This window comes from Streptomyces sp. NPDC003393, assembly GCF_053589015.1.
In genome coordinates this window covers 1-52,798 of sequence record NZ_JBSFRB010000052.1, presented here as the reverse complement: position 1 = coordinate 52,798, position 52,798 = coordinate 1, and the positions used below count along the sequence as shown (strand labels likewise).

At 69.0% G+C, this 52,798-nt stretch carries 57 protein-coding genes and 3 pseudogenes; 41 read left to right on the top strand and 19 right to left on the bottom strand.

The window, feature by feature from the left end; genetic code table 11:
- Positions 1-2,124, top strand: a 2,124-nt coding sequence (locus tag ACWDUZ_RS34130; protein WP_451635696.1) for a polymorphic toxin-type HINT domain-containing protein, incomplete at its 5' end; no start/stop codon positions are given.
- A gap of 27 nt (positions 2,125-2,151) precedes the next feature.
- Positions 2,152-2,616 (top strand): hypothetical protein, encoded by a 465-nt coding sequence (locus ACWDUZ_RS34125; protein ID WP_451635695.1) that lies wholly within the window; start codon positions 2,152-2,154, stop codon positions 2,614-2,616.
- Between the two features lie 101 nt (positions 2,617-2,717).
- Here ACWDUZ_RS34125 and ACWDUZ_RS34120 read toward each other — a convergent pair whose 3' ends face one another.
- From ACWDUZ_RS34120 to ACWDUZ_RS34110, 3 genes and pseudogenes are all read right to left on the bottom strand, one after another.
- The gene (locus ACWDUZ_RS34120; RefSeq protein ID WP_451635694.1) at positions 2,718-3,986 is read right to left on the bottom strand and encodes a tyrosine-type recombinase/integrase; all 1,269 of its coding nucleotides are present in this window, start codon (positions 3,984-3,986) and stop codon (positions 2,718-2,720) included.
- Positions 3,983-4,168 (bottom strand): helix-turn-helix domain-containing protein, encoded by a 186-nt coding sequence (locus ACWDUZ_RS34115; RefSeq protein WP_451635693.1) that lies wholly within the window; start codon positions 4,166-4,168, stop codon positions 3,983-3,985. Before ACWDUZ_RS34115 ends, ACWDUZ_RS34120 begins: the two co-directional genes overlap by 4 nt.
- Positions 4,161-4,562, bottom strand: a pseudogene (locus tag ACWDUZ_RS34110) (replication initiator); the annotation flags it as partial. The pseudogene ACWDUZ_RS34110 and the gene ACWDUZ_RS34115, both read right to left, overlap by 8 nt.
- A gap of 128 nt (positions 4,563-4,690) precedes the next feature.
- Between ACWDUZ_RS34110 and ACWDUZ_RS34105 the strand changes: the two are divergent.
- The 14 genes from ACWDUZ_RS34105 to ACWDUZ_RS34040 all read left to right on the top strand — a co-directional run bounded on the left by ACWDUZ_RS34105 (position 4,691) and on the right by ACWDUZ_RS34040 (position 14,447).
- A complete protein-coding gene (locus ACWDUZ_RS34105) occupies positions 4,691-4,981 on the top strand; it encodes a hypothetical protein (protein ID WP_451635692.1) in 291 nt (96 codons plus the stop codon).
- Positions 4,982-6,295: a hypothetical protein gene (locus tag ACWDUZ_RS34100; protein WP_451635691.1), complete on the top strand. Its 1,314-nt coding sequence runs from the start codon at positions 4,982-4,984 to the stop codon at positions 6,293-6,295. It abuts the gene before it with no gap.
- 1 nt (position 6,296) lies between these two features.
- The gene (locus tag ACWDUZ_RS34095) at positions 6,297-7,337 is read left to right on the top strand and encodes a hypothetical protein (RefSeq protein ID WP_451635690.1); all 1,041 of its coding nucleotides are present in this window, start codon (positions 6,297-6,299) and stop codon (positions 7,335-7,337) included.
- Positions 7,338-7,339: 2 nt separating this feature from the next.
- Positions 7,340-7,813 carry a hypothetical protein gene (locus ACWDUZ_RS34090; protein WP_451635689.1) on the top strand — a complete coding sequence of 158 codons (474 nt, stop codon included), beginning with the start codon at positions 7,340-7,342 and terminating at the stop codon, positions 7,811-7,813.
- A gap of 76 nt (positions 7,814-7,889) precedes the next feature.
- Complete coding sequence (locus ACWDUZ_RS34085) at positions 7,890-8,612, top strand: glycine-rich domain-containing protein (RefSeq protein ID WP_451635688.1); 723 nt, start codon at positions 7,890-7,892, stop codon at positions 8,610-8,612.
- 218 nt (positions 8,613-8,830) lie between these two features.
- Positions 8,831-9,535: a hypothetical protein gene (locus tag ACWDUZ_RS34080; protein WP_451635687.1), complete on the top strand. Its 705-nt coding sequence runs from the start codon at positions 8,831-8,833 to the stop codon at positions 9,533-9,535.
- A 6-nt stretch (positions 9,536-9,541) separates the two neighbouring features.
- Positions 9,542-9,895 (top strand): hypothetical protein, encoded by a 354-nt coding sequence (locus ACWDUZ_RS34075; protein WP_451635686.1) that lies wholly within the window; start codon positions 9,542-9,544, stop codon positions 9,893-9,895.
- Between the two features lie 103 nt (positions 9,896-9,998).
- The gene (locus ACWDUZ_RS34070; protein WP_451635685.1) at positions 9,999-11,516 is read left to right on the top strand and encodes a hypothetical protein; all 1,518 of its coding nucleotides are present in this window, start codon (positions 9,999-10,001) and stop codon (positions 11,514-11,516) included.
- A gap of 7 nt (positions 11,517-11,523) precedes the next feature.
- Positions 11,524-11,814, top strand: coding sequence for a hypothetical protein (locus ACWDUZ_RS34065; protein WP_451635684.1), 291 nt, complete (start codon positions 11,524-11,526; stop codon positions 11,812-11,814).
- On the top strand, positions 11,811-12,902 hold the full coding sequence (locus ACWDUZ_RS34060) for an N-acetylmuramoyl-L-alanine amidase (protein ID WP_451635683.1): 1,092 nt from the start codon (positions 11,811-11,813) through the stop codon (positions 12,900-12,902). The genes ACWDUZ_RS34065 and ACWDUZ_RS34060 overlap by 4 nt, the downstream gene beginning before the upstream one ends.
- Before the next feature lie 3 nt (positions 12,903-12,905).
- Positions 12,906-13,133: a holin gene (locus ACWDUZ_RS34055; protein WP_451635682.1), complete on the top strand. Its 228-nt coding sequence runs from the start codon at positions 12,906-12,908 to the stop codon at positions 13,131-13,133.
- 4 nt (positions 13,134-13,137) lie between these two features.
- Complete coding sequence (locus ACWDUZ_RS34050; protein ID WP_451635681.1) at positions 13,138-13,533, top strand: hypothetical protein; 396 nt, start codon at positions 13,138-13,140, stop codon at positions 13,531-13,533.
- Positions 13,534-13,654: 121 nt separating this feature from the next.
- Positions 13,655-13,951, top strand: a complete 297-nt coding sequence (locus tag ACWDUZ_RS34045; RefSeq protein ID WP_451635680.1) for a hypothetical protein — start codon at positions 13,655-13,657, stop codon at positions 13,949-13,951.
- 73 nt (positions 13,952-14,024) lie between these two features.
- Entirely contained in the window at positions 14,025-14,447 is a 423-nt protein-coding gene (locus tag ACWDUZ_RS34040; protein WP_451635679.1) for a hypothetical protein, read from the top strand.
- A 387-nt stretch (positions 14,448-14,834) separates the two neighbouring features.
- On the opposite strand, the gene ACWDUZ_RS34035 is transcribed toward ACWDUZ_RS34040, so the two are convergent.
- Positions 14,835-15,008, bottom strand: coding sequence for a hypothetical protein (locus ACWDUZ_RS34035; RefSeq protein ID WP_451635678.1), 174 nt, complete (start codon positions 15,006-15,008; stop codon positions 14,835-14,837).
- A 315-nt stretch (positions 15,009-15,323) separates the two neighbouring features.
- On the opposite strand from ACWDUZ_RS34035, the gene cutA reads away from it, so the two are divergent.
- Positions 15,324-15,647 carry a divalent-cation tolerance protein CutA gene (gene cutA, locus ACWDUZ_RS34030; RefSeq protein WP_451635677.1) on the top strand — a complete coding sequence of 108 codons (324 nt, stop codon included), beginning with the start codon at positions 15,324-15,326 and terminating at the stop codon, positions 15,645-15,647.
- On the opposite strand, the gene ACWDUZ_RS34025 is transcribed toward cutA, so the two are convergent.
- Positions 15,644-16,951: an XRE family transcriptional regulator gene (locus ACWDUZ_RS34025; protein WP_451635676.1), complete on the bottom strand. Its 1,308-nt coding sequence runs from the start codon at positions 16,949-16,951 to the stop codon at positions 15,644-15,646. The genes cutA and ACWDUZ_RS34025 overlap by 4 nt on opposite strands.
- Positions 16,952-17,218: 267 nt before the next feature.
- Between ACWDUZ_RS34025 and ACWDUZ_RS34020 the strand changes: the two genes are divergently transcribed.
- From ACWDUZ_RS34020 to ACWDUZ_RS33980, 9 genes are all read left to right on the top strand, one after another.
- A complete protein-coding gene (locus ACWDUZ_RS34020; protein WP_451635675.1) occupies positions 17,219-17,710 on the top strand; it encodes a hypothetical protein in 492 nt (163 codons plus the stop codon).
- Positions 17,710-18,243: an ATP-binding protein gene (locus ACWDUZ_RS34015; protein ID WP_451635674.1), complete on the top strand. Its 534-nt coding sequence runs from the start codon at positions 17,710-17,712 to the stop codon at positions 18,241-18,243. The genes ACWDUZ_RS34020 and ACWDUZ_RS34015 overlap by 1 nt, the downstream gene beginning before the upstream one ends.
- Positions 18,244-18,564: 321 nt before the next feature.
- Positions 18,565-19,701, top strand: coding sequence for an isopentenyl transferase family protein (locus ACWDUZ_RS34010; RefSeq protein ID WP_451635673.1), 1,137 nt, complete (start codon positions 18,565-18,567; stop codon positions 19,699-19,701).
- Positions 19,702-19,776: 75 nt separating this feature from the next.
- A complete protein-coding gene (locus ACWDUZ_RS34005) occupies positions 19,777-20,883 on the top strand; it encodes a radical SAM protein (RefSeq protein WP_451635672.1) in 1,107 nt (368 codons plus the stop codon).
- Complete coding sequence (gene tmk / locus ACWDUZ_RS34000) at positions 20,880-21,494, top strand: dTMP kinase (RefSeq protein ID WP_451635671.1); 615 nt, start codon at positions 20,880-20,882, stop codon at positions 21,492-21,494. The genes ACWDUZ_RS34005 and tmk overlap by 4 nt, the downstream gene beginning before the upstream one ends.
- Positions 21,491-22,303: an endonuclease/exonuclease/phosphatase gene (locus ACWDUZ_RS33995; RefSeq protein ID WP_451635670.1), complete on the top strand. Its 813-nt coding sequence runs from the start codon at positions 21,491-21,493 to the stop codon at positions 22,301-22,303. Before tmk ends, ACWDUZ_RS33995 begins: the two co-directional genes overlap by 4 nt.
- 26 nt (positions 22,304-22,329) lie before the next feature.
- Positions 22,330-22,653 (top strand): MazG-like family protein, encoded by a 324-nt coding sequence (locus ACWDUZ_RS33990; protein WP_451635669.1) that lies wholly within the window; start codon positions 22,330-22,332, stop codon positions 22,651-22,653.
- Between the two features lie 43 nt (positions 22,654-22,696).
- On the top strand, positions 22,697-23,479 hold the full coding sequence (gene fabI, locus ACWDUZ_RS33985) for an enoyl-ACP reductase FabI (protein ID WP_451635668.1): 783 nt from the start codon (positions 22,697-22,699) through the stop codon (positions 23,477-23,479).
- A gap of 13 nt (positions 23,480-23,492) precedes the next feature.
- Complete coding sequence (locus ACWDUZ_RS33980; protein ID WP_451635667.1) at positions 23,493-24,356, top strand: GNAT family N-acetyltransferase; 864 nt, start codon at positions 23,493-23,495, stop codon at positions 24,354-24,356.
- 475 nt (positions 24,357-24,831) lie between these two features.
- On the opposite strand, the gene ACWDUZ_RS33975 is transcribed toward ACWDUZ_RS33980, so the two are convergent.
- On the bottom strand, positions 24,832-25,209 hold the full coding sequence (locus tag ACWDUZ_RS33975) for a helicase associated domain-containing protein (RefSeq protein WP_451635666.1): 378 nt from the start codon (positions 25,207-25,209) through the stop codon (positions 24,832-24,834).
- Between the two features lie 50 nt (positions 25,210-25,259).
- Here ACWDUZ_RS33975 and ACWDUZ_RS33970 point away from each other — a divergent pair, with 50 nt between their 5' ends.
- Complete coding sequence (locus ACWDUZ_RS33970; protein ID WP_451635665.1) at positions 25,260-25,664, top strand: transposase; 405 nt, start codon at positions 25,260-25,262, stop codon at positions 25,662-25,664.
- Positions 25,665-25,745: 81 nt separating this feature from the next.
- On the opposite strand, the gene ACWDUZ_RS33965 is transcribed toward ACWDUZ_RS33970, so the two are convergent.
- The 4 genes from ACWDUZ_RS33965 to ACWDUZ_RS33950 all read right to left on the bottom strand — a co-directional run bounded on the left by ACWDUZ_RS33965 (position 25,746) and on the right by ACWDUZ_RS33950 (position 30,788).
- A complete protein-coding gene (locus ACWDUZ_RS33965) occupies positions 25,746-26,618 on the bottom strand; it encodes an NAD-dependent epimerase/dehydratase family protein (protein ID WP_451635664.1) in 873 nt (290 codons plus the stop codon).
- 166 nt (positions 26,619-26,784) lie between these two features.
- Entirely contained in the window at positions 26,785-29,280 is a 2,496-nt protein-coding gene (locus tag ACWDUZ_RS33960) for a SpoIIE family protein phosphatase (RefSeq protein WP_451635663.1), read from the bottom strand.
- Positions 29,281-29,341: 61 nt separating this feature from the next.
- On the bottom strand, positions 29,342-30,190 hold the full coding sequence (locus tag ACWDUZ_RS33955; RefSeq protein ID WP_451635662.1) for an MIP/aquaporin family protein: 849 nt from the start codon (positions 30,188-30,190) through the stop codon (positions 29,342-29,344).
- Positions 30,191-30,287: 97 nt separating this feature from the next.
- Complete coding sequence (locus ACWDUZ_RS33950; RefSeq protein ID WP_355136747.1) at positions 30,288-30,788, bottom strand: carboxymuconolactone decarboxylase family protein; 501 nt, start codon at positions 30,786-30,788, stop codon at positions 30,288-30,290.
- 47 nt (positions 30,789-30,835) lie between these two features.
- On the opposite strand from ACWDUZ_RS33950, the gene pdxR reads away from it, so the two are divergent.
- Complete coding sequence (gene pdxR, locus ACWDUZ_RS33945; protein ID WP_451635661.1) at positions 30,836-32,275, top strand: MocR-like pyridoxine biosynthesis transcription factor PdxR; 1,440 nt, start codon at positions 30,836-30,838, stop codon at positions 32,273-32,275.
- Positions 32,276-32,364: 89 nt separating this feature from the next.
- Here pdxR and ACWDUZ_RS33940 read toward each other — a convergent pair whose 3' ends face one another.
- Positions 32,365-32,904, bottom strand: a complete 540-nt coding sequence (locus ACWDUZ_RS33940) for an LOG family protein (protein WP_451635697.1) — start codon at positions 32,902-32,904, stop codon at positions 32,365-32,367.
- Between the two features lie 378 nt (positions 32,905-33,282).
- Here ACWDUZ_RS33940 and ACWDUZ_RS33935 point away from each other — a divergent pair, with 378 nt between their 5' ends.
- From ACWDUZ_RS33935 to ACWDUZ_RS33925, 3 genes are all read left to right on the top strand, one after another.
- The gene (locus tag ACWDUZ_RS33935; protein ID WP_451635660.1) at positions 33,283-34,434 is read left to right on the top strand and encodes an IS4 family transposase; all 1,152 of its coding nucleotides are present in this window, start codon (positions 33,283-33,285) and stop codon (positions 34,432-34,434) included.
- A gap of 69 nt (positions 34,435-34,503) precedes the next feature.
- Positions 34,504-34,815, top strand: a complete 312-nt coding sequence (locus tag ACWDUZ_RS33930) for a transposase (protein WP_382700144.1) — start codon at positions 34,504-34,506, stop codon at positions 34,813-34,815.
- A complete protein-coding gene (locus ACWDUZ_RS33925) occupies positions 34,812-35,759 on the top strand; it encodes an IS3 family transposase (RefSeq protein ID WP_451635659.1) in 948 nt (315 codons plus the stop codon). The genes ACWDUZ_RS33930 and ACWDUZ_RS33925 overlap by 4 nt, the downstream gene beginning before the upstream one ends.
- On the opposite strand, the gene ACWDUZ_RS33920 is transcribed toward ACWDUZ_RS33925, so the two are convergent.
- The 3 genes from ACWDUZ_RS33920 to ACWDUZ_RS33910 are packed head-to-tail and all read right to left on the bottom strand — an operon-like array spanning position 35,741 to position 38,507.
- Entirely contained in the window at positions 35,741-36,028 is a 288-nt protein-coding gene (locus ACWDUZ_RS33920; protein WP_451635658.1) for a Rid family hydrolase, read from the bottom strand. The two genes, ACWDUZ_RS33925 and ACWDUZ_RS33920, sit on opposite strands and share 19 nt — an antisense overlap.
- Before the next feature lie 48 nt (positions 36,029-36,076).
- Positions 36,077-37,570 (bottom strand): carboxylesterase/lipase family protein, encoded by a 1,494-nt coding sequence (locus ACWDUZ_RS33915; protein WP_451635657.1) that lies wholly within the window; start codon positions 37,568-37,570, stop codon positions 36,077-36,079.
- Between the two features lie 22 nt (positions 37,571-37,592).
- Complete coding sequence (locus ACWDUZ_RS33910) at positions 37,593-38,507, bottom strand: MBL fold metallo-hydrolase (protein WP_451635656.1); 915 nt, start codon at positions 38,505-38,507, stop codon at positions 37,593-37,595.
- A 118-nt stretch (positions 38,508-38,625) separates the two neighbouring features.
- Here ACWDUZ_RS33910 and ACWDUZ_RS33905 point away from each other — a divergent pair, with 118 nt between their 5' ends.
- The 3 genes from ACWDUZ_RS33905 to ACWDUZ_RS33895 all read left to right on the top strand — a co-directional run bounded on the left by ACWDUZ_RS33905 (position 38,626) and on the right by ACWDUZ_RS33895 (position 42,846).
- Positions 38,626-41,376, top strand: coding sequence for a helix-turn-helix transcriptional regulator (locus tag ACWDUZ_RS33905; RefSeq protein ID WP_451635655.1), 2,751 nt, complete (start codon positions 38,626-38,628; stop codon positions 41,374-41,376).
- A gap of 255 nt (positions 41,377-41,631) precedes the next feature.
- Positions 41,632-41,790: a hypothetical protein gene (locus ACWDUZ_RS33900; protein ID WP_451635654.1), complete on the top strand. Its 159-nt coding sequence runs from the start codon at positions 41,632-41,634 to the stop codon at positions 41,788-41,790.
- Between the two features lie 432 nt (positions 41,791-42,222).
- Positions 42,223-42,846, top strand: a complete 624-nt coding sequence (locus ACWDUZ_RS33895) for a 3-oxoacyl-ACP synthase III family protein (RefSeq protein WP_451635653.1) — start codon at positions 42,223-42,225, stop codon at positions 42,844-42,846.
- On the opposite strand, the gene ACWDUZ_RS33890 is transcribed toward ACWDUZ_RS33895, so the two are convergent.
- Entirely contained in the window at positions 42,807-43,091 is a 285-nt protein-coding gene (locus ACWDUZ_RS33890) for a hypothetical protein (protein WP_451635652.1), read from the bottom strand. The two genes, ACWDUZ_RS33895 and ACWDUZ_RS33890, sit on opposite strands and share 40 nt — an antisense overlap.
- Positions 43,092-43,159: 68 nt before the next feature.
- Between ACWDUZ_RS33890 and ACWDUZ_RS33885 the strand changes: the two genes are divergently transcribed.
- Complete coding sequence (locus tag ACWDUZ_RS33885; protein WP_451635651.1) at positions 43,160-43,450, top strand: hypothetical protein; 291 nt, start codon at positions 43,160-43,162, stop codon at positions 43,448-43,450.
- 10 nt (positions 43,451-43,460) lie between these two features.
- Here the strand turns inward: ACWDUZ_RS33885 and ACWDUZ_RS33880 are convergent, their stop codons facing one another.
- Complete coding sequence (locus ACWDUZ_RS33880) at positions 43,461-44,054, bottom strand: GNAT family N-acetyltransferase (protein ID WP_451635650.1); 594 nt, start codon at positions 44,052-44,054, stop codon at positions 43,461-43,463.
- Between the two features lie 125 nt (positions 44,055-44,179).
- On the opposite strand from ACWDUZ_RS33880, the gene ACWDUZ_RS33875 reads away from it, so the two are divergent.
- Complete coding sequence (locus tag ACWDUZ_RS33875; RefSeq protein ID WP_451635649.1) at positions 44,180-44,530, top strand: hypothetical protein; 351 nt, start codon at positions 44,180-44,182, stop codon at positions 44,528-44,530.
- A gap of 49 nt (positions 44,531-44,579) precedes the next feature.
- Here ACWDUZ_RS33875 and ACWDUZ_RS33870 read toward each other — a convergent pair whose 3' ends face one another.
- Positions 44,580-45,182, bottom strand: a complete 603-nt coding sequence (locus ACWDUZ_RS33870) for a helix-turn-helix domain-containing protein (protein WP_137970474.1) — start codon at positions 45,180-45,182, stop codon at positions 44,580-44,582.
- A 108-nt stretch (positions 45,183-45,290) separates the two neighbouring features.
- Here ACWDUZ_RS33870 and ACWDUZ_RS33865 point away from each other — a divergent pair, with 108 nt between their 5' ends.
- The 5 genes and pseudogenes from ACWDUZ_RS33865 to ACWDUZ_RS33845 all read left to right on the top strand — a co-directional run.
- A complete protein-coding gene (locus ACWDUZ_RS33865; RefSeq protein ID WP_451635648.1) occupies positions 45,291-46,742 on the top strand; it encodes an MFS transporter in 1,452 nt (483 codons plus the stop codon).
- Positions 46,743-46,776: 34 nt separating this feature from the next.
- Positions 46,777-47,415, top strand: a complete 639-nt coding sequence (locus tag ACWDUZ_RS33860) for a class I SAM-dependent methyltransferase (protein ID WP_451635647.1) — start codon at positions 46,777-46,779, stop codon at positions 47,413-47,415.
- Positions 47,416-47,457: 42 nt separating this feature from the next.
- Positions 47,458-48,195 carry an SDR family NAD(P)-dependent oxidoreductase gene (locus tag ACWDUZ_RS33855; protein ID WP_451635646.1) on the top strand — a complete coding sequence of 246 codons (738 nt, stop codon included), beginning with the start codon at positions 47,458-47,460 and terminating at the stop codon, positions 48,193-48,195.
- Positions 48,196-48,463: 268 nt separating this feature from the next.
- Positions 48,464-48,748: pseudogene (locus ACWDUZ_RS33850) on the top strand (DUF6884 domain-containing protein); the annotation flags it as partial.
- A gap of 25 nt (positions 48,749-48,773) precedes the next feature.
- Positions 48,774-49,904, top strand: a pseudogene (locus ACWDUZ_RS33845) (transposase); the annotation flags it as partial.
- A gap of 71 nt (positions 49,905-49,975) precedes the next feature.
- Here ACWDUZ_RS33845 and ACWDUZ_RS33840 read toward each other — a convergent pair.
- Positions 49,976-51,535, bottom strand: coding sequence for a DNA primase family protein (locus tag ACWDUZ_RS33840; RefSeq protein WP_451635645.1), 1,560 nt, complete (start codon positions 51,533-51,535; stop codon positions 49,976-49,978).
- Between the two features lie 441 nt (positions 51,536-51,976).
- Positions 51,977-52,606 carry a CGNR zinc finger domain-containing protein gene (locus ACWDUZ_RS33835; RefSeq protein WP_451635644.1) on the bottom strand — a complete coding sequence of 210 codons (630 nt, stop codon included), beginning with the start codon at positions 52,604-52,606 and terminating at the stop codon, positions 51,977-51,979.
- Positions 52,607-52,798 lie beyond the last annotated feature (192 nt).

Sequence of the window (52,798 nt, the reverse complement as noted above, 5' to 3'; positions counted from 1 at the left end):
ACGCCCACCTCACAGAACTGCGCAGACCCCCGCAGCGCAACCAGCCTCGCCGGCCCGGCCCCGTACTGGACCAGCTACACCTACAACAACGCCGGCCAGCGCCTCACCGAAACACAACACAAGAGCACCGGCGACACGAAGAGCACCTACTGCTACACCAAGCCCACCCAGCCCCACACCCTGACCGGCACCACCACCAAGACCGACTGCACCGCCCCCGAGCGCGCCTACGCCTACGACACGACCGGCAACACCACGACACGGCCCGGCACCTCCGGCGGCCAGAGTCTCACGTGGTCTCCGGAAGGCAAGCTGTCCAAGCTCACCGAGGCCGGTACCTCCACCAACTACATCTACGGCGCCGAGGGCTCACTCCTGATTCGCGCAAAGGACAACGGCGAGCGCATCCTCTACGCCGGCGCCACTGAACTCCACCTGCGTGCCAACGGCACCACCTGGGCCCAGCGCTACTACTCCGCGGGCGGCATCACGGCAGCCTTCCGCTCCAACGAGTCAGGGGCCAACAAGCTCACCTACCTGACGGGCGACCACCACGGCACATCAAGTTTGGCCCTGACCCCGGACACCGCACAGACCTTCACCAAGCGCTACACCACCCCCTTCGGCGAGGACCGAGGCAAGCCCCAGTACGGCCCCTGGCCTGACGACAAGGGCTTCCTCGGCAAAACACGGGACACCAACACCGGCCTGACCCACATCGGCGCCCGCGAATACGACCCCACTATCGGCCAGTTCCTCAGCGTCGACCCGATCCTGGACACCGCCAACCCGCAGAGTCTCAACGGCTACAGCTACGCCGCCAACAACCCGGTCACCGACTCCGACCCCGACGGCCGCATGATCTTCCCCGGACAGAATTCACCGGGCCTCGACAGCGGCGGCGGAAAGGGCTCCCAAGCCATCTCCAGCGGGCGTTTCGATGGCGATGGATGCAATGGCTGCGCCAGCGGGAACAGTGGGAGCTACGGCAATGGAACCGCACTCGGAGGCAACTCCGGAGGGACTCACGACGCAATAACCCCTGCCGAGCAGTATCGATGCGGTTTCCTCGGATGCGAGCCGGTCGACAATCCCGTGCAATTCTGTCAACACAACGAGATATTTTGCAAAATTGTCAGTTATGGTCCGACCCTGGAAAAGGTATCGAAGCAAGCCTGGGAGATTGAGAAAGACCTCCTTGGCATAGGTGGCTTCGAGGATTGTATGCACGGCGACATTAACGCCTGCATGGAAATCTCGAAGGATGCCCTCATCCAATCGAAGCTCAAAGTCCTTGGAAGAGTGCTTGACGCAGTCACGGGCACACCCGCGACCGGTAAGCTGCTGAAGTTCAACTGTAAATGCTTCCTGGCTGGAACAGACGTCCTCATGGCCGACCGGACGACGAAGAACATTGAGGACGTCAAACCCGGCGACAAGGTGCTGGCCACTGACCCGAAGACTGGCAAAACCGCAGCCAAAAAGGTGACGCGCCTCATCGTCACCGACGGCGACAAGTACTTCAATAAGCTCTCCATCGCCACCGAGGGCGGCATCCAGCAACTCACGGCGACACATGAACACCCCTTCTGGTCGCCGTCCGCACACGACTGGGTTGCGGCTGGGGCGCTCACTCCCGGCATGAGCCTGCTCACCGACGACGGCACAACCGTCACAGTGACAGCCAACCACCCCTTCACGAAGCACGCGCGCACCTACAACCTCACCGTCGACGACCTTCACACGTACTATGTGCTGGCGGGACAGACTCCGGTTCTGGTTCATAATTCGAGCCTTTGTGGAACTGCGGCGCTGGAGGACGGGGACTGGAAGCACATTCTGGACCGCCACCGGCCCGGCGGCGCGTTGGTTGATGAAGAGGCCGGGCTCTTCATTGGCAAGGAGAAGAAGGTTCGTCAGCGGATCATTGACACCATCAACCGAGGGACACCCAAGCCGAATACGCCAGACCCCGTCACTGGGGCCCCGAGACCCGGTCAGATTTACGAATGGGACTTCGGTGACACCATCGGCAAGGCTGGCCCGGCAAATGGGGGCGGAAACTTGACACGTGTCCGCGTGATCGTGAATGACGGAAAAGTCGTGACCGCCTTCCCGTTCTAGGTGGGAAAGTTCCTGCAAGGAGAAATCGTGATTAGTCTTTCCTTCTCCCTTCCGGAGCCGGACTCGCCATGGCACGGAACATGGGAGGGAGCCAAGCAGGGAGATCCTGCGGGTATCACCGAGATGGACCTTCGCTACAAGCACTTCGGCGTTAATGTCGAAATGGTTGCAGACGGCGTGGAGATCATCTCGAAGAGAAGGTTCGTGACCCTCGTGGATCTGGCTCTGTCGCTCTCTCACGCGCAGAGACGAATCTTGGCAGGCGAGGATGCGGCGTTCGGCTTCACGGAAAGCGAGGAGGTCATTTATCTGCGAGTCGATGGCGATCTCGCTTCCGTGAGTTCGTCGAAGCGACCTTGGCGGGTGACTGTCGAGCGCGAAGAGCTCGCAGGCGCTTTCTCTGAATTCCTCCGAGAGGCGTATTCGCGCCTAACTTCAGAGATTCCTGGATTGGCTGCGAATTCAGTAATTCAGCAACTCTCCCCTGGGTAGCGCGGGTTGTTTAGGGAGAAGTAGAGGGTGAGATGCGGAGGCCCCGCCGGACGGTTCCGGCGGGGCCTCCGCGCTGCTTGACGGCAACGATGACGGCAACGTCAGCGGACGACGGCTGCGGCGGGTGGGTCGTCAGGGCCGTCGTCCTGGGCGCTGAGCGCCTTGTCGAGGGTCTCGATAGCTTGGCGCTGGAGGCGGAGTCGGACGTGGGCGTAGACGCCGGCGGTGACGCCGATGTGGGCATGGCCCAGAAGTGCCTTGATCACCACGAGGTCGACCCCCTGTTCCAGGAGGAGGGTGGCGGTCGAGTGGCGGAGGTCGTGGAAGCGGATGCGCCGGAGCCCGGCCCGGTCGAGGAAGCTGCGGAAGCGGCGGGTGAGGTTGGCCGGGTCAAGAGGCCGTCCGGTCGACGTGGTGAAGACGAGGCCGCTGTCGCTCCAGTCCGGTCCTGCTGTCTCTCGCTCCTTGTCCTGCCGTCCGCTGTGCTCCTTGAGGGAGTGGACGCATTCGGTGGGGAGGGCTATGCGGCGTTCGGATGCCCGGGTCTTGGTGGGGAGATGTGTGAGACCGCCGGTGCGGGTGCGCTGGAGCGAACGGCGGATGCTGGCGGTACCGCTGTTGAGGTCGAGGTCTTCCCAGTGGAGGCCAAGGAGTTCGCCCTTGCGGAGGCCGGTGCGCAGGGCGAGTTCGTACAGCGCGTGGAGCCGATCGGCGCGGGCCGCGTCGAGGAACTGACGGGCCTCTGCCGCGGTGAGGGGCCGGAAGCGCCTGGGCTGGTGCGTGGTGGTCTTGACGTTGCGGGCGACGTTCCGGGGCAGCTCGTCCTCGCGGACGGCGTGTTCGAGGGCGGACTTGAGCACCGAGTGCACGTAGGTCACGGTCGAGGGGGACAGCCACTTCTGGCAGCACTCGCTGCTGGCACAGCACTGCCTCCGTTCGATGTCCAGGCCCTGGGCGCAGCACTGGCAGGTGGTGCGGAGCCGGTCGAGGAAGGTGCGCACGTCCTTGGCGGTGAGTCGGGCGATCTTCTTGGTGCCGAGGCCGGGGGTGAGGTGGAGGCGGACGCAGGCTGCGTAGCGGGTGTGGGTGTTCTCGCGGAGCCGGTGGATGGCGACGCTGCCGAGCCAGTAGGTGAGGTAGTCGCCGACGGTGCTGTCGGCGGTGGCGACGGGGAGGCCGCGGTTGCTGTCGGCGATCTTCTCGGCGAGTTTGTCGGCGGCTTCCCTCTGCGTGCTGCCGTAGACGCGGACGCGTTTGCGGGTGCCGTTGGCGGCGAGGACGTAGCCGGCGGCTTCCCAGCGGCCGTCCTTGCGCTGGTAGATGGTGCCTTCGCCGTTGGCGCGGGCCTTCTTGCGCTTGGGGGCGGTCATCGGGCGGCCTCTTCCAGGTGGCGCTGGACGTAGTCAGCGAGGGCGTGGGCGGGGATGCGGCGGGCGCGGCCGATGGTCAGGGAGGCCAGGCGGCGGGTGCGCAGGAGGTCGTTGAGGGCGGAGCGGCCGATCTTGAGGCGGGCCATGGCCTCGGGGACGGTGAGGAGTTCGTCGTCACGCACCGGCTGTCACCGCCTGTTCGCGTGTCGGGCCGCTGCCGATGAGGGCGGCGAGGCGTTCGAGGTCGGGGGTGAGGCCGGTGCCGTCGTAGGCCCAGTGGGCGATGACGAGGGTGGTCGGTGAGGGCGGAGGGGTGTGGCGGCGGTGCCAGGCTGCTCGGGCGGCCCGGAGGGTGCCGAGGGTGGTGGAGTAGGCGCGGGTCTTGGTGGAGAAGTGGCCGCGGAAGCCGAGCATGTGGGCCCACTTGCGCAGGTTCAGGTGCTTGAGGTCGTCGCGGTTGCCGAGGGCCCAGGCGGTGCGGATCATGCGGGCGGCGTGCTCGGGTACGGACTCGAACCAGAGGTCGGTGATCCTCTTCAGCCGGTGGTCGAGGGTGCCGGTCGCGGCTTCGGTGCCCTTGGTGGCGTACTGGCCTCGTCAGCATCTTCCAAGGGCTGCCGCAGCGGCTGATCAGGGCCATCGGCAATATCGGCGGCACCATCGCGTCCAGCATCCGCAACAGCCTGCCGTCCGCCATCCGCAACGTGATTCCGGGCCTGGCCGACGGCGGCATCGTCACCAGCCCCACCCTCGCCGTGATCGGCGAGGGCGACGGGCCCGAGGTCGTCATCCCCCTGACCAAGCCGAAGCGGGCCAAGCAACTCGCCGAGGCCTCCGGCCTGCTCGACCTCCTCGGCGCCACCGGCAGCGGCGGCAAGAGCACGGGCGGCGGGACGGTCCAGAACAACTACATCACGATCAACGAAGTCGGGGACGCGCGGATGACGGCGCACCGCGTCGCCGCCCGCCTCGCCTTGGCGGGAGGCCTGCTGTAGATGCTCACTGACTACCTGACATTGGGCGGAGTGGAGGTCGCCAACCATGCCCGCCTCGCCGTCTACCTGGAGACGGTCGGCTCCTCCCTCACCTCCGCCACGGTGTGCCGGTGCGAGACGTTCACCGCGGCAACCGTGGGGGACCTCCCGTACACCACACCGGCCGAGGACGGCGCACCCTGGTACGACCCGGACGTTCCCGAAAGCGCGGATTTCGCCGGGCTCCTGGTCCTGGACGTGGCCGGCCTGGACACCCACCCCGTGCGGCGGTCCGTGACGAATGCGGTGACCGGCGGCGGCTCCTTCGGCCCGGCCCGGGCGATGCCGCGCACCCTGACCGTGACCGCGGTCCTCCTGGGCGCAACGTGCTGCGCGGTGGAGTACGGCCTCCACTGGCTCGCGGAAGTCCTGACCGGGTGCACCAGCGGCGAGTGCGAAGGGGACTGCCTGACCCTCTTCAACTGCTGCCCGAGCGAGGAGGAGGACCCGGCAACCTTCCAGGAGCGGCACCGGCGGACCCTTCGCCGCGTGGCCTTGGTCGACGGGCCCGAGGTGACGGCCCGGCGCGGCGATGGATGCGCCGGCGGGACGTGCTCGACGGGCGCGGACATCGTCACTGTGGAGTTCATCCTCTCCGCGGCCACGCCGTGGTTCTACACGGACACCATGCCCGTGCTTGAGGTGGGGCCGCCCGTGGACGACTCCACGGCGTGCGTCACCTGGTGCCTCCACGGCAGCGAGGCCGGCTGTGAGGGCACGTGCCGCCTGGCCGCTTGCCCGGACCCCATGGCGGCGTGCGCGGATCCGACGTGCCGCCCGTCCCTACCGCCGAGCCCGACGCTCGCCGAGACGTGCTACTGCCTGCCCTTGGCGGTGGAGCGGGAGTGCTGGGAGGTGGACCTCAGCGACCGGCCCGCCTGGTCCGCCGACGTACCGGTGATCACCATTCGGGCCGGGGAAGGGGAGGACTTGCGGAACCTCACCCTGACGCTCTACCAACGCTCCGCTGGCGACGACGCGCTGAGCTGCGACGAGATGGCGGACATCAACCGGTGCAACCCGCACTCGGTGTATCACGTGCGGTACCTGCCTGCCGGCGGCGCCCTGAGTCTCGACGGGCAGATCGGCCGGGCCGTGGTGGAGTGCGGCGGCGTCTGCGAGTCCAGCCCCGATGTGTACGGGCGCGACGGGCTCCCGCCGACCTGGCGGCCCCTGGATTGCGCCACCTACTGCCTCGCGATTGAGACGGACGTGGCCAACCCGCCGCCGGAGGGGACCTTGATCACTGTGGGCGTCTCCGGGCGGGGGTACTGACGTGTCAGCCGCGGGATGTGGCTCGCATACGGCGCGGATCACGACGAGGAGCGGTGCCACGATCGCGGAGGCGGACGTCCTCACCGAGTGCGAGTGGTCCAGAGAGTTGGATGACTTCTCCACGGCCCGGGTGGTCGTCAAGCCGTCCGGGGACTGCTGCAACCACCTGGAGAACGTCCGTGCGTGGGCGCACGAGCTCCATGTCTTCCGAGATGACCGGCCGGTGTGGTGGGGGCCGATCATTCAGCCGCAGTGGACCGTGGACGGCGTGGAGATTGCTGCCGCCGATCCGTTGGCGTGGCTGGACAGGCGGGTCGTTCACCAGTCGATGACGTTCACGGATACGGACCTGGTGGACATTGCGTCGTGGCTCATCGAGGACGGCTACGCCCCGGACGACCCCGGCCACACCGTGTACGTCGTGGGCCGCACAGGGGTGACGGGTGGCCGCGCCTACACGAAGGACGTGGGCCAGACGTTGGATCACCTCCGGGACCTGGCGGAGACCGGCCTCGATTTCACTGCTGTGGGATCCACGATCATCCTTCTGCCCGAGGATCACCGGGAGAGTGTCGGTGTCCTCCACGACAACGACTTCCCGGAGGGCCTGACGGTCTCGGAGGACGGCTCCAACCTCATTACGCGGTGGGTCGTGGCCGGGGATGAGGAATCAGGGGTGATCGGTTCGGACGGCGGCCCGGATGAGTATTACGGGCTGCTGGAGCGGTACGTGGAGCAGACGTCTATCAAGACGGCGGCCTCCGCGGAGCAGGCGGCCCGGGCGAAGCGGCGCGCCTCGCTGCCGGCGCCGGTGTTCATTGACACGCAGCAAGTGACACTCTCTCCGGACGCCGCGGTGGACGTCCCGTCCCTGGTGCCGGGCTGGTGCATGGACATCATGTCCACCGCCACGTGTAAGACGGTGGCGCAGCGGCTCAAGATCGTGGGCGTCAAGGTGACGGAGACCGGCGGGACGGACGCCTCCCCGGGCTCGGAGAGCGTGCAGGTGCAGTTGGGCGTGACCGGAGCGGAGGTGGCGTAGCGGTGGCGATGCGTGGAGGGCCCGGACGGCTGATCACGGGGAACCCGCTCGGCGGGATGCTCCGGGACCTCAACCGGCAGACGAGACGCACCACCAGGAGGACGGGCACGGTCCGGCCCCCGGCCGACGTGGAGGGCGGCCAGGAGCCCTCACGGCCGCCCGGCGTGCCCCAACCGGCCCGGCCGTCCGGGCCGGTCGCTGCGGTCGCTGTGACGGGCGAGGACGGCCGCGCGCAATGGGCGTTCCCCGTTCCGTTCGGCCGGCCGCCGGTCCTCTCCGTGGTGCCGGTGGACCCGGAGCCGGAGGACGATGAGCGGACGGTGACCGCCGTGGTCGAGGAAGTCGCCTCCTGGTATGCGGTGGTGAGGGTGTGGCGGACCAGGCCGCGCCGTGGAGCGGGGGTCGTCGAGCCGGCCGGGCCCGGTGTCCGCGTCCACATCACGGCACTTGAGGAGGTCGACCCCGCCGCCGTCTGACGGGCGGCCGGTTACCCTGCCGATTGCGCTGCTGGTTGTGGGCCGAGCCGACCTCCACTCTTGCAAGGGGTGAGCTGTGGCCTCAGTTTGTGTATGCGAAGACTCGTTCACGGTCAGTGAGACAGGGGAGCTCTGCCTGAAGCCCGGGGTCCAGGGGCTGCGGGACATCCTGTACTTCCGGACGCCGGGAACGTACCAGTTCCGGAAGACGGATTACCCGTGGCTGGCCCGGATCAAGGTGAGGGTTCAGGCCGGGGGCGGCGGAGCCGCGGGCGCCCGTACGGCGGCCGGTCAGCTCGTGGCGCAGCCGGGCGCAGCGGGCGGCGGGTACTCGGAAAGCCTGCTGGACGTCTCGGCTCTGGGGGCCGTGGAGACCGTTGTGGTGGGTGCTGGAGGCACAGCGGGCGGCACGACCAGTGACGGAGGCCCTGGCGGGAACAGCTCCTTCGGGGGCCTCGTGAGTGCCAACGGAGGCGCCGGCGGCCAGGCCGTCATGGGAGCCGGCGGCACGGTGGTGTGCTACTCCGGGACGGCCGGACCGCTGGCGGGGACCGGGCAACTGGTGATGGGCGGAGGGGCGGGCGGCGGCTGTTTCCGGCTCGGGAACTTCGAAGGCCAGTCAGGCGAGGGCGGCGACTCCATGATGGGCACGGGGGGCATGCAGCGGTCCTCCACCGGGGGCGGTGGCGGCTCGCGCGGCTTCGGCGGCGGCGCCGGCGGCGGGTTCGCCCGAGACGGGGAGACCACGACCGGCACCGAGGGCGGCTCGGGCACGGTGATCGTGGAGCTCTACGGCTGACCCCGGGCCGGAACGGCCCGGCATAGACTCGAGGTGCGCCGCTGGTTGTGGGCCGGGCCGAGGATGATCCGTGAGGACGGTGGGCTCCCTTGGCGCGATGTGGATGCGGCGGCGGTCAGTGCAACTGCGCGGTGTCCGCCGGTGACGGCGTCACGATCACCGGCTCCGGGTCGGCCGCGAACCCGTACGTGATCAGTACAACGGTGGGGTGTGAGGCGGTGCGGTCGTGCCTCTCGGCCGGGCCCGGCGCCACCTTCGACCAGGCAACCGGCGTCATCAGCGCCCGCGTGTCCGGCCAGGCCGGGAACAACCTGTTGCAGCAGCCGGACGGGCTGTTCGTCCCGACGGGCGCGGCCACCATTTCCGCCGGGTGCGGCCTGACTGGTAACGGCTCCGGAAGCGCCCCCCTTGAGGTGTCCACCGGGACCTGGCCCTACCCGTGTTCCCCGGAGAGCGCGGGCGGCGTGATCGTCTGCGGCTCGGACGGTGTCCTTCGCGGAGAACCGCGAGGCCGCGCCACCTTCACCAGCTACTACGACGAGCGGGACTACCCCGACGTCGCGGTCCCTTCGGCTACTTCCACGGTGGTTGACACGTTCTCCGCCACCGTCACCAACGATGACCCGTGCCGTCCCGCGCTGGTCGTCGTGGAGTGCGAGGCCGACGTGCGTTTCGTCCTTCCGGCAGGAGCCACCGCGGGGGCCGGCTACGACAACGACGAGATGTGGTTCCTCAAGAACACGGGCAGCTCGTCCATGGTCGGTGTCCACTCGCAGATGACCAAAGTCCTCGGCACGCCCGGTCCCCTGGCGCCCGGAGCCTCTATGCCGATCAGCATTGCCGTATCCCTCGGCCGCGGCACCGCCGGCGCCTACTACTACTACATTCAGGCCGTCATGCGGGCCTTGATGATCAGCCTGTGAGGACCCATGATCAACGACCTGCCTTGGCCCTGGCCCGGCGATGGCCCCGCCCCGGAGCCGGTGAAGCACTGGGTGATCTACGACGACGGCGTGACGGGGCAGCTCACGGTGACTGGTGACGGGCCACCGGTCCTTTCCCGGCCCGGGCGACTGGTGACACAGGAGGAGTACGAGGCGCACCGGGCGCAGATGCAGGCAGCCCACGATGAGCGGATCGCCGAACTTCAGGCGGCGGAGACGGCCGAAGCCCTCCGCCAGTTCCAAGACCTGCGCGCGGCCGGCATCCCGGAGGCGACCGCCCGGCAACTATCCAGCTACACCGGTCCGGCAGCCCCTACGGGAACGCAGACGCGAAGCTAGACTCGAGGTCACGCCGCTGGTTGTGGGCCGGGCAAGGGAAATCTTCCACGCGGGAGTGAGTTCCTTGTCCAATTGCGGATGCAGCCGGCGGTGCACCTGCGCCGTGGCTGCCGGGCCTGGCGTCACCGTCGACGGCAACGGCTCCATCTCCAACCCGTACATCATCAGCAGCGATGCGGCGACCACGCCCACGCCCGTCACGGCGGGCGACACCGCGACCGTGGACACCACCGTCGCGGGTACCGGTACGGTCGGCGACCCGTACGTGGTGAGCGCCGCGGTGATCCTGGACGCCGCTCCGCCGGGCGGGGGTTCGAACCTGGTGCACGAGGGTGCGGACGGCCTGTATGTGGAGTGTGCGGACGTCCGTGGCTGTCTGACGGCCGGTGACGGGATCGCGTACGACCCGGCTACCGGGGAGATTGAGGCGCGACCGAGCGCGGATGCGGGGAATGCCGTCACGTTCGGATCGGACGGTGGCCTGTACTCGGCCGGTGGAGGAGGCAGCGCGCCGACAGTTGTCGAGGCCGCCGACACCCCGAGCGTGGACACCACCGTCGCGGGTACCGGTACAGCCGGCGACCCGTACGTGGTCAGCGCCGCCGTGGTCCTCGACCCGGCCCCGCCCGGCGGCGGCTCGAACCTGGTGCACGAGGGCGCGGACGGCCTGTATGTGGAGTGCGCGGACGTCCGCGGCTGCCTGACGGCCGGTGACGGGATCGCGTACGACCCGGCCACCGGGGAGATCGAAGCGCGGCCCTCGACGGACGCGGGCAACGCTCTGGCCATCGGCACGGACGGCGGTCTCTACGCCCCGGCTGGTGGCGGGACGCCGACGGCGCTCCAGGCCGCCGACACGAGCACCGTAGACACCACGGTTTCCGGGACCGGGGCGGCTGGTGACCCGTACGTCGTCGAGGCGGACGTCATTGTGGCACCGGAGCCGAACGGCCTGGAGGCGACCGCGAACGGCCTCCTGGTAGCGCCGTCGGCGGACGCCGGGAACCAGCTCACCATGGGCGCGGACGGGCGCCTCTTCGTCCCGCCGGATGCGCCGCTGGAGACCGAGTGCGGTCTCACGGGTGACGGTACGGCCGCGGCCCCGCTGGCCGCGTCCGTGGTCGCCTGGCCCTACACCGATTGCGACGTGGACAGCTACGCCGGCGGCGTCTACTGCGACAGCACGGGGGCCCTGCGGAGCGAGCCGCGCGCGACGGCCACCTCCGTGGAGCAGCCCATCGAGATGACCTATCCGGACCTGCCCGTGCCTACCGGCTCGACGACCGTGGTGGAGAACCGCCCGTTCTCGGTCACCAACCCGGACCCGTGCCGGCCGGCGTTCGTGCTCTATGAGGCAGAGCTGGACGTCGATTTCACGCTGCCGCCGAACAGCGCGGCTGCGTACGCCATCGCCGGTGACGACATGTGGCGTGTGGAGAACAAGAGCACGCAGCAGGTCAACGACATCCACGTGCAGACGACGAAGGTGTACGCGCGTGTGATTCCGCCGGGGGCGACGGTGGCGGAGCCGTTTCCGATCGCTCTGGGCCGTAACTACAACAACAACGCCACCTACAGCAGGATTCAAACCTTCCACCGCGCGTTCATCTTCAACCTGTGAGGCCCCGATGACCACGACTGTGTATTTCCAGCTCGCGAACGGAGCCGTGGGCCGGCTGGAGACGGAACGCGAGGACCCGGACCTCCCCGAGGGCGCCGAGCTGATCACGCAAGAGGAGTACGAGGCTGCGAAGGCCGCCTTGGAGGAGGCTCACGCGGAGCACGTCGCGAGCATGGAGCAGGAGCTCCAGGAGCAGGCAGGCACGGACTATGCGGCTCTGGTGGGGCTCGGGCTGCCGGAGGAGACCGCCCGGCGCCTGTCCGGCTACACGCCGCCCGAGGACGGCGAGCAGCAGTGACCTCCACGCCGATGACGCCCGCGCAGTGGCGGGCCGCGCTCAAGGCGGAGGGCGTGCGGTTCACGGAGCTGGAGGGGTGGGAGACGCGCGGCCGGGACGCGGCTACGGGCAAGCCGTTCGGGCCTGTGCACGGCTCGTTGAACCACCACACGGCGGGAACCTCGAGTCTCAACGCGGTCGCGTACGCGGGGCAGGGAGTGGCGTTGCCGGCGCCGCTCGCGCACGCCTACCTGCCCAAGACGGGCGTCCTGGTGCTGGTGTCCTGCCACCGGGCGAACCATGCCGGTCTCGCGGCGAGGAACAGCTATGACGCCATCGTGGCCGAGCGCCCGATCCCGAAGCCGAGCAAGGCCTCCGGGACGGTCGACGGCAATGACTGCCTGTACGGGATCGAGACCGAGAACCTGGGCAACGGCCGCGACACGTACACCCGCGAGCAGTACGACACGTGGGTCCGGTACAACGCCGCGATCTGCCGTCACCACGGGTGGACCGAGGGCAGCGTCGCCGGGCACTTGGAGACCTCGGTCGAAGGCAAGCCGGACCCGGCCGGGCCGGTCGAGGGCTACGGCGCGCGTGGCCCGTTCAAGTTCACCATGGCGCAGCTGCGCGCCGACGTCCGCGAGCGCCTGGCGTACCCGGCGTCCTGGAGCCCGGACGAGGAGCCAGATTCCGAGATGCCCGAATACGTCAACCTGGGAAGCGTCGGGTACCGGCTCGCGCCTGGCCTATGGGACGACGTCGAGTTCACGACCGAGTGGACCGACGAGCCCGGCGGGCACGGCGACCGCAGCCCGGCGTTCGTCGCCGGCGCGGCCACGTTCACCGGCAGCCTCTCCCTCCGGTTCGAGGGCCTGCCCGTCGGTGACGTCGTCCAGGTCCGCATGGTCGAGGCCGAGGGCGGCAAGGTCGTCAAGTCCCACCCGATCCACGAGGTGGCAGGTACGCCGGGCGGCTCGTACGGCATGGTCCCGCTGACGAAGCGGATCGGCGCGGGCCGGTCTATGCGGGTGCAGTTGCTCAATCAGAGCACGTCCGAGATCCAGGTCGCGAGCGCCGTTTGCACCGTGCTCGTGTGGAAGGGGTGACCCGTGGCCGGACAGCACGCGGTAGAGAGCAAGGTGAGGTGGGCGACGGCCGCGGCCTACGTGGCGTCATCGGGGATGCTCGGCGTCCTCGCAGCGGTGCAGGACGACGCGCGGATCCTGGAGCCTCTGCCCGACTCGATCAGCCCGCTCGTCCTGGCTCTGCTGCCGGGGCTGATCACGTTCTTCGCCGGGTGGAAGGCGAAGCACACGCCGCGCCCCGAGGACGGGTGAGCGGATGGATGTGACCACCGGTGTCCCGGCCCTCGACGCGGCCCTCGTCTGGGGAGGGGCGCTCTCGATCGTCACCGGGGTCGGCGCGGCCGTGTGGCGGATCGTGCGCGGCGTCTCGCATCTGACCGGCCGGGCCGGGCAGTTCCTCGATGACTGGTACGGCGAGCCGGAGCGGCCGGGCGTACCGGAGCGGCCCGGCGTCATGGCGCGCCTCGGCGCCCTCGAGGAAGGCCTTGAGCACCTGCGGCACGAGGTGCGGCCGAACAGCGGGACGAGCCTGCGCGATGCGGTCGACCTGGCCAACCGAAGGTTGGCGCGGCTGTGCCCGGACCCGGATCCCGGCGACGCACCGCCCGAGGGTCAGCCGGCCCCGCCGCCGGACGACCTGCCCGGCTCCTGACCGAACGGCCGCCCTAGCTCCGGGGGCGGTCGTTCGCGCTTTGTGGCATCCTGTGCGGCCGCACAAAACGGGAGGTGCCTGCTTAATGACGACGCTTCGCCTGGCGCAGGATATGGCCACTGTGGCGTCTGGAGCTGACGGTGGCTCGCTCATCGACCCCATAAAGGTCGGTCAGGAAACCGTGGTCGCCGTGGCGGCACAGCTGCTCTCACTCGACCGGGTGCCGCCCGCCGAGCAGCGCGCGGCCCGGCTGCGGCAGATGCCGGACGCGGAGCTCGCGTCGGCGCGTCTCGGCGTTCCCGGCGTTCCCGGCGCGGAGGTGATTACGGAGGTCCTGCACCGCATGCAGGGGCTGCTGAAGCGGTTCGGTCCGGTCGTCGACTCGTTGCGGAATGCCGGAATCCTGCCCGCCTCCTAGGAGTCGCTGCCAAACTGTTGATTGGCCCCGCTGCCGTCCCCCGTCGGCGGGGCTGCCCTCATTGAGGAGCGCTGTGTCTGATCTGCAGGACCTCGACGGCCTGCTCGCCGCATTGCCGAAACCGACGCCCGCCGAGCAGCTCGCCGAACTTGAAGCGGTCCGGTGCGCAGCCGCGAAGGCACCGCCATCGGAGCCGAGCATCATCCCGGCGCCCGTCTTCCCGTACCCGCTCCATCACCCCAAGGCCGGGGTGCTCTTGTTCCCGTGCGCGCTGAGCTGCGGTTGGTCGCATCTGGAGTGGCCGGGCGCCGAGCCGTTCACTCCGCCGCCGATCCCGGTCAACGACCCGGCCGAGGCCTCTCGCGTCCTGGACGAGTACGCGCGGGCCTGTCAGGACATGCGGATGCGGCGGATCGAGGACGCGATCCGCCGCCACTTCATCGAGGCGCACCCGGGCCAGGAGCCGTCCGTGCGGAAAGATTGGAGCAGGCCGTGAAGCCGTACCCCCGAGGCAACCGCCGCCCATACCCGGATTCTGCGCGGGCGCGGCGGCAAATCCGGCGGGCCGCGCACTGCGAGCCGTGCCCGGTGTGTGAGCACCCGTGGCACCGGCATGCGCTGCACGACGGCCGGCGGGTGTGCTTGCGAGGGATGGGGAGTGAGCCGATCTCGTGCCGGGACTGCGCGGAGAGTGCTGCGCGCTTTCCGGCGGCGTTCGCGTTCAGCGAGATGGGCCGGATCTTGCGGTCGCGGCCCGGTGTTTCGCTGGTCGGCGCTGATGTTAGAGGTGGTCACTAGTCTGGAGGGTGTCCACGACAGGCGTCCCGCCTGGTGAGTAGCGCGCCCCTACCGGATGGCACTGCCGGTCGGGGCGTGTCCACGTTCAGGCCGCTTCGACGACCTCGATGGCGGAGCCGGCCGCCCATGCCTCAAGGGCTAGGTGGTAGGCGGCGGTGCGCTCCGGGCTTGGCTTCTGGTCCATGAGGCGGCGGATCTGCTCGTTGACCTGATCCCGCGCAGGGGTGACCTGGCCGGACGGCCTGGGGGAAGAGGGCATGCGTATACGTTACGAGACGTCACTGACAGTGGGCACCGCCAATCGCGTTCTATTCTGTTCGAAGGCTGCGGAGCAAGGAGAACGGACGCCCGAATGAGTGCACCCGCTGTCGTGGAACTGATGGGCTACCCGTCCCCTGTCTGGGGTTCGGGTGAAGAGGGCCTGTGTGCCCGGTGCTCGGAGAAGTGCAAGAGGTACGGCGTGGGCGGGAACCCGTTGTGCCGTGACTGCTTTGCCGTCGTCGCTGCGAAGTGGGGGTCGGGTGTGCGGCAGAAGGGCTTCAACGCCTGACCGGCCCGCCGCTAGGCTCCCGCCATGACCGAGTATCTGCAGGTGTCGACTGCCACGCCCGCCCGTGACCAGGCTGTCGAGCTGGCAAAGGGGGCGGTGAAGGACAGGCTTGCTGCCGGTTCACAGATCATCGGCCCTGTCGGGTCAGTGTTCTGGCATCTCGGCGAGTTTGGCGAGGGCGAGGAGTGGAAGCTGCTGTTGACCACGACGGCGGACCGGTACCCGGAGCTGGAGAAGTACCTCCTGGAGCACCACCCGTGGGACAACCCGGAGGTCATCGCTGTCAAGATCGACGGCGCGCCCAGGTGTCTTCAGTGGATCGCTGAGAACGTGGCCCCGGAGGGCTAGACCGCGGCCCGCTCCAGGACGTCACGAACGGGGCTCAGCTGCCGGTGCTGGCGCAACTGATCCAGCACCGGGGCGAGCCGTTTCCTCGGCCGTTCGGAGGCGACCCCAGCGGCCAGCTCCAAGGCTCGCCCAGTCACCGTCGCAGCCGCTTCGACCTCCCCGGCGATGAGGTAGGAGTCCGCCAGCCACGACAGGTACAGCGCTTTGTCTCTGGCGTGGTAATCGTCGTAACGGGCGAGCCCTTGGGTGAGGACGGGGACGGCCCGCAGGGGGCGGCGTAGCTCTGTCCAGCAGCGGCCGGCCATGATGTCCAGCTCGGTCTGGTCGACCCAGGCCGCCCAGTCCGGCTGTGGTTCGCCGTCCTGCTGCTCGTCCAGGGCGGTGCGGGCTGCTGCGAGGGCCTGTTCCGTGCGGGCGGGCAGGTTCGCGACGGCGCAGGCCCAGGCCAGCCGCTCCTGCAGCAGGGCTCGTACGCCTGCGGGTGTACCCCGGGTGATCGTGGCGCAGCTGCTCGCGGCGATCTCGACGGCCGCCTCTTTGTCGGCGGTCTGGTAGGCGAGGAACGCGAAGGCGTTGCCGAGTAGATCGCTGTCGCCTGCTTCTTGTGCCGCAGCCCTGCTCTCCTCGTACAGGCCTTCCGCTTCGGCGTGCCGGCCGCCGTCGAACGCGGCCCATCCGGCTTGCTGTGCCTGTTCGGCGAGGAGTGCGACCAGGCCGCGCCGGGACTCCGGTGTGAACGTCGCCTCTCGCAATAGAGCCTTGGTGGCCTGGTACTCCCCGAGGTACACGCGATAGGTGTCGCCGCCGCCGAGGATGTCGTCGAGGCGTCGCAGCCGCGCGGTGCGCTGCCTGAGCTGGTCGACGACGTCGCGCGTCACGCGCTTGGGCGCCGTGGGTCTGTGGAGGGTCGGCAGGGCGGCGGCCAGGCCTGCGGTGGAGGCGACCTGGAGGACAGTACGGCGGCGCACGCTGGTTGATCCGATCTCTGGGTCGTACATGTGCGCAGGAGCGTCGCCGGTTTCCCACGGGCGAGGGGCCAGCCCGACCATCTGGCCTGGGATGCGGAGGGCGTCAGCGATCTGCACGATCTTGTCGAACGTGGTGATTCGGCCTTGGCCGCGGGCGAGCGTGCCGACCCGTTCCGGCTTGATGTCGCACTCCACGGCGATGCGTGAGTAGCTGATCCCGGCGCGGCTACGGGCGAGCCGGAACACCGTCCCGAAGTCGTGTGTTGCCAGCGCGCGTTGCATTTCCTCTTCGTTGAGGAGATCCCGGGGGAGAGCGGTTGGAGGCTGGTAGGTCATGCGGCACTTCCTGCTGGCGTGAGTCTGCGGGATGACCCTCTGTGCTGTGTACCCATGATGGGTATACCCGCCGGGGGCACGCGGGGACTTTCGCGGAAATCCACCCTGTATGCGAAAGAGCCCCAGGCGGCCGTGGTGGTGCGGCCTGCCCGGGGCATGGACGACTGTGTAGGAGTCGCCATGGCGGAGCGTACCCAACTCGCGCCGAAACCAGATGCGTTGAATGAGCCATTACGTCGTCTATGCGGCGAGGTCGATGAGCCGGCCGTGACGACTGGCGCGGAACGCCGGCTCGCCGTCGAGCACTGGCTGTTGTGCTCCGCACCGAACTGCCGCGAGTCCCTATGGGAGTGGCGTGAGGATGACGTCACGTTCCTGCGCTGCGGGGCACGGTTCACGGCCCTGCGGCTCAGCGGTGCCGTGGTGCACGCGGCAGCCGGCACAGCCGACCCGGTACAGGTCGGTGCCTACCTTGCCGAGGTCCTTGACGGCGGGCCTGTCATCGCCGCCCACGGTCTGAGCCGGCACTACGCCCTGGTCTCTCCGATGGCTGCACGGTCCCAGAAGCGTCGGGAGCCGGTGGCGGAGTGCCTGCCTCCTCGCACGCTGCTGGGTGTGCCGCCAGTAGCCCGCACCACGTACCAGGCTGGGGCGACCTACTGGGCAGTTCCGATGGACTCCCCTGGGGAACTGTGCATCGTCGCCCTGGTCGACCAGCTCGCTCGGCGAGGCCAGCGCTGCCTGAACAAGGACGCGTAATGCCCAGAGCCCTGTTCGCCGAGGATGGTTCGCCGGTGCTGTCGAGATCCCTGCCGCGCGAGGCCGTATCGGTTCCGGCCTGCCGCAAGCTGGTCCGCGAGACCCTGATCGACTGGCAGCTGCCGGACATCGTGGACGCTGCCGAGCTGGTTGTCTCCGAGCTGGCCTCGAACGCTGTCCGGCATGCGAGGCACGGCGCGTTTCGGCTGACGATCCGCCGTCTGGCCGGCGGCTGCGTGCGGGTGGCCGTCATCGACAAGAGCCACGTGCGGCCGGTGATGGCCGCAGTGCACGCCGAGGACGTCGGCGGCCGGGGCCTGGCCCTCGTCGACGCTCTGTCACAGCAGTGGGGGACTGACCTTCTGCCCTGCGGCAAACGCGTGTGGGCCGATGTGATCCCAGCCGACGATCCCGCCCCCGCCGATGACCGTCGCGGGGGCGCAGCCCCGGCCGCGCAGATCGCGTACCTGCTGATAGTCGTGTCGCTCGCCGCATGGTTAGGCGTGCTCATCGCCAACGGCACGACCTCCTGACCTTCTCGACTCCGCCCCCGGCCACGGCCGCGCACCCGTCCCGTGACGGATGAAGGCCATGCGGCTCGGGGCGGGTCGCGGTCCCGCCGCCAGCGCTGGGGAGAGCTGCGCCGCCGGGACCGTCCTGCCCACCAGCTCGGCGGCCACCGATTCCGGCTGGTGGGACCCCGGCCGTCCCGTCCTCCTCTGGGGCGGCCGGGGCTCGACCCCCACAGACCACGTCGAGACCCGCCAGCTGCAGCTTGCCCGCAGCAAACTCCGCACCGCCTACCAGGCCGTGCGCGCCTCCCTGTTCACCCCCCTCTCACCTGCGAGGAACCCATGACCACCTACGCCACTCAACTGCAGGCCGCCGGGGCGGCCGTCACCGTGCTGTCCGCCGAGAAGACCGTCACCCACTGGGCCGAGCGCTACGTCGGCCCGTGGTGGCAGGCTGCCCCGGTCGAGCCCGACAGCGTGTGCGCGGGACCCCTCGTCGTCGCCGAGGTGGACACCGAGAAGTACGGGGACGCGGCCCTCGCGGTGACCCAGACCCCTCACAGGAGCACCACATACGCCAAGGCGCGGACGCTCGTGGCCGACAGCGGCGAGGAGGGTGTCATCGCCGCTGTCTCGCCGGGGGAGCTGCTCGCCTACCGGTCTGAGCCGGCCTCGGGCCGGTTGACGGTATACGGCTGCGAACCCGAGACGGTCGCCACAGCTACCGCGCGTTTGGCCCGCGAGGTCATGCGGGGTGTGCTGCTGCGGGACGGCTGGGCTGTGCTGCACGCGTCCGCCGTGGTGAAGGACAGCCGCGTCGTCCTCACCTTCGGGGCGAAGGGAGCGGGCAAGACCACCACGGCGCTGGCGCTGGCCGCACGGCACGGGTGGGGGCTGCTGGCCAACGACCGTGTGTTCGTCCGGCCCAACGGGCAGGGCGGTGTGGATGTCCTGCCGTGGCCGTCGGCGGCTGCGCTCGGCCTCGGGCTGCTCGACGCCCTCGACTGGTTCGAGACCGCCCGGGAGCGGCTGAAGGGCGGCGAAGCCTTGCACCCGACGCAGGACACGCGGGTCACGGACGCCCTGATCGCCGGTGACCGCACCCCGCTGTGGGAGAAGGGCAAGGAGCTGAAGGTCCAGGTCCTCCCGGACCAGTTCCCCCGCTGGTTCAGCGTCCCGCTTGCGACCGGCGGTGAGGCCGCGGCCCTCGTTTTCCCCCGCATCGACGCCGACGCCGCCCCGGCCGTATCCGATGACTGCCGCGGGCTGGACGACCACGACTTCATGACCGGCGAGACCGAGGACCGCTACCCGGACATCTTCGAGCTCGCCCGGGTCGACGGCGGCGGCACCGAGGAGGCCCGGCACGAGGTCGCGCACCTCCTGGCGGCGCTGCCGCACCACTCGGTGGTCCTGGGCCACGACGTCACGGCCCACGCCGACTTCCTGACCCAGCTCGTCGACCTGCCGGCGTCCTGACCCGACCCACCGCTCCCCGCGCCCCGGCCGCGCGCCGGCCGGGGCCCCTGATCCCTTTCAACCGTGGAGGTCCACGTGACCGCTCGTCCTCTCATCGCGGCTGGACAGGCCGCGTCCTGCTACTTCCGCACATCGGTCGACCACCCGCACCGCAAGGCACTGGTGCAGATCTGCGAGCCGTGCAACGAGACCTGCAAGCACTGCTTCGTGTCGGCGACCAAGCGCGGCGAGTACATGCCGCTCCACCTGGTCCGGCAGCGGCTGATCCCTCAACTGTTGGAGGCCCGCGTCAACCGGGTCACCCTGACCGGTGGTGAGCCGTTCATGCACGAGGACCTGGTGGAGGTTGCCGCGTCCTTCCACGCGGCCGGAATGGGCGTCGGGGTGTGCACCAACGCGACGATGGTCACCGACGAGCAGATCACCGCGTTCGCGGAGATGGACGTTCACATGAACGTCAGCCTCGACGGCTTCTCGGCGGACTCCCACGGCGTGTTCCGGGGCCGACCCGAGGGCTTCGCCGAGACCGTCGAGACCGTCAAGCGGTTCGCCAAGGCAGGCATCCTGCAGGGCCTGCTGTGCACGCCGAACAACCTTGCCGAAGACGAGGAGTACGGCAAGTTGTGCGCCTTCGCCCGCGAGCAGGGCGCGAAGTACGTGCTGATGAACCCGCTCGGCGAGATGGGCCGGGGCGCCGCCCGAGGGGCGCAGAAGCTGCGCCGCCCGGACGAGCACATGCGGCGCATCGCGGAACTGACCCTGCCGTACGCCGACGACGTGGAGCTGGTGCACATCCGGTTCCCCAACGACTCCAAGCCGCTGGCCAACTGCGAAGCGGGCACGATCATCTACGTGTTCACCAAGGGCGAGGTGACCGTCTGCCCCTACCTCGTCTTCGCGGCGCGCACGAAGGTCAGCCAGCACCCGGACACGGACTTCATCGTCGGCAACGTGTGGCAGGACGACGACATCGCAGCCCGCCTGGACGCCTACAACTTCCACGAGCGGTGGACGGTGGGGGACAACCCGACGTGCGGCGGCTGCTCGATGAACTCCGACTGCGGCAAGGGCTGCCCGGCCGCCGTGGTCGCCGCCGGCCAGCGCATCGGCGCCGTGGACAGCGAGCTGTGCCCGGTCGTGCCCCGCCAGTCCCGGAGGCTGCCCGTGGTCGGTGTGTCGTGATCGGCCGGTTCGTCACCATCGACGGTCCGGGCGGCGTGGGCAAGTCGACCGTCACCCAGGCCGTCGTGGAGCAGCTGCGCGCCGACAACCGGCCGGTGTTCGCGACGCGGGAGCCCAGCGACAGCCAGCTCGGGCAGATCGCCCGCAAGGGCACCGACGAGTACGCGGGGATGTCCATGGCCTGCTTGATCGCCGCCGACCGCTACCGGCACGTCCAGGAGGAGATCCGGCCGGCCATGGCCCGGGGCGAGATCGTCGTGTGCGACCGGTACATCCCGTCGTCGCTGGTGCTGCAGGTGATGGACGGCGTCCCCCGGGACGTGTTGTGGGAGCTCAACCGGCACGCGGACATGCCAGACCTGGCCGTCATCGTCAACGCGCGCGTCGACGCCATCACCAAGCGGCTGGCAGAGCGCGGGACGCACAGCCGGTACGAGCGTGAACCCGGCGGTACCGAGCGGGAATGCGGCCACTACTACGAGGCCGCTAGGTTCCTGAAGGCCACCGGCGTCCGCGTCCTGCAGCTGGACGCGTCGACGGCCGGAGCCGACGAGATCGCCCGAGCCGTCGTGACGGCGATCAAAGAACCATGGATGAGGGGCCGCTCATGACCAGCACCTTGGATGTGCTGACGTTCAACCTCAACAACCCTAGCCGGGAGCGTGCCGAGCGTCAGCTCGCCTACCTCGCCGCCCGGCCCGAACCGGTCCTCGTGCTCACGGAGACCGCCGACAGCGCCGGATGCGATCTGCTCGCCTCCCGGTTCTCGACGGCCGGGTACGAGGTGACGTTCCCGCGGCCCGAGCGCGGCGAGCGCGGCGTGATGATCGTCTCCCGGCTCGCCACCCGGCCCGGCCCCGCCTCCGTCGGCTACCTGCCCCACCGGACCGTGTCCGTGATCGTCGACAGCGACCGCGGGCCCGTCGACGTCGTCGGCCTGTACGTGCCCTCCCGGGACGCCACGGACGCGAAGACGGCCAGGAAACGCCAGTTCCTGGACGCCTGCCGGGCGGGCCTGCGGCCCGGCTGGGACGGCATGCGGATCGTGCTCGGCGACTTCAACATCCTGGAGCCCGCCCACGAGCCCCGGTACCGGTTCTTCCAGCCGTTCGAGTACGGGTTCTACGAGTGGCTGGGACAGACCGGCTACCAGGATGCGTTCCGTATCCTGCACCCGAAAGCGCTCGAGTATTCGTGGGTTGGGCGGACTGGCGACGGCTACCGCTACGACCACGCGCACGTGTCCAGCCGCCTCGCCTACGAGCTGCGCGGCTGCAGCTACGTCCACGAGGTGCGCACCGGCACCGACCGGCTGACCGACCACTCCGCCCTGACCGTGCAGATGGCCCTCCGGCCGGCACGGCCGCTGGAGGTGACCGACCCCATGCCCGTCGCCGACGCGGCACCCGCACTGTTCTGACCCGTACGACGAGCAAGGAGAAACCAATGGGAGACCGCACCTGGGACCAGGTAGAGCGGCTGCGCGGCTGGCTGGACGAGCACACCGCCCCGGAGATCGCGCAGAACATCACGCTGTGGCGCGTGCTGAAGATCGGCGAGGAGTTCGGCGAAGCCGTGGAGGCCCTGCACGGTGCGACCGGCGCCAACCCGCGTAAGGGGGAATCGCACAGCTGGAGCAACGTCGAAAAGGAACTCGTCGACGTCATCGTGACGGCCATGGTTGCGCTGCACACGGTGTCGGCGGACCCAGAGAAGGCCTTCGCCGAGCGTCTCGACCATCTCGTGGACCGGCTGATGCCGCAGCAGTAGCCGCCCGACCCCTACGGCCTGTACCAGAAGGACTGACAAGCGCATGAGTCTGACCAGCAGGAAGATCCTGGTCTTCGGTGTCCTCACGGAGACCTCGATGGGCTACAAGATCGCCGAGGCGGCGATGAACCAGGGCGCCGACGTGATCCTCGCCAACGCTCCGGGCCGGCCGTGGTCCATCATGTCCCGCATGTCGCATCGGCTGCCGAAGGTGCCGTTGGTGTGCATGGCCGCGGACATCACCAGGCCCGGCGACCTGCGGGCCATGGCCGAGGAGATCCAGCGGGACTACTGGAAGAGCCTCGACGGCGTGGTGCACGCTGTCGCGTTCGCGCCGCAGGACGCTCTCGGCGGCAACTTCCTCAACACGCCGTTCGAATCGGTGGCTACCGCGATGAAAGTCTCGGCGTTCTCCCTGAAGGCCCTGACGGCGAGCATGCTGCCGCTGTTGGAGAAGTCCGAGGTTGGGCCGTCGGTGGTCAGCCTCACGTTCAACGCCGGCGTCGCGTGGCCGGTCTACGACTGGATGGGCCCTACCAAGGCGGCGCTGGAGTCGGTCACCCGCTACCTCGCCCGGGACCTGGGGCCGAAGGGCATCCGCGTGAACTCCGTCGACAGCGGGCCGATCACGACGATGGCCGGCAAGTCCATCCCGGGCTTCGACGAGCTGGCGAAGCTGTGGCCCGAGCGGGCCCCGCTGGGCTGGGACACCTCGGATGCCACCCCGGTCGCCGACACCGTCGCCTTCCTGCTGAGCGACGCGGCCCGCGCCATCACGGGCCAGGTCCTGCACGTGGATGGCGGGTTCTCCGCTGTGGGCGCCTGAGTAGCGTGCGGCCATGCGCTTTCACTGGGGCTGGCTGGAGCCCGTGATGCCCGTGCCCTACGTGCCCACCCTCGGCCCTGTCCGTCCGGGCGACCCGATCTCGGACTTGTTCCAGGCCGTCGTGGAGACGGCGGGCACCGGCCGTTTCCTGCCGTACGCCAAGGACCGCCGGTGGTCCGAGACCAAGCCGGAGCACGTCCTGGTCGACGCGATCGAGCACAGCCAGGACCACACCCTGGTGCCCACGTTCGAGGAGCGTGGCCCGGGTGCCGTCAAGGTCTACGTGTACGGGGCCGCGCTGTCCGCCGCCGCCGACCTGGCCCGCAAGCTCGCCGCCATCCACGGCGCCGCGCGGGCCCGGGTGGTGTGGTTCCTCGGCCCCGAGCAGCCCGAGGCGGACGCCTACGGCGCGGGGACCCGCATCCAGCTCAAGGACTTCGCCCACGGGCCCGGCCAGGCCCCGGGCATTCCCGTCCACCCGGACGAGCAGCTCCATGAGGGGGCCGGATTCGGGGAGTTCACCCAGCAGATGGCGGCGGCCGGGTTCGCGTTCCTGCACCAGCAGATGCAGGCTGGGACGGTCGGCCCCGTCCTCACCGTCCTGCATCACGGCCGAGTGGCCGGCGCCATCGGCCCCATGGAGACCATGGCTGACGCCAGCGGCCACGTGCGCCTGCTGCCCCAGTACTTCGGCGTGCTGCCTGAATACCGCGGCCACGGGTACGGGCGGGCGCTCTGGCGCGCAGCGATGCACTGGGGGCACCAGCACGGCGCCGCCTACCAGATCCTGCAGACCGAGGTCGGCGGCGCCTCCGATCGCCTGTGTACGGCTGAGGGGCTGGTGTCGCTGGGATTCGTCAACCAGCGGGATGCCTGATGCACGGCGCCGCATACCTGCTTTGTGGGACGGGTGCGGCGAGGCAGCGATGCCTTCCAGCCGACTTGGCACCGGCGTGGACGGATGGGATCTCCGAGGCAAGAAGACGCAGGTCGTGAGGGCATCGCGCTACGGTTTCCCGTGTCGTGTTCCCGCGGGAACACGGCACGGGGCTAAGTAGTCCTCAGCCGGGCCGAGATGGGTTGAGGTGGCCCAAGACGGGTCGCGTCTGCCCAGGTCGGAGAGAAATACCAGGTCAGGCCGTGTGCGAAGAACCCACGAGGCGGGGGCTTCGCCTACGGCAGCAACGACTCGTCCGAGTTCACCGGCATCGACAAGCCGGACTCCGAAGTTGAGCTCTCGGGTCTGCGCAACAGCAGGTAGCGATTCACATGAGCCCTGCCACGGCATCAGAGGCAAGGGGGCGGTCCGGCCACCATCAGTGGCCGGGCCGCTCCCAATCTGTCTGCGCCCGCTACCACCTCATGCCGAGGTGGTCGAGGTCGTTGCGTCGTTGTGGGCTGAGTGTGGCGGCGCGTCGGCGGGCGTTGTTCACGAACTGGCCCAGCCCCACCGGCTCGCCGTCGACGTCCTCAACGTGCTTGCGCGGTACCACGAGGTGCCCCTCGCGGCTGTGGAACTGCCGGGCCGCAGCGATGTTCCGCGCCCACGCAGCACTCTGCGAACGGCGCGCAGGCGGCTGTTCGTCCTCGCTCGCCGGCTCCAGCCCGAGCGCGCTCTCCAGCAGCCACTGCTGGGCGGGCAGCAGCTTGTCCCAGCCGAGCCGCTGCGCCGCGACCCATGCCCCCAGGTCCTCACCCTGGGCGATGACCTCGCCCGAGGCTACTGGCAAGGCTCCGCCGGCCTTCACGTGGGCGTGGGTGAGCCCCGCTGGGGAGGTGAATGTGTAGGGCACGCGAAGCTCGGCGTTGCCGGTTTCCCGCCGCCATCGGGTGGCGGCTTCGATACCGCGCCGCTGCCCAGGTCCTGCTGAGGCAGGTCGCCAACGCCCACCACCGGCTGGAACTGGTCTGGGCCGACGGCGGCTACACCGGCAGCCTCATCGAATACTGCCTGGCCACATTCGCCCTGGTCCTGGCGATCGTCAAACGCAGCGACGACCGACGAGGGTTCGTGGTGCTGCCCAAGCGGTGGATCGTCGAGCGCCTCTTCGCCCACCTGATGCGAAGCCGCCGCCTGGTGCGCGACCTCGAGCGGCGCACCACCAGCGCGGAGGCGATGGTCTACTGGTCAATGACCTTGCTCATGACCCGTCGCCTGGCCCGCTCCCGCCTGCCGCGAGGGTGAACCGGCCCGGCGGCTGCTCGGCCAGCCAGCCGCGGGCCACCAGGGCCCGCCGGAAGGTCGTGCGGTAAAGATCGTGTTCGGTCAGACGTCTTGTGCTGCGAAGCCGTGGCGCCACGTCTCATGTTCGAGTTGCCATCCTCGGGAGCGGGCCACGGCATTGGAGGCCCCCCGTGCCCAGTTTTGCCGCCCTGACGTGGCTTCGGGGGCAGGGACGCCCAGGACTTCGCTCAGGACGGGCAGCCACTGGCGACCCTGGGCCGGCTCGTCGTCCACGATGTTGACAGGGCCCGAGGGCCAGTCGAGGGCATGGGCGGTGGCCCTTGCAGCGTCGGCCACGTGAACGAACGACGTGACGGAACGGTCCGCCTCAAGGTACGCGAGCAGACGGGCGGTCGGGTCACCTGCCAGGGCCGCGGCGACTGCGCCGCCCGGCGCGTACCAGGTGCCGGGGCCGTACAGGATGCCGTACCGCAACGCCACGGCAGTCTCCAGCTGAGCGGCGGTTTCCTCCAGCACTTGGATGCCGTCCACCATGCCTCCTCGCGGCTGCGCTGCCCCAATGTCGAGCGGGATGGTCTCGTCTGCCGGTGTTTCTCCCGGCGCGTACGCCCAAGAGATTGATTGAGCGACGATCTTTCGCACCCCGGCGGCCCTGGCTGCGTCGACCAGGTTGCGTGTCCCCTCCCGACGCAGCCGGTTGGTCGCTTCTCCGTCTGCGTCCGACAAGGCGGTGAGCTGGTGAATCACTGCATCTGGTGCGGACTCGGTCATCACCTGCAGCAGACGGTCTGCGTCGAATACGTCCGCTTGGACGGCTGAGGCGCCTTGGCGTCGCACGCGCTCGGCTCCTGTGGGCGTCCGGGAGAGTCCTGTGACGTGATGTCCAGCGTCCAGCAGCAGGGGGACGAGCAGTCGGCCCACTGCGCCGGTGGCGCCGGCAACCAAGATGCGCATCAGGATCACTCCTTCACTCGGTAAGAGAATCGATCTTCGAGGAGACGCGATTTAAAGAGAGGCGGGGATATCATGAATGGCTATGAATTATGGCTATTAATTTTAGATCTTTGGTCCCCGTGTGCCCACAGGCGCGGATCTACGAGCGTTTGATTCGGGTGGTTTTTCACGCGCCGACCGCTAGTTGTTGATCAGACCAGACGATTTTGCCGTCCGGGATGTGGCGGGTTCCCCATCGGTGGGACAGTTGGGTGACGAGGAAGAGGCCGCGTCCGTGATCGTCGGTGGTGCGGGGGTGTCGCAGAAGCGGGTGGCTGTGGCTGGCGTCGGAGACTTCGCAGGTCAGCATCTCGTGCCGGATGAGGCGTAGGCCGATCGTCCGGTCGCTGCTGCAGTCGCCGTTGCCGTGGCCGTGGATGATGGCGTTGGTGAACAGTTCGCTGACGATCAGCTCTGTGGACTCGGCCAGGTGTTCCAGTCCCCACTGGGTCAGTTGCCGGGTAGCGAGAGTTCGGGCACGGCTGACGACGGCGGGGTCGCTGGGGAACTGCCAGGAGGCAACCTGGTCTGCGCTCAGCGAGCGGGTCCGTGCGAGGAGCAGAGTGACATCGTCGCTCGGCCGCTTGGCCCGCAGTGTGTCCACCGCGGACGAGCACAGATCGTCCAGGGCGAGGTGGGGCCGAGCGAGGGCCGCGCGCAAACGGTTCATGCCAGCGCTGATGTCCTGGTCGCGGGCCTCGATCAGACCGTCGGTGTAGAGGGCGAGCACGCTTCCTTCGGCAAGTTCCAAAGTTACGGACTCGAAGGCGCCCAGTCCGAGGCCGAGCGGTGCTCCGCTGGGCAGGTCGGGGAAGGTGACGTGGCCGTACGGGTCGATGACCGCGGGCGGGGGGTGGCCGGCCCGCGCCACGGTGCAGGTGCGGGTGACCGGGTCGTAGACGGCGTACAGGCACGTGGCGGCCATCGTGGTAGTGGCCGGGTGCCGGGGGTCGGCTTCCGCCTCGGTGAGGCGGATGACCTGCTCGTCGAGGCGGGAGAGTACTTCGTCGGGAGGCATGTCCATGTCCGCGAGGGTGCGCATGGCGGTGCGGAGTTGGCCCATCTTCGCCGCCGCGTTGACGCCGTGTCCGACCACGTCGCCGACGACCAGGGCGACGCGGGCGCCAGAGAGGGGGATCACGTCGAACCAGTCACCCCCGATGCCGTGGTGGCTGTCGGCCGGCAGGTAGCGCCAGGCCACCTCGGCGGCGGAGCCGCCAGTGGGGCGACGGGGGAGCAGCAGGCGCTGCAGGGCGAGAGCCGCGGAGCGTTCGCGCACGTATTGGCGGGCGTTGTCCAGGGCCAGCGCTGCCCAGCTGACGAGTTCCTCGGCCAAGAGCAGGTCGTCCTCCTCGAACGGCCTGGGGTCCTTCGTCCGCACGAAGACCGCCACGCCCAGCACTGCGCCCCGGGCGTGGATCGGGACGACCATCAACGAGTGCATGGCGTACTCGCGGATCTTCTGTGCCCGCGCCGCGTCCTGGTGGTCCAGCCATGTGCCCGGGGATGTGTCCAGTATCGGCTCGAAATGGGATTTCCCGGAGCGCAGGACAGCGGTGAAGGGCGAAATGGGTGGGACGAAGACCGGCTCTCCACGAGCGAACAGGGACTCCGGCGTTCCCGGGTGGATCGAGGCCAGGCCAGCACGGCGGAAGGCGGGGATGCGCCCGTCCTGCGGGCCGAGATGGGCCAAGGGCTCCTCGCCGAGTGGGACGGACTCCGCCAGGTCGACGGTGGCGTAGTCCGCGAGGAACGGCACGGCAAGGTCGGCCAGTTCCTGCGCGGTCTGCATGACGTCCAAAGTGGTGCCAATGCGCCTGCTGGCCTCGCCGAGGATTGCCAGACGCTCTCGCGCCCGTCGACTGTCGGTGACGTCCACGCTCACGACGCACACGCCCAGCGCGCGACCCTGCGCGTCGTCGAGGCGGAAGTAGGACGCCGTCAATATGCGGTTGCTTCGCACATTCGCCGGCAGGAAGGCCTGGTAGTCCACGTCCATCGCCGGGTCGCCGCTCTCCAGCACCTGGTGCATCACTGCCTCCAGCGTTTCGGCCTCCGTCCCGGGCGCCGCCTCCGTCAGCCTGCGGCCCAGCCGTTGAGGGAGGGGGATGCCGTCCTTGGAGCCCTGGATGTCGTTCACCCGGATGCAGCGCAGGCACGTGTCCCGTATGACGACGCCGATCGGCAGGCCGTTTGGCAGCGGCAGCGCAGCGAGGAGCGGCTCCGCCACTGCGGCCTCGGCCGGCCACGGGGGAAGCGAGGCCTTGTCGGTCGCCCAAACGATCCACCAGTCCCGGCCGTCCTGTCCGGACAGCGATGACACGCACAGGCGCACGTCGATGCTGCGGCCGTCGCGGTGGCGGACCTGCGTGAGGTCGGACCAGCGGCCCCGGAGGGTGCTCTCGTGTGCGGCTTGTGATGCCTTTGCTCGGTCGTCAGCGGCCACCAACAGGACACCGGCGGACCGCCCCACCACCTCCGCGGCCGAGTAGCCCACGAGCCGTTGAGCGGCCTGCGACCATCCCACAACCGTCCCCTCTTCGTCGAGGAGGGCCATCGGAACGTCGGCTGCCTCAAAGGTCGACTGGCCTTCTGAGACTGCCGTTCCTACGGAGTGGTTCATCGGGTCTCCCTTTTGCCCCCAGGTGATGCGGTCTCCCCGGCTGTGCAGTGGTCCAGGTCCATCACTCGGGCTGGATCCCCGTCCGAGCCGGGATGCGGTTGGAGGACCGTCGGTTCACACCCTCGGCAGCGATATCGCTCTCTGGCGACGACGGCCTACTTGCTGGCATCCGCATTTTGTGCGGCAGCAGTCGGCGCCGGCTGAGAACGTGGTGCAGCCAGGTCCCCAAGGCCGCTCCCACGACCGGGGCGATCAGGTAGATCCACAGATCGGTGCTCTGCCGGGCCAGCGCGGCAGGGCCGAACTGGCGCGCGGGGTTGATCGAGCCACCGCTGCGGGGGCCCAGGACAGCGATCACCAGGGCGACGGACAGCCCGATGACGTACGGCACCAGGCGTGCAGTGCGGGCATGGGCCATGGTGAACCCGACGGCAATGATGATGATCGCCATGCTGCCCGCCTCGGCCACGAAGACGGACGCGGGCTGCCACGCGGGTGCCGGCACGATAGCGGCATAGTCCACCGACGGAAGCGAGACGGCAGATCCCCACACCAGACGCGCCAGACCCGTCCCCGCCGCGGAACCGGCACATTGGGCCAGCACGTAGGGCACGACGCCGCGCCCGGGGAAGGCGCCCATGAGCCACAGGGAGACCGTCACGGCGGGATTCATGTGGCCCCCACTGCGCCGGCCGGGCGGGCTGAGGATCAGCCCGGTGAGGATGGTCCCGCTGAGGCCGCCGATGACGGCGAGCGCGGCGTCGAGGTCGCCGACGCACAGGGCGGAGTCCGGGTCACGCAGCCACCGGACGACCGTCACCGCCAGGAACAGCAGGACGGTGGCGAGTACGAACTCGTCGACGGCACGCGCCAACCGCAGCTGGCGGAACAGTGAAGTGACGATACTCACCGAAAGCTCCTGGCGTTGGTTTCGTACGAGGCGGGATAAAGCCGCCGTGCTGCCGGAACGGCGTGGCCCGGTCGTTCCAAGCCCCGTTTTGGGCCTGTCAGCCGGCGGGGGTGTAGTGGCCGGGGACGAGGCGGGTGGAGACGCCGAAGCGGTTCCACGCGTTGATGGTGGTGATCGCGACGATGAGGCGGGCCAGTTCGGTCTCGTCGAACTCGTCGGCGGCCCTGGCGTAGACCTCGTCGGGGACGAAGCCGTCGGTGAGGACGGTGATCGCCTCGGTCAGTTCGATCGCCGCGATTTCCCTGGCCGTGTAGAAGTGCTTGGACTCCCGCCACGCGTCGAGCTGGATGATTCGCTCGGCGGTTTCGCCTGCGGCGAGTGCGTCCTTGCTGTGCATGTCCAGGCAGTAGGCGCAGTGGTTGATCTGCGAGGCGCGGATCTTGACCAGGTCCAGCAGAGCGGGGTCCAGGCCCTGCCTGGCTGCCGCGTCGAGGCGGATCATGGCCTTGAAGGCCTCCGGATGGAGCTTTGCCCAGTCCAGGCGCGGTGTGTGTGCGGCCAGACGCTTCGTCCCTGCGGGTGCTTCGTTGCTGTTCATGCCTGCAACGCTACGTACCATCTGGCACCGGAGTAGGGTCCATTTTCATGGCAGATTCCGAGACCAATTCTGCGGGTCACTCATACTCCGCACCCGGTACCGACCTCCACCTGGAACTGCGCGGACCAGGCTTGCGCGTCGGGCTGACAAACGCACTGCGGGAAGCCGTACGAACGGGGCGACTCACACCCGGCACCCTGCTGCCGCCCTCGCGCTCACTCGCCGCCGACCTTGGTGTCTCCCGCAAGACCGTCACTGACGCCTACGCCGAACTCGTCGCCGAGGGCTGGTTCACCGCCCAGCAAGGATCCGGGACCCGTGTGGCCAAGCGAACCGAGCCGCGACGCACCACGCCCGCCGCGCCCCGCACGAAACCGGCCCCACGCCGTCCCAGGTACGAGATGCGGGTTGGTGCCCCGAACCTCGCGAGCTTTCCCCGCACACAATGGCTCACCGCTTCGCGCCGCGCTCTGACAGCGGCACCGCACGACGCCTTCGGCTATGGAGACGCCTTTGGCCGAGTGGAGCTCCGCACTGCCCTCGCGGACTATCTGGCACGAGCCCGCGGTGTCCACGCCGAGCCGGATCGGATCGTCATCTGCTCCGGCTTCCACCACGGGCTGACCCTGATGGCGCAGGTACTCAAGACGCGGCAGGTCCGGGCGGTAGCCGTTGAGGCCTACGGCCTCGACCTCTATCGCGACTTGCTGACCCGCGCCGACCTTCGCACCCCACCTGTCCACGTCGACGAACACGGCGCGCGCACCGAAGACTTGAAGCACATGCCCGAGATCGGCGCGGTGCTTCTGACCCCCACGCATCAGCACCCGACAGGCGGCGCACTACGCCCGGACCGGCGCGCCGCAGCTGTCGACTGGGCGCGAGCCGCCGATGGGCTGATCCTGGAGGACGACTACGACGGCGAATTCAGGTACGACCGACAGCCAGTGGGAGCCCTGCAGGGCCTGGACCCGGATCGAGTGGTGTACTTCGGCTCGGTGAGCAAGTCGCTGGCGCCAGGCGTGCGGCTCGGCTGGATGGTCCTCCCTGAGGAACTGGTCCCCCAGATCGCCGCGGCCAAGGGCCACGGCGACTACATGTCGAGTGCGCTGGAGCAGCTGACGCTCGCAGAGTTCATCACATCGGGTGCGTACGACCGTCATGTGCGCTCGATGCGACTGCGCTACCGGCGCCGCCGCGACCAACTGGTCACAGCCCTGGCGCAGAGAGCGCCGCACGTCCGCGTGGCCGGCATCGCAGCCGGATTGCAAGCGGTCGTGGAACTCCCGCACGGAACCGAGCGCTCGGTCGTCCAGGCGGCGACCCGCCAGGGCCTGGAGGTCAGCGGCCTTGCAGAGTTCCGCCACGAAGCGACGGATCCCGAAAGGCAGTTGCCCGAACAGGACGCCCTTGTGGTGAACTACGCGGCTCCCTCGGACAGCGCGTGGGCGGGCGCACTGGACACCCTGTGCAGGGTGATGCCGTAGGCGGGACCGTAGGGCCGTGGCTGTGTCACCAGGCCAACGCCGGGTCCCGAGCTGCCGCCGGGCCACTGGGCCGGACCGCGGCAGTCGCCTCACCGCCTGCCGGCCCACTCTTCCAGGTAAGTGAAGGCGTCGACGGGCGAGGCAGCAGGGAAGAAGAGTTCGGCCAGGGGCAGCGGCAGGAAGCCCTCCTCCTCCATCCGTCGGAGTTGCAGCGTCAGGCCGTCGTAGAAGCCGTCCGTGTTCAGCAGCACCACCGGCTTGTTGTGCAGTCCGTGCTTGCGCAGCTCCAGGATCTCGGTCACCTCGTCCAAAGTGCCGAGGCCGCCGGCCATCACCACCAGTGCATCCGCTTCGGCGAGCAGTACGGCCTTCCGTTCGGCGAGATCCTTGGCGAACACCATCTCGTCGGCATCAGTCCTGGCCCACTTGCGCAGAAAGCTGACCGAGACCCCGACGAGCCGCCCCCCGCTCTGCCGGACTCCATCGGCGACGACCTTCATCAGCCCGGTATCGGATCCGCCCCACACCAACGTGTGGCCGCCCTTGCCCATCAGCTCCGCGAACTCGCGAGCCGGCTGGGTGTAGCGCTTGTCGAGGTCGGTGGCAGAGAGGAAAACACAGATATTCATGGTGGTGGGGGTTGCAGCGATCACGATCTCGACCGTATGCGCTCGACTACGCATGAGCCAGGACCAATGACGAAGACAAAGAGGGGACCAATCCCAACCGCCGACCGTGACCTGTGGTCGACGCCTCACAGTACTGCCGGGCCGACCTGCGCAAGCCCGTCGCATCGTCTGCCGCACCTTTCTCCGCACCTTGCTCCCTTGAGGAAGAGCGGCTGACGGGCGGGGATGCGCGCGGTCGTTCTGCGTTCTGGGACAGGTCGTCGCGCGCCCGATGTCCAAGACGCTCGGCGAGCACACCCGTGAACGCGGGGTGTTCCGGCCGTTCAGCGCTAACCTCAATACCGGTAACTTAGGGGCAACTCGGTCGTTGCTGTTGGTGTGGCAAGAGCGGGTCAACTGAAGTCATCTGGTGAGTGGTTGTCGGACCGGGTCGCGGTCGGGGTGCTGACACAGGCGTTTCCTCAGTCGCTTGTGGATGAGGTGTTGGCGGAGACGGGTCGGGTGCAGCAGCGGAACCGGCTGCTGCCTGCCCGGCTGGTGGTCTACTTCGTGTTGGCGATGTGCCTGTTCTCCGGGCAGAGCTATGAGGAGGTCGCTCGGCTGCTGACCGCGGGTTTGCAGGGTGCGCGGCGTTGGCGTACGTCATGGGTGGTGCCGAGTACGGCAGCGATCTGGAAAGCCAGGTCCCGGCTGGGGGTGGCGCCGCTGCGAGAGCTGTTCGCGCGGGTGTGCCGTCCGGTTGCCACGCCGGACACTCAGGGCGCTTTCTACTGCGGCTGGCGGCTGACCGCGATCGACGGCACCACGTTCGATCTGCCCGACACGAAGTCGAACGTGGAGGCGTTCGGCCGTCCACCCCGCTCCGGGCGCGGTGAACAGGACGTCGGCTACCCCCAGTTGCGCATGGTCGGCCTGGTGGAGTGCGGTACCCACGCCGTCTTCGATGCTGCGATCGCAGGTCTGCGCACCGGAGAGCAGGCTCTGGCCCGGGCGGTCCTGGTGTCCCTGCGACCGGGGATGCTACTGCTGGCCGACCGCGGCTTCTACAGCGTGGACCTGTGGCGCGCAGCCGCGGCCACGGGAGCGGATCTGCTGTGGCGAGTCCGCAAAGACCTCGTCCTGCCGGTGGTCGAGCAGTTGTCGGACGGCTCGTACCTCACCGAGATCTTCGACCGCAGCGACATCCACCACACCCGTCGCGGGGTGCCGGTACGTGCGGTGGAGTACACCATCGCCGGCCATGAGGGCGTCTACCGGCTCCTCACCACGATCCTCGACCCGCACATGGCCCCGGCCGCGGAACTGGCCGCTCTCTACGCCCAGCGGTGGGAGTTCGAGTCCACCCTCGACGAAATCAAGACCCACCTCGGCGGGTCGCACCTGGTACTGCGCTCGCAGCACCCTGACGGGGCCGAGCAGGAACTTTACGGCTTCCTGCTCGTCCACCACGCCATCCGGCACCTGATGCACCAGGCCGCACGACAAGCCGACCGGGACCCCGACCGGATCTCCTTCACCCGCTCACTATGAGCTGACCCCGGATTCGTGGAGTCCCTGAAGCCAGGCTTATGATCCTGGCCCGAAGGAGAACCACGAGCAGTGCCAGCACCACGCAAGTACCCGGACGAGCTCCGCGAGCGGGCCGTCCGCGAGGTCCGCACGACGGGCCGGCCGATCGCGCACGTCGCCAAGGACCTGGGCATTCACAAGGAAGCCCTGCGCGGCTGGGTCCGTCAGGCCGAGGCGGACGCCGGCGAACGCGACGACCGGCTGACCACCGCCGAGCACGAGGAACTGAAGCAACTTCGCAGAGAAGTAGCGGAGCTGAGGCGGGCGAACGAGATTCTGAAGGCCGCGAGCGCGTTTTTTGCGGCGGAACTCGACCGTCCCCGGACGAGGCCGACCAGGTGATCGAGCACCTCAGGGACAAGGGCCTCGGGGTCGGGTTCGCCTGCCGGGTGCTGGGACTGTCGGAGTCGGCGTACTACGCGCGCAAGAAGCGGCCGAAGTCTGCCCGTCGGCTGCGTGACGAGCAGCTTATGCCGCTGATCGAACAGGTCCATGCCGAGTCCGGCGGCACCTATGGTGTCCGCCGGTTCACCCGCGCACTGCGGCGCAAGGGCGTCCTCGTGGCACGCTGTACCGTCGAGCGACTGATGGCCGAGCTGGGCCTGGAGGGCGTCATCCGCGGCCGGCGGCGCTGCACCACGGTGCCGGAGCCGTCGGCACCCAGGCCGCCGGACCTGGTCGACCGCGACTTCACCGCGAGCCGGCCCGACCATCTGTGGGTGGCCGACATGACCTATGTCCGCACCTGGACGGGCTGGGTGTATGTGGCGTTCGTCCTGGACGTCTTCTCCCGGACGATTGTCGGCTGGCAGGTCGCGAACCACATGCGGACCGAACTTCCGCTGGACGCGCTGGCCACTGACACCAGCGGCGTCCTGTGGTTCTACAAAGGCACCGGCAAATGGGCCGCGCCGTACGCGTCGCGCGTCAAGGTCGGTACCGGGGGCTGGAACACCTACAACCAGATCACCGCCGTGGGCAACATCGCCGGAGCCACCGGCGGGGACCTCGTCGCCCGCGACAAGGACGGTGTCCTCTGGCTCTACCTCGGCAAGGGCGACGGCACCTTCGCCACCCGCACCAGGATCGACGGCGGCTGGGGTCCCTACACACAGCTCGTCGGCATCGGCGACGGCAACCGGGACGGACGCCCCGACCTGTTCACGTACGGCCCCGGAAGCGACACCTACTTCTACCCGAGCACCGGCGACTGGCACGTCCCCTTCCGTCCGCGTCAGCTCACCGGCCTGTTCTTCGCGGAACCGGGCTACAACCCCGTCGTGTGATCACAGTCCGGCCGGGCGTGAGGTGACACACGCCCGGCACCACTCCGCAGCGAGCTCACCGGGAGCGCACCGCCCGCCTTGAGCGCGGCGGTGACGTTGCGCAGGGTCTGTGCGGTCTGCTCGGCGACCGTGCTGCCGACGACCTCGCCGGTAGTCGGGTCGAGCGGGAGCTGCCCGGAGACCTGCAGGATCAAGCCCTTGCGGATGCCCTGGGACAGCGGGGCCGGCAGGGAGGGTGCGTTCTCGGTGGTGATGACGGTTCTGGCCACGGTGTGTCCTTGAAGGGTGCACTGCGCGCAGTCGTGTCGGTGCGCCGGTCAGATCCAGGCCTGTCGTTCCTGGCTGCGGGGGTCGTCGACCTGGGTCCACTCGGCGTTGATGCGCATCGTGGCCCGGCGTGTGGTGTCGTACGCGTCCCAGCCGGGGTTGCCGGTCCTCGCAAAGCGGATCCAGGCCTCGTGTGCCCGGGCGGCGAGGTCCGCAGAGGGCTGGTCGGGGCCGAGGAGGGCGCCCGCACCCTGCAGCTGGGGGAGCTCCGCGAGATCGAAGACGAAGGGGAGCTCCATCGCGTGGGTGGCGCCGAGGTCTCCGTTCAGGGCGTGGGAGCGCCAGGCGAACTCATAGCTGAACGTGGCGGACTGGGGGTGGGTGGCATGTGCGCTGGCCAGGGCCCAGCTGCCCGCGCCGAACAGCGCGTCGCCCATGATGGCCGACCGCAACTCGCCAAAGGACGCCTCGGGGCGGGTCTCGTGGTACGTCTCCACGAGCTGCACGGGCTTCGGGTGCGAGCGCGCCGCTGTGTCGTGCACGTCCGCGGCGGTCGAGGTGGCGTACTTGTCCACCGGGACCAGGTAGAGGTTTCCCTCCTCGGTGTTGGTCCCGACGAGCAGGTCGACATCGGCGCTCAGGCCGGCGGCGACGGATTCGGCGGGCTGCGTGTCGAGGACCAGGCTGAACGGGCTGAGGCCGATCAGCGGATCGTGGTGCGTGTCGGTCTGCAGGTCGATGCCCGCGAGCCGGGACGCGGCCTCGACCAGGCGCTCGTCGGGGATGTCCGCGAAGGCGTCGACGTGCGGCTCGATGCCCAGCGCCTCGGCCGCGGCCTTGGTGACGCGGGCGGCCTGCTCGGAGGTGAAGGCGCCCAGGCCGCTGCCGCTCTGCACGATCGCCCGGCGGAAGACGCCCGCTGCGTCGGGGGCGGCGAGGATGCCGCCGACAATGGTCGCCCCGGCCGACTGGCCGAAGAGGGTGACGTTGTCCGGGTCGCCCCCGAAGGCGGCGATGTTCTCCCGTACCCAGCGCAGGGCGGCGACGACATCGAGCAGGCCGCGGTTGGCGGGCACCCCGGGGATGTCGAGGAACCCGGGGATGCCCAGCCGGTAGTTGAGAGTGACCAGTACGACGCCATCGCGGGCGAAGGCCGAGCCGTCGTACAGCGCGGACCGCGTCGACCCGGCGACGAATCCGCCGCCGTGAACGAACACCATGACGGGCAGATCACCGACACCGGCCGCGGGCTGGAAGACGTTGACGGTGAGGTAGTCCTCACCGCGGCTCCAACCGGCGCCGAAGTAGGGGGACATGTCCACGCTGCCGAGCTTGCGCTCGGACTGCGGGGCGTTGGGGCCGGGCGCGGTGGCGTCCCGTACGCCGTTCCAGGGCTCGTGCGGCTGCGGCGGGGCGAACCGGCCGACGCCCAGCGGAGGAGCGGCGTAGGGGATGTTCAGAAAGGTGGCGGTGCCGTCGTCCTGACGGAGACCGCGGACGGCTCCCTGTGCGGTGGTGACGACGGGCTCGGGTTCGTAATTCACAGCGATGCCTTTTCCGCGGGCGTCAGCCCTGCTCGGAGTACGGGGCGAAGGGTGCCCAGCCCTTGATGTCGAACGTGCTGTCGTTGCGCACGACTTCGGCGGCGCCGTGACCACCCAGGTGCGCGGGGATGACGAGCGCGTTGTTGTCGGCCGCCCAGCCCAGCACCTTGCGACGAGTCGCGCGGGCGCCCGCGGGATCCTCGCAGAAGCAGCTGTTGACGTCCGGCTCGAGGATCTGCACCGGGTTGTGCAGCATGTCGCCGACGAACACCGCGCGGTCCGTCCCGGAGGTGAGGGTCAGCACGGAGGAGCCGGGGGTGTGGCCGGGAGCCGCGTCCAGGCGCAGGTCCGCGTCGATCTGGTGGCTGTTCTCCCACAGCACCGTCTGCCCGGCCGCGTGCACCGGGGCCACGCTGTCCTCGAAGACGTTCTGGTTACCGCGGCCGAGCAGCGGCTTGTAGTCGTTCGCCGGGTTCCAGAAGTCGAAGTCGTCCTTGGGCATGAGGTACGTGGCATTGGGGAACGTGGGTATCCACTGCCGCCCGTCCAGGTACGTGTTCCAGCCGACGTGGTCGACGTGGAGATGCGTGTTGATCACAATGTCCACGTCCTCGGGCTGGACGCCTGCCCGGGCGAGGTTGTCCAGGAAGTTCGTCTTGAGGTGGCTCCAGACCGGCGCGTACGGGCGCTCCTTGTGGTTTCCGACACCCGTGTCGACGAGGATGGTCTTGCCCTCGCTGCGCAGCAGCCAGGTCTGGATCGCCGAATTCACGATGTTGGTCTCGGAGTCCAGGAAGTGCGGGGCCAGCCAGTGGACGCCGTCCTTCCAGACTTCCTGCGAGCTTTCCGGGAAGAAGGCGTGGGGCTCCATTTCGACAGACCCGTAGTACTCCCAGACGCGGGTGATGGAGACGTTGCCGAGCGTGATCTGTTCCATGGGCACTTCCTCAAGGGTTCGGGGGCTCTCCTGGAACCTACGAGCGGCGCCGATACGGCGGTATCCGACACCTGACTGCACCCCCGTGCACGGGCCGGGCCGCTTGTAGCCTGACCTCGTGGAAGCGCACGAGAGAGAGCCGATCGTCGGCCGGGACTCGGAACTGGCACGCCTTTTCCGTGTGATGGACTCGGACACGGGCGACCCCGTTCTGCTGCTTCTCGGCGACGTGGGCATGGGAAAGAGCGCGCTGCTGGACCGTGTGGTGCGGCGGGCCGAGGCGGGCGACGCCCGCGTCCTGCGCGCCGAGGGCAGCGAGTCGGAGTCGACTCTGGCGTTCTCCGCCCTGCACCAGTTGCTGCGACCCGTGTCGGCCGAAATCGATGGGCTGCCTGAGCGTCAGCGCGCGGCGCTGCACGGCGCCTTCGGCGCGGGCCCGGCCACGGGGGACGGCGACCTCATGCTGACCGGGGTCGCCGTCCTGAGCCTGCTCTCGGCCCTGGGCGAGCGCGGGCCTGTGCTCCTGGTGCTCGACGACGCGCAGTGGTTCGACCGCGCGTCGCTGGACGTCCTCTCCTTCGCCGCCAGACGCCTGACAGGCGAACCGGTCACGATGCTGATCACGGCCCGCGTCGGCGACCCTCTCCCGGGCTTTGACCGGCACACACCCACGCTCACCCTGGGATCGCTCGACGACGCCGAGGCCGGGCGGCTGCTGGACCTGCAGCCCCTCAGCCCCACCGGCCGGACCAGGACGCAGATCCTCGACCAGGCCGAAGGCAACCCCCTGGCGCTGACCGAACTGGCGAGGGCGGCCGCCGCACCCGGGGCCGCCGCGAAGCCGCCGCCCGCGGGCCCGCTCCCGCTCACCGCCCACCTGGAGAAGATCTTCGCCGCCCGCCTGGACGACCTGCCCGCGCCCACCACCCGGGCCCTGATGCTCCTGGCAGCCATGGACACCGTCGACTCCGCGATCGCCGCCCCCGCCGAAGTGCCGGACACCGAGGACGACGCATGGCCGCCCGCCGAGCGGGCCGGGCTGATCCGGCGCACCGGCCACAACCTCCGGTTCAGCCACCCCCTCGTCCGCTCCGCCGTGTACCACGCCGCGCCCCTCGACGCCCGGCGCGAAGCCCACCTGGCGCTCGCCGAGCTGCTGAGGGACGAGCCCGACCGGCGTGCCTGGCACCTCGCCGCCGCGGCCACCCGCCCGGACGCGGACGTGTCGGCGGAGCTGGAGCGGACCGCCGACCGGGCCCGCCGCCGCGGCGGCCACGCGGCCGCAGCCAAGGCCCTGCAACGCGCCGCCGACCTCGCGCCGCGGTCCGAGGACACCGCCCGGCTGCTCGTCGAAGCCGCCGCGGAGGCAGCGCTCACCGGTGACCTCGCCTGGGTCGAGGAACTGGCGACCGCGGTACGAGCGCGCACCGACGACGCGTCCCTCCTCGCCGAAGCCGCAGCCCAGGTCGGACGGCTCGCAGCACTGACCGTGCGCCACAGCGTGGTCTTCCCTCAACTCGCGGACGCAGCCGAGGAGTTGGCTCCCGTCCAGCCGTCCACCGCGCTGGACGTCCTGGCCGGCGCTGCCGTGGTCCGCTACTACTCCGGACAGGACGCCCAGCGGCACCGCATCGAGGCCGCCCTGCGCACCCTGCACGAGGACACCTCACGCGCGTGGCTGCGCACCTGGGTGCGGACCGTGTCCGACCCCTTCGACGACCGGGCCGAACTCCTCGCCCTGCTCCCACAGGTCGCCGCCGAGGCACAACGCCGCCCTGACCGGCTCACCACCTACGCGGTCATGGCCTGGCTGCTCGACGAGACCCCGCAGGCCGTCCGCGCCTTCGACGAGGCCTTCGACCGCTGGGGGTTGCGCGGAGCGCTGCCGGAGGGCCTGGGCGGTGCGGCCGCCTGGAGCTATGTGGAACTGGGCAGGTGGGGGCGGGCCCGGGAGGCCTGCGCCCGCAGCAGCGCAGTCGGTGCGGCGGTCGGCCTGGAACACGCCGTGGCGTGCGCGGCCGCAGTGGATGCCACCGTGCTGGCCTATCAGGGCGACCCGACGGCAGCCCGCGCCCGGGCCGACGAGGCGCTCGCCCTGATCGACCCGCTGGAGAGCCGCTCGGTGTCCGTCTTCGCCCGTCGCGCGCTCGGCGCCTCGGCCCTCGCGGAGGGCGCCTACGAGACGGCGTACGACCGACTCCGCACGGTCTTCACGGCAGATGGCGCCCCCGTGCACTACCACGCCTCCTACCCTGCCCTCGCGGATCTGGCCGCCGCGGCGGTGCGCGCCGACCGGCACGCGGAGGCCGACGCGATCGTCGAACGTGCCGCACGCACCCTCGCCGACAGCGCCTCACCCCGCCTGCGCGCACTGATCAACCGCGCCCGGGGCCTGCTTGCCGACCCCGAGGACGCCGAGCCGCACTTCCGGGCGGCCCTGGCCGACCCCGTGCTGGAACACTGGCCCTTCGAACGCGCCCAGACCCTGCTGGACCTCGCCGAGTGGCTACGGCGCCGTCGGCGCATCACGGAGGCGCGAGGGCCGCTCACCGAGGCCCTGGAGACCTTCCGGCGCCTGGGCGCACGCCCGTGGATCGAGCGAGCCCGGGCCGAATCGCGCGCCGCCGGCCTCGACGTGACCGACGCCGCCCCCGACGCGCTCGCCGAACTCTCCCCGCAACAGCAGCAGATCATCAGGCTCGCCGCCCACGGACTGACCAACCGCGAGATCGGCGAGAAGCTCTTCCTCTCGCCGCGCACGGTCAGCTCGCACCTCTACCGCAGCTTCCCCAAGCTCGGCATCACCGCCCGCGCCCAACTGCGCGACCTCATCGAGGGCCCCCTGGCGACAGCCGACCACCGGGACTGACGGCACGCCCAGCCACAGATGCAGTCACCTGACGCATACCGCCCGGCAGACCGCCGAACCAGACTGGCCACGAGGCGAACGGGCCGGTAACCCTCTCGCCTTGACACGGCCCCGCCTTCCTCACGCACGGACGGGCACGGCCCACCGCGTCGAGGGAACGGACAGCCATGGTGGCTGACCCAACAGCGTCGCGGCACAGTCGCCGGAGTACCGTTCGGCCATGGCCTCGCCGTCCTGGCGACCGGGCACACGTCCTTGACCCTGGCCTTCCTTCTCGCCTGCGTCTTCGGCATGTTCTACACGCCCTCCGGCAGCTCCTGGGCGGTGACTTTCTTCATCACCGGCGCCCTCAGCATGGTGCTCGCCCTCCTGAACACGCTCTCACCGGAGCTGCTCTCACTGGGCACCCGCTGAGGATTGCGTAGGCGGGCGCGCAACAAGACGCCGCCGGCACATCGTCCTCGAGAGAGCCGCTCCCGGAAAGCTGCACGCTGGTCGATGAAACGGCTGGCCAGCCTCCTGTCTTTGGTCAGGAAGGGTTCATGCAGCAGGTACAGGTACTTGTTGCTCGGTCAGAAGCTGTGCCAGCGCGTCGGTGTCCTCTTCGGGTAAGGCGATGCTCGATCGGCGGACCGGGCCAGGTGCTGCGCAGCGTGTGGTGACGCCGGCCATGCACGAGCTGCTGAAGCAGGCGGTCGTCGGGTAGGCCGTCGCGCTCGCCGGTGACCTGGGCCGGTGGGGCGACGAGCAGGCAGGACGGCAGTGGCCGTGCCCGGCTGATTACCCATGCCATTTGAGTACCAGCACTCAGGCGGGTTGTCCTGCGCCGCTCAAAGCGTGCAGCCCATGCACACGGACCACGCTGCTCGCGGCTCCACGCGCCGTGCGGGCATCACCGCAGTGACCTCCTGCCTGCCGGGGCGCGAAGTGACGTCCCGTCAGCTGGAGGAGCGGATCTCCGCAGCCTCCGGCTGTCCCCTGCCGGCTCGGACACTCGAACGCGCCACCGGCATCGCCTCACGTCGGGCGGCCGCTGAGAACGAGTACGCCTCGACGCTCGCGGTACGTGCGGCCCGCACCGCGCCGGACCGGGCCGGGCTCGCCCCGTACGACGTGGACGTGCTGGTGTTCGCCTCCGCCACGCGGGACGTGGTCGAACCGGCGACCGCGCACATCGTCCAGGCCGAACTCGGATCCCGGGCGCACGCGCTGGACGTGACCAACGCGTGCAACGGCTTCGTCAACGGCATCGACACGGCCCGGGCGATGATCCTCGCCGACCGCGCCCGCCGGGCCCTGGTCGTCACCGGTGAGACCCCGAGCCGGGCGGTGCGGCACGCCCCTTCAGGCCTGGACCAGCTGCGCGACGGCTTCGCGGGCTACGAGGACGGCACCGCCGGGCCCGAGAAGGCCGTCAACGTGGTTCACAGTCAGCGGTCCTCTCCTGTGGCTGCGGTGAGCGGGGCGTAGTGGTAGGCGAGCTGCTGCCAGGGCACGGCCTCCCCGGTGCTGGCCTCATACCGGGAGAGCGAGAAGCCGACCATGCGCCACATGCCACGGTTTGGGCCGCTGCTGAGCCGCTTCCACCGATCGAGATCGCCGTCCAGGACCTCGCTGGGTCCGTCGTCCCCCGGGTCGTTCTGATCGACCAGTGACCAGTGATCCCGATCGGGGTGCGCCTTCTTCCGTTCCTCGTAGGCGGCTACCTGTGCCATGACGTCGCGGCCGACGGCAGGTGCCTCGCGGACGCGCTCGAGGTCGTAGGCGTCCGCGAGGTGTGGCCATGCCGGTATCCGGCACCCTCGACCAGCGGATCGCGATCCGCTACAACATGCCACCCATGACCAGCGAGGAGACCACCAGCTACCTCACCCACCACCTCGCCCTCGTCGGCCGCTCCGACACCCTGTTCTCCGACGACGCGATCAACCTCATCCACGACACCGCCCGCGGCTATCCCCGCGCCGTCAACAACCTCGCCGTCCAGGCCCTGCTGTCCGCCTACGCCGACAACAAGTCCATCGTCGACGAGTCCTCCGTCCGCGCCGCCGTCGCCGAAGTCACCGCCGAATGACCCAGCGTCCTCACCACGGCCAGGCGTCGCCTTGGACACGCGCATGCAGATGCTCGTCATGCCAGCCGTCCGAGTGCAGCAGGGCCCTTCGCATCGTCCCTTCGAGAGCGAACCCCGCCTTCTCCGCCACCCGGCAGGAGGCGGCGTTGGCGACGGAGTGGGTGATCCGGAGACGATGCAGACCCAGGTCTTCCAAGGCCCAACGACTGACACGGACGACCGCGTCGACCATGGCTCCACGACCACGGCCGGCGGGGAGCAACCAGTACAGGAACTCGGCACTGCCCCCGTCGAGATCGAAGTCGGCCAGACCGATCAGGCCCACCGGGCTGCCGCCTCCCGGTTCGGCGATCGCCCAGATTGCTGCCTTCTCCGTCCGCCAGCGCTTCTCCCAGCGCACGATCCGGTCACGCGCGTCATCCAGAGACAGCTGCCCCGGCCGATTCCAGTGCTGAACGTCCGCATCCTGGCATGAGTCCATGAGGACCTTGGCGTCATCAAGGCACCAAGGGCGCAGCTCAAGGCCGTTGGCCAGGCCGAACACAGGCTGCTCGGTCTGGCTCATCCGGCCCGGGGGAACAACAGCAGGTATCGGAACGATCATCCGAGCATCATGCCAAAACCTCGACGGAGAGACCGGCACCCCGAGCATCCCAGTGACACGATGAAGATCAACAAGGCCCGCCGGAAGATCCCGGCGGGCCTTCCTCAACCCCGGACGTGCTCATCTTGAGTGGCAAGCTCATGCTCATCTTGGGCGGCACACAACACTACCGCTGCGCCTCCGCGTGGCTCCGTGAACGGCACCGCCGCTGGCCGGTGACCACCAACCCGCATCTGCTGATCAACCTATGGACCGCGGTGGACACCACTCACTCGCCCATCGGCACCACGTTTACCTCCATCTTCCGGCCCACCGGACTCACGATGCCGACACTGGGGCAGGACCGGATCCGCGACAAGGCCTTCGAGGTTGGCGACCCGCTTCATCTGATGCGCCTCTTCGGCATCTCCTCTCACACCGCAATGCGGTACATCACTGCGGCCCACCCGGAACGCACTGCGAAACTCCCCCGGTAGCAACAACCGCTCGCTCGGTGGAGCGCCGCTGTACGGCAGATCGAGCAAATCAGTTCGGTGTGCGCTCAGTTGGCGGGACGGTGCGGGCGCGGAGGTGTGCGCGTTCTCCTTGGTGGCCGAGGAGGCTGAGGATTTCGACGGGGTGTTCGTCGGCGTTGCCGAACCAGTGGGGGGTGCGGGTGTCGAATTCGGCGGCTTCTCCGGGACCCATGATCAGGTCGTTGTCGCCCAGGACCAGGCGTAGGCGGCCGTCGAGGACGTAGATCCATTCGTAGCCTTCGTGGCTGGCCTGCTCGGGATCGGGTGAGCGCATTTTTGGCGAGATGATCAGTTTGTAGGCTTGCAGGCTTCCCGCACGCCTGGTGAGCGGGAGCATGGTCATGCCGTGGCGGGTGACAGGCTGCAGGTGCAGGCGGGGGTCGCCCGTCTGCGGTGCGCCGATGAGCTGGCCGATGTCCACGCGCAGCTCCCGGGCCAGGGGCAGGAGCAATTCGAGGGTGGGGCGGCGCTGGCCCGACTCCAGGCGCGAGAGCGTGCTGAGTGAGATCCCGGTGGCCTCGGCCAGGGCTGTCAGGGAGAGGCTGCGCTGGGTGCGCAGCCCTTTCAGGCGGGGGCCGACCGCGGCCATCGTCGACTGTGTTTCCTCATCCATGCCTCCAACCTTGCCACCGCAGCAAGGATCTTTGCGCGTTGCTGTGGACGGCCTGACCGTGGTGGCAGGCGCCCCGCCAGGTCCGCCGTACGGAATGGGAGAGACGCGATGAGCCACGACAGCAGAACCGAGGTGCTGGACGCGCAGCGGGCCGTGGCACCGCCCGGAGCGGCGATGGCGGTGCGCCGCGGTTCGGTGACGCTGGCCGTGGTGATCTTGGTTCTGACGCAGCTGATGTTCGTCGTGGACACCTCGATCGTGAACGTGGCCCTGCCCGACATTGGTCACGAGCTGGGCTTCTCCAGCGCGGGCCTGTCCTGGGTGGTCACCGCCTACGCGCTGACCTTCGGCGGCCTGATCCTGCTCAGCGGCAAAGTCGGCTCCATGATCGGCCCCCGCCGCGCTCTGATCCTGGGCGTCATCGTCTTCGTGATCGCCTCCGTCGCCGGGGGGCTCGCGCCCTCCGCCGGGGTCTTGGTGGCGGCGCGAGCACTGCAGGGAGTGGGCGCGGCCATGGCGGCGCCCAGCGTGATGGTGCTGCTGATGGGGATCACGACGCTGGGCCCGCAGCGCTCCCGCGCGATGGCGATGTTCGTCCTGGCCGTCGGCGCAGGAGCCGCGGTCGGGCTGCTGGGGGGCGGTGTGCTGACGCAGACACTGGGCTGGCAGTGGGTGATGTTCGTCAACGCCCCCATCGGCCTGCTGACCCTGCTGGGCGCGGTGCGTAATCTTCCGGAGATGGAGCGTCGGCGCACCACGCTGGACATTGGTGGCGCCGCAGTGTCGATCCTGACGATGGTGGCGCTGGTGTTCGCCTTCACCTCCGCCGCCGACCGCGGCTGGAACAGCGCCCTGGTGCTGGGGGCGTTCGCCGTCGCCGCACTCGCGCTCGTGGCCCTGGTGATGTGTGAGCGCAGGCACCCGCATCCGGTGACGCCACTGGCGTTCTTCTCCTCCATGCGCAGCGCCGGCCCTCTGCTGTCGATGCTCGTCATCCCGGCAGGACAGGTCGGCTTCCTGTTCTTCACCACCCTGCTCACCCAGCAGGTGCTGGGCTTCACCCCGATCCAGACCGGTCTGGCTCTGGTGCCCTTCACGCTCGGCCTGATCGCCACCAACCAGCTCACCCCCCGGCTGCTGCCGCGACTTGGTGAGCGCGTCATCGGCAGCGCGGGCCTTGCGGGGCTGGTGCTGGGTATCGCCTGGATGGCCCTCGTAGCCGCCGACGCCGACGCGAACACCTCGATCGTCACGGTGCTGCTGCCCTCGATCCTGCTCGGTGCGGGCGCCGGCGCCACCTTCGCCCCCGTCACCGCCGTGATCATGCACCAGGCCCCGGCCGAGCACATCGGCGCCGCCGCCAGCCTCAACCAGGGCCTGCAGCAACTCGGCGGCGGCATGGGCCTGGCCGTCCTGACCAGCGTGCTGTCCGCCACCGGCGGCCTGGACAACGGCCTGGGCACGACGCTGCTCGCCACCGCCGCCTTCCCCCTGGCCGGACTGCTCCTGTTCGGCCTCTGGGGGCGCCGCATCCCCGCCCCCAAGACCACCCCCGCATGATCACCCCTTAACCGACCAGATCTGGAGAGCTCTGATGAGTGACACCGATCCGCGGTACGAAGCCGCATTCTGGGACCAGCGCTACAACCACCCCAACCCCTGGTGGAGCGGGCAGCCCAACCCCGCTCTCGTCGAGGAAGTGACCGCACTCGCTCCCGGAACGGCGCTGGAGGCGGGGTGCGGTGAGGGCACCGACGCCATCTGGCTGGTCCAGGCGGGCTGGCACGTCACCGGCACCGACTTCTCCGCCCAGGCCCTCGCCCGCGCAGCCGACCACACCCCGACCGCGCTGGCCAGCCGCCTCATCTGGCAGCAGGCCGACATCCGCACCTGGACACCCGACGACGGAGCACCCCGCTACGACCTGGTCACCGCCTCCTTCCTCCACTTCCCCTCTCCGCTGCGACGCGCTGTCTTCGCCGCCCTCGCCTCCCGGGTCACCCACGACGGACACCTGGTGATCATCGGCCACCACCCCAGCGACCTGGACACCGCCATGCCCCGCCCGCCCGAGCCCGACATCTTCTACACCGCCGACGACCTCATCGACGACCTCCCCGCAACCGCCTGGAAGGCCATCACCCGCACCGCCCGCCCCCGCACCGCCACCACACCCGACGGTCGGCAGGTCACCATCCACGACACCGTCCTGACCGCCCAGCGCACCCAGTAACCCCTCACCAGCACCCGACAACGCACAGGAACGAGCACGACCATGCACCGCGACCTCACCCAGCAGACCGCCCTGGTCACCGGCGCCACGGCCGGCATCGGACGGGCCACCGCCCTGGCCCTGGCCGCCCGCGGCGCCGACATCATCGTCCACGGCCGCGACGAGCAGCGCGCCGCCGACACCCTCCAGCGCATCACCGCCCTTGGGGCCAAGGCCCGCTTCGAGCCCGCCGACCTGTCCGACCCCGCGCAGGTGACCGCTCTGGCCGAACGCGCCGGACAGGCCGACATCCTGGTCAACAACGCGGGCATCTTCCACTTCGCCCGCACCGCCGACACCACCCCCGACACCTTCGACGCCCACATCGCCATCAACCTGCGCGCCCCCTACCTCCTCGTCCAGGCACTCGCCCCCTCAATGACCGAGCGCGGACACGGCGCCATCATCAACGTCAGCAGCGGCGCCGCTGATACCCCCGGCCTCGGCAGCGGCATCTACGGAGCCACCAAAGCCGCGCTGGAATCCCTCACCCGCGTCTGGGCCGCCGAATACGGCCCCGCCGGAGTCCGCGTCAACGCCGTCGCCGCAGGCCCCACCCGCACCGAAGGCACCGCCGTCTACGGCGACGCCTTCGAATCCGCCGGACAAGCCGTCGCTCTTCAGCGCCTCGCCGACCCCGAGGAAATTGCAGGAGCCATCGCCTTCATGGCCTCCCCCGACGCCAGCTACGTCAACGGCGCCACCCTCAGCGCCATGGGCGGCCAACCCGCTCTCGGATAGCGGACTACCTGCAGTTCAGCGACGTTATTTGGGTGCCTTCGGTAAAGCGGGCACGAGGCGACCTGGGAGGTGGGGTGGCAGCTGCGGGCCATGGACCGCCGAGCCTTGGCGCCGAAGTCTCGTTGACGACATCCCTAGCGAGCCCGGGAAGTCCTCAACCTGCACGCGCTTTCGAGTCAAGGCTCGATCAACGTGCGGGTTCCTCGTCACGCAGTTCCGAGAATCCACGAACTCGCGCGCTTCGCCCTGCTCGGCCGCCAAACTCGCAGTGGACCGCCCCACCTCCGCCCGCAACCTCTACACCGGCTCGTATCACCTCATGTGCCGACGAGCCGCCGAGGGGATCGCCGGTCCCGGCGGCGTCCTCGTGCTCTCCGCCCTGCACGGCTTCGTCCGTCTCGACGACGAGCTCCTGCCGTACGAGCAGCGGATGGATGCCCCCGGCCGTGTCGGCGTCGAGCAGCTGCGCGCCCAGGCCGCCCTGCTCGGCATCCTCGAGGCCCGCGACCTGGTCGCCCTGGGCGGCCGCGTGTACGTCGACGCCGTCACCGCTGTACGGCCGGACGCCCTGCGCCCCCTGGACGGATGCCGCGGCATCGGCGAGCAGCGCTCCCGTCTTCTGCCACGTCTACGGGCGAGGCCGCAGCGCGGATCAGTTCATCCCCGGCTGGCCCTACTCCTTCGTCGCCGCGCTGGAGACGGGACGCACGTCGTGGACGGCCGTACTGGACGCGATCCGGCTCGGGCCGGCCGACGATGCCACCGCGGTGACCGCCGCCCAACTGCGCGAGGTGGTCACCCGGCTGGTGCACGCCGGGCAGTGACGGCCGGGCGACGCGGACATCCTCGTCGTCATGGACACCGGCTACGACGTCACACGCCTCGCCTACGTCCTGGCCGACCTGCCCGTCGAGCTGGTCGGCCGGCTCCGCTCGGACCGCGTCATGCTGAGGGATGCCGGCCCGCGCCGCTCCACCCCGCGCGGCGGGCAGCCCCGCAAGCACGGTGGCGTCCTCACCTTCTCCAAACCGGAGTCCTGGCACACCCCCGACCAGGCCACCACCTGCGACACCACACGCTACGGCCGGGCCGAAGCCCTCGCCTGGGACCGGATGCACCCGCGCCTGCAGGCCCGTGGCCCCTGGCTCGACCACTGCGGTGAACTCCCTTTGATCCACGGCACGTCGATCCGGTTGAAGGCCGAGCATCTGCCCGGCGACCGCGACCCGAAACCGGTGTGGCTGTGGTCCTCGCGCACCGGCATGACCGGACAGGACGTCGATGTGCGCTAGCAGGCGTTCCTGCGCAGATTCGATCTTGAACACACCTTCCGGCTGTTCACGCAGACCCTGGGCTGGACCGTCCCCAAGGTCCGCCATCCGCACACCGCCGACCTGTGGACCTGGCTGATCATCGCCGCCCACACCCAACTCCGCCTCGCCCGCCCCCTCGCCGAGGACCTCCGCCGACCCTGGGAACGGCCCGCCGAACCACGTCGGCTGACCCCCGCCCGGGTCCCCCGGGGGTTCCGCCACCTCCGCGTGAAGACCGCCCGTCCCGCCGACGTGCCCAGACCCTCCAAGCCCGGACCCGGACGCCCACCCGGCTCGAAGAACCGCAGGCCAGCCCCACGTCACGAGCCAGGGAAGACCGTGAAACGAATCGAAACCCTCACCGAACACGTCCGCCAGAAACAGCAGCGAGGTTAAGAGCCAGTTCATGCATAGTAGGGTGGGGTTACGCGCGAGTACAGGAATGCGACGCAAGTCTCCACCCGCGGCTATGCTCTCTCATCATCGTTCAACAGACCCAGGCACGGGTAATATTTGCGGCCGTTTGACTTGACCATATCCGCAGGCGAGGTCAGCCCAAGTTCTGTGCGGACTCGGCTGGCGAAAGCACGCGGTGTTGCCGCACGGATCCCTTCGGTTCTACACCAGTGCTGGTACTGGTCGAAGAGCAGAGCTTGATCAACGCGGAGGCCGCTGGAGTTACCAAGGTCCACAATGCAGCATTCTTCAAGGAATCGGCCGATGTGATCCTCAGTAGTGGCATACGTGGTGGTAGCCAGCCGAACTTGATCAGGCCCATCTAGGGGGTCCCGTGTGGACAAATACTTCGTGGCCCCTTCAATGATCCACTGCAGGACGCCGGCGCCCTCGTCGCGAACCAACTCGAAGGCCAAATTGTCGATGCGACGCCCAGCGGGAACGGTCCTGGTAAAGGGCAACAATCGTATACGTCGCCAAAAAGCGAAGCCTCCTACCGTGACCTCCGGACGGTGGTTGCCCAGAAGCCACAGATGGTGTGTAGGGGCAAAGGAAAAGTAGTCCTGCCGCATACGGCGGGCCTTGATCCTGTCCCCACCCGTCAAAAGACGTACTCGGGCTTCGTCGAACTTGTCGTTCGGTTTGAGCTCGCTGCACACCACCAGCCGACGGCCGTGCAGCTCGGTGAGTTCTGTGGAGTGTTCCGAGAAGGCGCCACGGTCCATCAGAAAACCAGGGGGTGCAGCGTCGGCGTAGTCGCCCAATATCTGCAGGACGATGTCCATCAGCGTGCTCTTGCCATTCTTTCCCTCCCCGTGCAGGAAGGGAAGAACCTGAGCTCCGACATCACCGGTGATGGAATGGCCGAGCAATAGCTGTAGGAAGTCGATCATCTCCACGCCTGCGTCGTCCGCACCGAAGGTGTCGCTCAAGAAGCGGCGCCAACGCGGCGTGTCCATCGGTTGTGGGGCCACACTGGTGGCCCGAGAGTGCAAGTCACGACTCGGGTCGGGGCTGCGGAGCTGACCGGTATGAAGATCAACGACCCCGGCAGGTGTGCAAAGAGTGTACGGATCGCCGTCCAAGGCGTCCGGATCGATGGACAGACCAGGTGATGCCTTGGCTTGAGCAAGCAACGCCTGGATGCCGGTCGTGGAAAGCGTCCGCCGCTTGTGTCGGGCGAGTTCGTTGTCGCTGAAGATTCCTCGCGTGTCGGTGACGGGGAGGTCTTCAGCCATCTCGCCGGCCGCCCACAGCGCAGCTTTCTCTCCATTTGTCCGGTTCCATCGGTACCCATCCCAGAAGAACCAGCCAAGGCCCTCTACGTGACGGAACTCGTTCCGATAGCGCTCGACGAACAGCCGTGCATTCCCCCGGTCGGAGAGGGTCGATGGCATGGTTTCAGCGGCCATCCAGCCACCGGAATCCGCACGAGAGGCTTCTTGAGTCTGTGCCGGCTCTGGAAGGGAAACGGAAAACGCCTCAGCCGGTGCTCCGGCCGTCCCGTATTTGAGTACCTGTCGAGCGGAGGACTGTACGTCGATCTGTGACGCGTCCGCAGCACGGCTCATGCGAGTCCTTCGAGGCTCATTGGGTGGACAACCCGGGTTGCCTCGAGCGAGACATTCCCCAATGTGGCCGGCTCGCCCATGTCAATGTGCAACGAATCACAAAAAAGCGGAACCGGGATGGTTGAGGGTCGGTCAGCGACAGACGACGGTGCTGACTCAGTCCGGGCAGCCGACGCAATCTCAGCATGGCGCGACACGCAGGTAATCCTTGTCAGGGTCTCGGGCGGGTCTGCGATCCCCGGCGCCGGTCGCCATGCTACGTAGGGGATGGCGCCATTCCAGGGACCGAAGGAACCAGATTCTCGAAGAGTCTAAGCCTGCATTCGACCAAAACTAGCTGTATGTCAGCGCAATGAGATTCTTCTTTTTTCTCGATCACCTCAATATTCTCGATGGTTGCACGTGAATGTTGCCCCTCTTGGGTCCCTCAGGCGCCGCTTCTCAGTTTCGCTCCTCGGACGTGCGGTGGCGCCGGTAGTGGCGGGCGACGCGTACGCGGTTACCGCAGACGGGCGAGCACCATTCGCGCCGCGGGTGGTTCTTCACGAAGAAGAGCAGGCAGTTGGGCGCCAGGCAGGGGCGCAGACGGTCGTGGTCCGGACCGGTGAAGAGCTCGACAGCCTGGTGGGCAATGAACTGCACTGCCAGATCCTGGGCCGTTCCGGGCCCGTGGTACGCGCGTGTGGGCCCGGCATCGACCGGCCAGGAGAGCTGTGGCCAGACCTGGGACCGGTTGTTGAGTACGGCGACCGCTTCGGTACGTGTCAGCGGCGGGGTTGTCGCCGCGGGCCTCGGGTCGTCGGTTGCCTCTGCCGCGAGGTGCCGGAGCGCGCTTCGCAGTTCACGGAGGTGTTCCGCCGCCGGGCGTGCCTGGTCCGCGTCGAGGGGTTCGAGATGGATCGCGCCTTCGGCCTGGAACCGGTGCGCGACGGCGTTGAGCCAGGTTGCGGCTCCCGCGTCGGTCTCGAGGGCGTCCTGGGTCTGGCCGTGAGCAACGCTGACGGTGTTCATCAGCTCGATCGGTAGTGGTTCCCCCAAGAGGACGGCGTTGGTTGCGGTGTCAGTGGTCATCTCTCCACGCTACCACTGGACTAATGCTTTGAATGTAGCTCATCCGTTTGACATGAGGGTGTGGGTGTGTCATCGTCCAAATGGAAAGAGCGCCGGACAAACATTAGAACCGGTGCCGGGACCCCAGGAGACCGCCATGTCGACGCTGCCGCAGATCAACCCCGCCGAGGCCACCGGAGAGGCCGCCGCCCT

What these genes read in the sequence shown, in the direction of transcription:
- ACWDUZ_RS34100 (WP_451635691.1), top strand. Translation starts at nt 4,982, where the DNA reads ATGCTCACTGACTACCTGACATTGGGCGGAGTGGAGGTCGCCAACCAT.
- ACWDUZ_RS33840 (WP_451635645.1), bottom strand. Translation starts at nt 51,535, where the DNA reads ATGAGCCGTGCTGCGGACGCGTCACAGATCGACGTACAGTCCTCCGCT.
- ACWDUZ_RS34075 (WP_451635686.1), top strand. Translation starts at nt 9,542, where the DNA reads ATGATCAACGACCTGCCTTGGCCCTGGCCCGGCGATGGCCCCGCCCCG.
- pdxR (WP_451635661.1), top strand. Translation starts at nt 30,836, where the DNA reads ATGGCAGATTCCGAGACCAATTCTGCGGGTCACTCATACTCCGCACCC.
- ACWDUZ_RS33855 (WP_451635646.1), top strand. Translation starts at nt 47,458, where the DNA reads ATGCACCGCGACCTCACCCAGCAGACCGCCCTGGTCACCGGCGCCACG.
- ACWDUZ_RS34025 (WP_451635676.1), bottom strand. Translation starts at nt 16,951, where the DNA reads ATGACCTACCAGCCTCCAACCGCTCTCCCCCGGGATCTCCTCAACGAA.
- ACWDUZ_RS33870 (WP_137970474.1), bottom strand. Translation starts at nt 45,182, where the DNA reads ATGGATGAGGAAACACAGTCGACGATGGCCGCGGTCGGCCCCCGCCTG.
- ACWDUZ_RS34015 (WP_451635674.1), top strand. Translation starts at nt 17,710, where the DNA reads ATGCCCAGAGCCCTGTTCGCCGAGGATGGTTCGCCGGTGCTGTCGAGA.
- cutA (WP_451635677.1), top strand. Translation starts at nt 15,324, where the DNA reads ATGACCGAGTATCTGCAGGTGTCGACTGCCACGCCCGCCCGTGACCAG.
- ACWDUZ_RS33880 (WP_451635650.1), bottom strand. Translation starts at nt 44,054, where the DNA reads ATGATCGTTCCGATACCTGCTGTTGTTCCCCCGGGCCGGATGAGCCAG.
- ACWDUZ_RS33860 (WP_451635647.1), top strand. Translation starts at nt 46,777, where the DNA reads ATGAGTGACACCGATCCGCGGTACGAAGCCGCATTCTGGGACCAGCGC.
- ACWDUZ_RS33950 (WP_355136747.1), bottom strand. Translation starts at nt 30,788, where the DNA reads ATGAACAGCAACGAAGCACCCGCAGGGACGAAGCGTCTGGCCGCACAC.
- ACWDUZ_RS34035 (WP_451635678.1), bottom strand. Translation starts at nt 15,008, where the DNA reads ATGCCCTCTTCCCCCAGGCCGTCCGGCCAGGTCACCCCTGCGCGGGAT.
- ACWDUZ_RS34010 (WP_451635673.1), top strand. Translation starts at nt 18,565, where the DNA reads ATGACCACCTACGCCACTCAACTGCAGGCCGCCGGGGCGGCCGTCACC.
- ACWDUZ_RS34120 (WP_451635694.1), bottom strand. Translation starts at nt 3,986, where the DNA reads ATGACCGCCCCCAAGCGCAAGAAGGCCCGCGCCAACGGCGAAGGCACC.
- ACWDUZ_RS33865 (WP_451635648.1), top strand. Translation starts at nt 45,291, where the DNA reads ATGAGCCACGACAGCAGAACCGAGGTGCTGGACGCGCAGCGGGCCGTG.
- ACWDUZ_RS33995 (WP_451635670.1), top strand. Translation starts at nt 21,491, where the DNA reads ATGACCAGCACCTTGGATGTGCTGACGTTCAACCTCAACAACCCTAGC.
- ACWDUZ_RS33960 (WP_451635663.1), bottom strand. Translation starts at nt 29,280, where the DNA reads ATGAACCACTCCGTAGGAACGGCAGTCTCAGAAGGCCAGTCGACCTTT.
- ACWDUZ_RS33835 (WP_451635644.1), bottom strand. Translation starts at nt 52,606, where the DNA reads ATGACCACTGACACCGCAACCAACGCCGTCCTCTTGGGGGAACCACTA.
- ACWDUZ_RS33970 (WP_451635665.1), top strand. Translation starts at nt 25,260, where the DNA reads ATGTGTAGGGCACGCGAAGCTCGGCGTTGCCGGTTTCCCGCCGCCATC.
- ACWDUZ_RS33940 (WP_451635697.1), bottom strand. Translation starts at nt 32,904, where the DNA reads ATGAATATCTGTGTTTTCCTCTCTGCCACCGACCTCGACAAGCGCTAC.
- ACWDUZ_RS33980 (WP_451635667.1), top strand. Translation starts at nt 23,493, where the DNA reads ATGCGCTTTCACTGGGGCTGGCTGGAGCCCGTGATGCCCGTGCCCTAC.
- ACWDUZ_RS33890 (WP_451635652.1), bottom strand. Translation starts at nt 43,091, where the DNA reads ATGGCACAGGTAGCCGCCTACGAGGAACGGAAGAAGGCGCACCCCGAT.
- ACWDUZ_RS34050 (WP_451635681.1), top strand. Translation starts at nt 13,138, where the DNA reads ATGGATGTGACCACCGGTGTCCCGGCCCTCGACGCGGCCCTCGTCTGG.
- ACWDUZ_RS34065 (WP_451635684.1), top strand. Translation starts at nt 11,524, where the DNA reads ATGACCACGACTGTGTATTTCCAGCTCGCGAACGGAGCCGTGGGCCGG.
- ACWDUZ_RS33990 (WP_451635669.1), top strand. Translation starts at nt 22,330, where the DNA reads ATGGGAGACCGCACCTGGGACCAGGTAGAGCGGCTGCGCGGCTGGCTG.
- ACWDUZ_RS33965 (WP_451635664.1), bottom strand. Translation starts at nt 26,618, where the DNA reads ATGCGCATCTTGGTTGCCGGCGCCACCGGCGCAGTGGGCCGACTGCTC.
- fabI (WP_451635668.1), top strand. Translation starts at nt 22,697, where the DNA reads ATGAGTCTGACCAGCAGGAAGATCCTGGTCTTCGGTGTCCTCACGGAG.
- ACWDUZ_RS33895 (WP_451635653.1), top strand. Translation starts at nt 42,223, where the DNA reads ATGCACACGGACCACGCTGCTCGCGGCTCCACGCGCCGTGCGGGCATC.
- ACWDUZ_RS33885 (WP_451635651.1), top strand. Translation starts at nt 43,160, where the DNA reads ATGCCGGTATCCGGCACCCTCGACCAGCGGATCGCGATCCGCTACAAC.
- ACWDUZ_RS33910 (WP_451635656.1), bottom strand. Translation starts at nt 38,507, where the DNA reads ATGGAACAGATCACGCTCGGCAACGTCTCCATCACCCGCGTCTGGGAG.